Raw genomic sequence first — 57,671 nt, 5'->3', positions numbered from 1 at the left:
GTATCACGGGCGATCATGACTTCTTCGTTTGTCGGAATAATCATGACTTTAACTGGTGAGTGCGGGTAGTTGACGAATGCTTCTTTTCCACGAACCTGGTTTAAAGAAGGATCCCAGTAAACGCCCATGAACTCTAGTCCTTTAAGGACACGCTCACGGATGGATGTACTGTTTTCTCCTACACCAGCAGTAAAGACGATGACATCAATTCCATGCATACGAGCCGCATATGAACCAATGTACTTGTGGATACGGTTAGCAAATACTTCAAGTGCTAGCTCTGCACGCTCATCCCCTTCGGAAGAACGCTCTTCAATATCACGTAAATCACTTGAGAAACCGGAAAGGGCCAACATACCACTTTCTTTGTTAAGGACGTTCATAACTTCATTCGCAGTTTTACCTGTTTTCTCCATTATGAATGGAATCAAGGCTGGATCAATGTTACCAGAACGAGTTCCCATTGTTACACCAGCAAGCGGTGTGAATCCCATAGAAGTATCGATTGATTTTCCACCTTCGATGGCAGCGATACTCGCGCCATTACCTAAGTGACAGGAAAGAATACGAAGCTGCTCAAGCGGACGACCAAGCATTTCCGCAGCACGCTCAGATACATATTTATGGGATGTACCGTGGAAACCATATTTACGGATGCCGTACTTCTCATAATACTCATAAGGCAAGCTGTAAAGGTATGACTGCTCAGGCATAGACTGGTGGAAGGCTGTATCGAATACAGCTACATGAGGTACATTTGGAAGTACTTCACGGAAAGCGCGAATCCCAGTCAAGTTCGCAGGGTTATGAAGGGGTGCCAAATCAGACACTTCTTCTATTTCTTGTATTACTTCATCCGTAATTAACACAGATTCACTGAAGCGCTCCCCACCGTGCACGACGCGGTGTCCAACGCCATTGATCTCATCAAGGGACTCGATGATGCCGTTAGCAGTTAGTTTATCTAATAGCAACCTAACAGCTTCACCATGATCAGGGATATCAGTAACCGTCTTATCCTTTTCTTCCCCTACTTCAATTGTGAAAACCGCATCGTCAAGGCCGATACGTTCCACTAAACCTTTTGTTATAACCGTTTCTTCAGGCATTTCAATCAATTGGAATTTCAGTGATGAACTACCTGCATTTATAGCAAGAATTTTATTACTCAACGTTGCTCATCCCCTCAAAATTAGGTTCGTATATTTCTACCATTACCATTTAATCACCCGTTCTAATCATTTTCAAGGCAGAAAAGGCGTGATAACGTTTACTTCTTATATTCGTTATTTTCTCACTATTGTGTCGCTTTATATTCATCAAACCACTGATTCATCTGAGCTAGTATGTCAGCCATGGCCTCAGGGTTTTTGAATGAAGGCAGTTTGACGAGTAACGCTTGTTTTGGTGGCTTTGTTTCTTGCCCTTTCTTTTGCAGGATCAAAATGCTCTTTCCATGCTTCTCATCTTTAAATAAAGAGTCAGAAAGCTGCAGCATCCCCACGATATGAGCGTGTTCGCGCAAGTACGCATTCAAGGCTTTTGATTGGTCGCTGTCAAATAGGAAGTTAGGGACGATAAACATGAGATAGCCACCCTCTTCTGTATAATTCAGACCCTGTTCAATAAATAGATGATGGGCATAAGAATGTCCTTCTTCTGCTTTGAGCTCATACCTTGATGCCTGGACATCATCCGGATAGTAGCCTACAGGAAGATCGGCTAATACAAAATCAACAGGCTCTATCAAAAATGGACGCAGGCTATCCTGATGGAAGAATTCAATGTTATTTTTTTGTAAGTTAGCATTTGCAACGGCCAATTGAATAAGCGTTGGATCAACTTCACTGGCATAAGCACGCAGAGGCATCTCCAGCTGGTTCATGACTGATGTCAACAAGTTGGCGGAACCTGAGGCAAGATCGAAAAGCTTCAATTCTTCCTTACCTTCAAACAGTTTAGAAGCGAGATAGCCCATAAACATCGCCACCGAATCCGGAGTGATTAGGTGCTGTTGCTGCGTAGCCCCTTTCATTCCTTTTAAAATCGTTAATTGCACAGCTTTACGGACTTCTTCTTTCTCAAACTCCTCTTTATTCACTTTCGTCAATCGATTCGTAAGTTTCGTCTGAAGCCTTTTATCCAAATCATCAAATGGCTTTTCATTAAATAATACATCCAGCGCTTCCGCTAAGCCTTCTAGATAAGTGACGTTCATATCCTCAGAGACAATTGTAGAAGTCTCATCTAGCCATTCAAATAGTTTTTCAACTTGTCCTTGTTTCATTTTCATTCTCCTTTAGTCCTACTCATACTCAAAAATAAGCGACGCATAGGTGTTCAACGATCCATGCGCCAGCCATTTCCGTACCTTATCTCGAGTTTGATTCTATCACAACCATATCGAAATATTCATTTGTATTCAACAATGAACGATTTGACTGATTTGTAGCAAAATTGGGTGCGGTTACATCTGATAAGTGATAAAATGACGATATGACTACATAAAGGAGGATTCATGGTGGCTGATCAACGTAGAAACCTTTACTTCTATTATCACCCGAACCAAGAACTTGACAAAAAACTTGAGCCTTTATTCAGGCTTGCCCGCGATAATGATTTTCATGTCGTTGAGGATGCTAAAGATGCTAATATCATCGTAGCTGTTGGCGGAGATGGTACCTTTTTACAAGCAGTCAGAAAAACAGGCTTTCGCCAGGACTGCCTCTATGTAGGGATCCGCAGTCACAACGAAGCAGGACTTTATTGTGACTTCAGTATTGATGACCACGATGAAATGGTGGAATCCATGCAGAATGCAGAAGTCGAAGTACGAAGATTTCCTGTTATTGAAGCAACAGTCAATAATGAGTCTTCTTACTTGTGCCTGAATGAATGCAGTGTAAGATCGACTCTCATTAAGTCGATTGACATCGATGTTCATATTGATGACCTTCACTTTGAGACATTTCGTGGAGATGGTTTAATTGTTGCAACACCTACAGGGAGCACGGGTTATAACAAATCTACCAAAGGAGCCGTCGTAGATCCGAAACTACCTTGCTTTCAAGTAAGTGAATTGGCTTCTTTAAATAACAACCGGTTCCGTACGCTAGGGTCTTCCTTCATCCTAAGTGGAGAACGCACGTTAAGATTACAAGTTACTCAAGATGGAAACGATTACCCCGTCATTGGTATGGATAATGAAGCCTACTCCATTCGAAATATTAAAGAGGTTACTGTTAAGTTGAGTGACAATGTGATTAAAACGGTTAAGCTAAAAAATAATACCTACTGGGATCGTGTGAAACGCACTTTCTTATAAACGTAAAAAGCCGGACTGAACTTCATCAGTCCGGCTTTATTGTTACCTTTTATGCATGATTTCTCCATCCACAACCGTCATGGTTACCGTTGCATCAGCGAGCTCATGAGATTTTAATGCAAAAAGATCTCTATCGAGAACCGTAAAATCTGCTACAAAACCGGGCTCAATCAAGCCATGAGTATCTTCCCTGGCTATTGCCTGGGCACTTCCTTTTGTATATAAAGAAATGGCTTCATATACAGACAGTTTTTCCTCCGCCTGATACACTTGATGATCGTAGGTGGCACGGCGGTCAACGGCTGCACGGATTCCTAGAAGCGGGTTAATTTCTTCTATAGGCGCATCTGACCCTCCTGCACATAGAATTCCTGCATCAAGCAAAGTCTTCCATGAATATGAATTTTTCAGGCGTACGTTACCAATACGGTCCATCACCCATGGAAAGTCGGATGAAACAAATGTAGGTTGGATATCTAAGACTACATTCAGATTCTTCAGTTTTTCCATTAATTCTGGTCTTAGGATTTGAGCATGGATGATTCGGTCTCTTTCGCCGTTTTCCAATGGATTCTCTGCAATGGCGTCGGCCACTGCTTCCACCGCTCCATCCCCTATTGCGTGAACCGCTACAGGCATGTCACGCTTTCTCGCTTCATTCACAAGTGCTGCCAGTTCTTTATCTGTATGAATCGCTACGCCATAGTTGTCTGGGTCATCCGAATAAGGTTCCGTGAGCCAGGCTGTTCTTCCACCGAGTGCCCCATCAGAAAAGATTTTCAACGCCCCAAGTTCAACAAATTCAGTTCCTTTCTTATAACCCAGCCTTTCTTGATCAACATCTTCTATCACACCATGATGGACTAGCAGATGGGCTCTGAACTTGTTCTCCTTTCCATCAATGACATCTGTAAAAGCGTCATACGTTTTCTTGAAGCCACCGTAATAATTCAGATCTTCACTATGGCCTCCGACTAAGCCAAACGTATGCATATCTTTGACAGCAAGCTCGGTCGCCTTTCTAAGGTACTCAGGAGTAACTTCAGGCATAGCAGCCTTGATCAAGTCTTGTGCCTTATCATGAAAGTACCCGGTCGCTTCACCTTCCTCATCGCGCACAATCACCCCACCCTGTGGGTCTTCCGTATCACGTATAATACCAGCTAATTCCATCGCTTTCGTATTCGCCAATAGAGCATGTCGACATACACGCGTAAGCATCATTGGGTGATCTTGGGATATCTCATCCAACTCATCTTTATGTATTATCCTCTTCTCTCCCCACTGATTCTCGTTCCAACCGTCTCCAATAACCCACTCTCCAGGATTCAGCTGTTCCGTATGCTGTCTGAGTGCCTGTTTTACCTCCTCCGCTGATTTCATGAACGATAAATCAAGACGCATCAGCCGTTCCCCATGCCCAATGATATGGAGATGACTATCTGTGAATCCAGGGTACATAACAGACCCTTTCAGGTTATGCTCTTCTGTAATCTCGTCTTGATAACGGGAATAGAGCTCCTGTGTATCTCCTACTGCTGTAATTTTCCCCTCATTTGTCACCACAGCTTCCACCCATTGGCCTTCGTTTTTCATCGTGTAGATCTTGCCACCATACCAAAGTTTCACAGCTAGTTCATCCTCTCTTCATTTTAGTACTACATATATCATACTTCAGTTGTAAAAAGAAATAAAAAAACCCACCGCAGCTAGTGCGGCGGGTGATTGGTTTATAGTAGATCACTAAATTCATTAGATTCTTGCTCGTTATTAGAGGTACTCACTTCAATCGTGTACGTTTCCTCTACTGCACGATTAATATCCTCACTGAAATCAGTATTGGATTCGTAATAATTGGCATTTTCCCTAGTTGGTTTTGTTTTAGGGGCCTTTGGTACAAACACTGTACAGCAATCTTCGTATGGACGAATAGAGATATCATAAGTTCCTATTTTTCTTGAAATATCAATGATCTCTAGTTTATCCATAGAGACGAGAGGGCGTATGATCGGGTAGTTTGTTACTTCGTTGATGGTATTCATACTTTCCATCGTCTGACTAGCTACTTGGCCAAGGCTCTCTCCAGTAGTAAGCGATAGTATACCTTGCTTCTGTGCAATTCTTTCGCTAATCCTCATCATCATTCTTCTCATGATCGTCATGCTGTAACCAGAAGGCATTTCTCTATGAATTTTTTGCTGTACAGCTGTAAAGGGAACGACGTGAATCTTAATGGACTTACCAAACCTTGATAGCTCTTTAGCAAGGTCAATCACTTTTTGCTTTGCACGGTCACTCGTGTAAGGCGGTGAGTGAAAATGAATGGCTTCGATTTGTACTCCGCGCTTCATCGTGAGATAACCTGAAACAGGGCTATCAATACCGCCAGATAGCATGAGAAGTGATTTTCCTGTTGTCCCAACCGGAAGTCCGCCAGCACCAGGATAATCCTGGGCTGTAACGTAAGCAGCGTCGTGGCGCACTTCTACTTTGATTTCCACGTCAGGGTGATGAACATCCACTCTCACGCCATCGGTGTTTTTTAAAATATGCCCACCAAGAAGCGGGTTTAAGTCCGAAGATTGTATCGGAAAATCCTTATCCGTACGTTTTGAAGATATTTTAAATGTTTTGGCATCCTTCGCATCGTGAAAGGCTAGAAGGGCTGCTTCTTTCAACTGCTCTTCAGTCTTTTCGACTTTGACTGCAAAGCTTAGACTGTGGATGCCGAAAACTTCCTGACATTCCGCCATCACTTGATGCGGGTCTTCTCCGTTTAGGAGAATGTACATCCTGCCTCTTGTCTTTGTAATTTTCGTATTTGGAAATGCTTTTAATTTTATGGAAAGGTTATGCTTGAGCCGCTGTTCAAAGGCTTTTCGGTTTTTGCCTTTTAAAGCCATTTCACCATAACGTACCATGATTTGATCAAAGTTCATGTTTATCTCCCCATTGTTGGTTGTAGTTTTTTGATTGTATCTTTAAGAGCATCGATGAACGTGAGTATCTCATCTTTCGTATTTTGATAGGATAAACTTACTCTGAGTGCTGAGGTTGTGCGAGAACGATCCAAGTTACAAGCTTTCAAAACAGAACTAACATCAGGCTGCTTAGAGGAACAAGCAGACTTTGTCGAAATAAAAATATCTTTTTCGCCTAAGTCGTGAATGACTACCTCAGGCTTGTATCCTGGAATAGAAAAATTGACGATATGAGGGGCACCATCCTCTGGCGAATTGATGACAACTTCATCAATTCTTGTTAACTCGCTCCACAGTGTTTCGCGGACAGACCTCAGTTCCTGTAGTGATTGTTTTTGAGTTTCCAAATTCAATCTTAGTGCCTTTACAAAAGCAACGGTTCCAGGCAGATTTTCGGTTCCTGCGCGTACTTCTATTTCTTGACTGCCTCCGTGTAATAAAGGAAATAAGGAAACGTTTTTTTGTACAATTAAAGCACCTGTTCCTTTTAACCCGTGGATTTTATGTCCGGAAATCGTACATAAGTCTATGCCCGAACCTTTGATTGGCAGATTGATCTTGCCGAGACCCTGGACATGGTCCACGTGGAAAAACAATTTTGGGTATTTTCTTAAGATATTCCCAATTTCCTGAATAGGCTGAACCGTTCCTAGTTCATTGTTTACGGACATTATACTAACTAAAATCGTGTCCTCTCTTATCGCTTCTTCTACTTTCTTCGGATCAACTATTCCATGACGGTTTACATCTATATATGAGACTTCAAAACCCAATGACTCTAACGCACGGTATGCTTCCATTACAGAGGGGTGTTCGATTTTAGAAGTAATTAAATGCTTCCCTCGATCCTGGTGCATAAATGCAATTCCCTTAATTGCCATATTATTTCCTTCTGTTCCACCTGAGGTGAAAATTACTTCCTGAGGATCTACTCCCAGTAAGTGAGCAGCTTGATTTCTAGAATGCTGCAGCAAACGTTCAACTTCACTTCCAAATCGATGGACAGATGAAGGGTTTGCATAATATTGATCAGCTACTTTTTGATAGCTTGCAAGCACTTCAGGCAATGGATGGGTCGTTGCGCTATTATCTAAATAAATCATGGGCCATGTACTCCTTTATCACAAATTGCAGTCCACTATATTATCATAACACTATTGAAAAATAAATACTTGCAACCTAAAAAACACCGGGTTTTGCTCAGCAGCAAAACCCGGTGTTTTATTCCGTTATCCTTTGCATCTAATCCTTCTAGGAGGGGATTGATTCTTATCTTGCCGTCTCCCCTGACGTCTACGAACTATTTCTCAACAAGATTTTCGTTGCAATGATAAACCTGGTATCTTTTTTCACTGTACCTTGCTCAGTGTTCTCCCCGATCTGAAATGAGAAGCCAGCCCTCTTCTAGCATGGATGTACTGGGAAGGTTTGCTTCAAGACTTCAACGGTTGAATCCGATGATAGATTAAATACGAAAACGAAAACCCATAAAGTCCAGCCAGTATTCTTCTTTTACCACTTTCTAAACAAGTACTTGTTCTTTCTCTTCAATTCGAGAAAGTGCGTCTGGATCTACTTCTTTCATTGCTTCTGATGCAAGCTCAAGTGCTTCTTCATAGCGATAAGAACGGAACTCATTCTCAGCTTCAAGCAGTTTGGCTGCAAGAATTGGGTACTTGCTTTTATAACGGTTCCCATACTGAATAAGACGTTCAGCATAAGATGCTTTTTGCATAATTTTTTCTGCATGTGCATGAAGGTTTTCTGTAAGCTCTTCGGCTTCTTGCAACTTCGTTTGTACTTCCAGCATATCAAGAGGCTGCTTTTCAAGACTTAAAAACGCCTCATCCATTTGCTCACTAGCTGCTTTCATATCTTCATAGATCGATGTCGGTATTCCCGGGATGTTACTCCTCTTTAATCGCCGATGTGTTTCCAGAAGTAATTGTTCCATGTTAGAGAGCTTTGTTTTCGCGTCTGTTTCTTCTTTCCGAAGGGTCTGGATCCGCTCATTAAATTCCTCATGTTTCTCCTGTAATTCATTTAATTGTTGCTGTAGATGACGAAGCTGGTCGCGAATTTCTGTATAGGCCGTTTTTCCATCCTGTCTCTTATGGTCAACGCTTGATACCTTGTTTCTTACCTGTGTGTACCAGGATTTTATTCCTCGGTACGTTTCTACGTCATCATCATCCAGCTGGTAAGCCGTTTGTGTTTCTTCAAGTTCTCTCTCAGTAGCTGTAATAACTTGAGTCAGACGATCCAGTTGAGCCTGAATAGGTTCATATTGCTTTTCGACAAAATTATGAGCAACAGCTTCATTTTCTAATACTTGATACATTTCTTGTATTCTGGTTTCGATTTCAACAATTAACTCTTCAACATCGGTCTGATCGCCTTTTTCTAACTTATCTACACTCTCTTGTAGTAATCCTTCATACTTTTCAATCTCGGGATAGTAATCTAAGTGTGAGATCCTGTAGCCTTCTGCTTCCATCTCTTCCAGTCCATTTTTTAATTCATTTAGTAATTCAGGCAACTCAGCATTTGCTTTTCGGTATCGATCAGGAAACAAAGAGATCTCTTCCTGAAGTAAAAGAAGGTCCTCTCTTATCGACTGTACAAGCGAATTAGCCTCAATGTAATCGCCTTGAGCTGTCAGCTGCTCATATTCTTGTAATCTATTTTCCAAACCCTCTACGCGAGTTTCAAAAAATGCAATCGCCTTACCAAACTGATAGCGGTTGTGAATGAGAGCCTTAGATAATTCCTTTAGTTCTGGTTCAAGTGATTCGATCTCGGTTCTGCTTTTCTCTTCAGAATCCAAGAGATTCTCCAATTCTTCAAACATTTTTTGAATATCATCTTCAATACTCATAAGTTTATTCTCAGTCTCTGCTAATACTTTTTTCACATGTCTCCACTTATACTTATCCGCAGCTTCTTCTGCATCAAAAAGATTCTCTTCCAATGCTGGAAGTTCTTTTGTAAGGATCCGATCCCAGCGGCTTCTCCATTTCTCAAATCTTTCCTGGGTTTCTCCTGACAAGTTCAAGCTCTTGACCTTGGACAACTCTTCCGTTACTCTACGATTCATGATATCCATCTTCCAACTTTCAAGACGATCGACTTCATCATAAACCTTTTTACGCCAAATCAGTCCTACAATGAACAGCACGATCAACAGCAAAATAGCCCCAATGACGAACTTCATAAACAGCCTCCTTACAAGTTCCAAGTCCACGTATGTATTACGACCCGTTTATTAATTAATTGTATATAATGATACCATGTAAAGAGTGTTTTTGGCTAAGATATTTCAAAATAATTAGCGTTTTGACAAAAAATTCAATTTAAAAAGGAGATTTCAAAATGAGAGACGGACACATCCATTCTCCCTATTGTCCACACGGTACGCGAGACTCGTTCTCATCCTATATTGAACACGGAATTGAATTAGGATATAAGACGATGACATTCACCGAACACGCTCCATTACCTGAATCTTTTAAAGATCCTGTTCCCTCCAAAGACAGTGGAATGAAAATGGAAGACGTTGAAGGTTATATCTCCGACCTTAAAAAGCTTCAAGGCGAATACAAAAAGGACATAGATATTTTTATAGGATTCGAGATGGATTACATTGAAGGATTTGAAAAGGAAATAGAGAAGTTTTTAGATACGTACGGTCCTCAAATGGACGACAGCATTTTATCCGTTCACTTTTTAAAAGGACAAGACCAATGGTTTTGTCTCGATTACAGTCCAGAAATGTATGAATCCTTAATGAGGGATCTTGGCAGCAACAAGCTTCTGTATCAAAGGTATTTCGACGCATTGACCAAATCAGTGAGCGCAGACCTGGGCGCGTATAAACCAAAACGAATTGGTCATATGACGCTTGTAAAAAAGTTTCAAAATTTATTCCCTTCTCCTGAAGGATGGGAGAACAGTGCTGTTGAATTGTTAAAGAAGATTAAGGATGAAGGTCTGCAGCTTGATTACAATGGAGCTGGAACACAAAAACCCCATTGCAAAGAAACCTACCCGCCTCTAAAAATTGCCGAGCAGGCTTCTGCTATGGGAATTCCTTTAATCTATGGGTCTGACGCTCATAAATTTACAGGTCTTAAACAAGGTTTCCAGCAAGTAAACACTGAAATCCTTACGCTTTAGCTGCGAGTTTTTGTACTGATTTATAGGAAGTCATCAATTCACTGTAGACCTCAACAAAGTGATTAATGGATGCCTCTGTGATGAATGGATCTTTAAACTCATGCGGCATCATCAATGGTGCGTTCAGCAAACCTTTCAGCTGGAGAAGGCAGAGTTTTTCCTTAAAAGTTATTTCCATCTGAGAAGACTTGCCAAAAAGAATCTGTGTGAGCAGATGATTTTCTTTTGCAAGATAAGTGACAAGCATTTCTCTCGCAAAAACTGTATTCAAAGAAAGCTCACGATACAACAAACAGGATAGTTGATAATTTGTTTGATTGTAATGTAGAATTTTTCTCACTAATGACTCCAGTCGTTCATCGACTTCTGAGTAGTATTCATTCTCAAGAATATCTAAATAAGGTTCAAAATAGCTGATAGCCAAAGACTCAAACAAACCTTGTTTACTCTTAAAGTAATAGGAGATCAATGAAACGTTAACATTCGCTTCTTTAGCAATGTCTCTTACAGAGGTTCCGTTGAATCCTTTACTATAAAAAAGGCGGCAGGCAACATCTAGCACTTTTTGACGTGTGTCATTCTGTCGGTTCATCCTTTTTCCCCCTCTTGGACTTATTCGTTATTGGTAGAAGGAATCCTTCCTTAATCGTACATCAAATACCGACATGTCCTCTAGGGTTTTTGTCGAATCCACATTACCAAGGAGGTATTTCTATGTTCCAATCTGAATTATATACTGGCACAAAGCACGAAAATTACGACCTTCTTCTCAAACAGCTAAAAGCTTTGATTGAAGATGAAGAAGATGATATTGCTAACCTCTCTAACGCATCTTCCCTGCTTAATCAATTCTTAGATGACGTCAATTGGGTGGGCTTCTATTTATGGAAACAAGACCAGCTGGTACTTGGACCCTTCCAAGGCCTCCCAGCATGTGTTCGCATTCCTTCAGGCAAGGGAGTTTGCGGAACCGCGATTGCTGAAAGAAAAGTTCAACGTGTCCAAGACGTCCATGCTTTCCCTGGTCATATCGCATGTGACGCAGCCAGCCAATCAGAAATCGTAGTTCCTATATACAAAAATAATGAAGTATACGGTGTCTTGGATATAGACAGTCCCTCAAAAGGCCGCTTCGATGAGGTGGATGAGGAATTTTTAACTAAGTTTGTTGAAATACTTCAGAACCACCTATAACCTTGAGAAAACCCTTGTTTTAAATTAGCGAAGGTTTTTTCCGACCTTTGCTAAGTTTCAGTGATCATTGTCGTATTCCTTAATTAGCATTAGACAAGAGTGGTCTATTAATATCTTTCTATCATTTCCCCTTGACTTCCTATAATAAAAAAATTATAATGGTCGTTGTGTAAAATAAATGGCAGCCTATGTGAGCCGGCGTTGTCATCATTTTGTTCCTCTATTATGAGGTGCATCGTGTAACTCTCTGCTGCTGGAGCGATGGTGCATGAAAACATAATGAGCAACGTTACAAGGACACACTGTTTTTATTTTATGCGAAATAAAATAAAAAGGAGGAAATCCCAATGGCACGATATACAGGTCCGACTTGGAAAAAGTCACGTCGCTATGGTATTTCTTTAAGTGGAACAGGTAAGGAACTAGAAAAGCGCCCTTACGCTCCAGGACAACATGGTCCAAACCAACGTAAAAAGCTTTCTGAATATGGTCTTCAGCTTCAAGAGAAGCAGAAGCTTCGTTTCATGTACGGTTTGACTGAGCGTCAATTCCGTCGTCTATTCGAAGAAGCTGGTAACATGAAAGGTATCCACGGTGAGAACTTCATGATCCTTCTTGAATCTCGCTTGGATAACATCGTTTACCGTCTAGGCCTAGCTCGTACGCGCAATCAAGCTCGTCAGCTAGTTACTCACGGTCACGTTACTGTTGATGGTGGACGCGTTGATATCCCATCTTACCGCGTAGCTCCTAGTCAAGTTATCGGACTTCGTGAAAAATCTCAGAAACTTAACGTTGTCGAAGAGGCTATCGAAGTGAACAACTTCGTTCCAGAATACCTTACTTTCGACGAAGACAAGCGTGAAGGAACGTACACTCGTTTCCCTGAGCGTTCTGAGCTTCCTTCTGAAATCAATGAAGCTCTTATCGTTGAGTTCTACTCTCGTTAATAAGTTTATTGAAAACCCATCGCTGTTGCGATGGGTTTTTTATTTTTTATATAGACTTACTGATCTTCAAGCCAGTCAAAAATAACATTCACAATAATATTCTGCTGTTTTTCTACTGGAATAGCAGCCATTTCATCTCCTTTTTGAGAACCATACACGCCGAATTGCGCGTGGTTCCCTCCATCTATCTCGTAAAATACCGCTTTATCAGATAACAACGACTCCTTTTCTTTTATTTCCTCTACAGTTGAGAGCCCATCATTTTCAGCAAAAATGGATAACATCGGTAGATCAGAATCAGCATAGCTATTCCCTTTACTAGGATACGAAGCTAAGAAAATAAGACCTTCCACCTTTTCAGGATGACTTTGAGCGAAAGAGGCCGCAGAGACGCCTCCTAGAGAATGGCCTCCAACATACCATTTTTCAATCGACTTATATTTATTAATAGCTTCTTCTGCCTTATTTATATTGAACATTGGTAAATTCAACATTACATCAGGGATCCCTACAAGGTACCCTTTGTTTGAAAGCTTCTCAGCAATGTAACTGTAAGCTTCTGGCTCTACTTTTGCACCTGGATATAAAATAATCCCCGTCTTTTTGCTTTCTTCTGGCTTGTAAATGACCCACCCCTCTTCATCACTCACCTCTTGAACTAATTGATCAAGTTCCTTAGAAGGTTTATAGGTTATTTGGGACCAAACGTAAAAACCTAATCCCAGAATTATAATAAGAGATACAAATATGAACAAACCATATCTAATGAGATTTTTCATACTTTAACATTTCCTTTAACGGTTATTTTCACACTCCTTCACTCATTATATATAACTTTGCACAATTACCCTAACCTCTAGTTTTATTTATCTATCCCTTACCTATTATTTTCCACTCATTTCTCATGATTTTGTATGATCCCCTTGCTCCCTTTGAAGGTTATCTAAAAAAGCGATATACTTTTACACAATATTTAGAATTCATTGGTACCCTTTCATTCTTCATCCAGAGGTGGCTGTATGTACAAATCCCGTTTAAAATTACGTACAATTATCATTCTTTTCGTATGCCTTGTAGTATCAGTTTCATTGTTAATCACTGGTTTATTGATTAGAAATACGACTACAGAGAATATTGAGACTCATTTACAGGAAAAGGCAATGACTGTAGCGAGAACTGTAGCTGAATCGACCGTTGTTGAAAAACGCTTACAAGGGAAAAAGACAGAGGAAAGTATTCAGAGTTACGCAATGACCATACAAAAAGCATCTGATGTGATGTTCGTTGTTGTGATGGATTTAGAGGGTATACGCTATTCTCACCCTGACCCGAAACGAATCGGGAACCATTTTGTAGGAGGCGATGAAAAAAGGGTTTTACAGGGTGAAGAATATACATCTCGATCCACAGGTACATTAGGTAAATCATTACGAGCTTTTACACCAGTCTATAATGATAATGGAAACCAATTGGGTGCAGTTTCCGTAGGTATTTCCTTAGAAGCTGTAGAGGCTTCTATTCAACGGAGTCAAAAACAGATCTTAATAGGTTCTATTTTGGGCGCAATGGTTGGTATCATCGGTGCATTCCTTCTTGCCAATTATATAAAAAGGAGCCTTTTCGGGCTTGAACCTCATGCCATTGCCAGAATCCACGAGGAAAGAAACCAAATGCTGCACTCTGTACACGAAGGCATCATAGCTATCGATAACGAAGCAAAGATTTTACTGGTAAATAAATCTGCACGTCAAATTTTTGAAAAAGCTGGCCTAGGCAGAAAAGACCCGCTCGGAATGAAAATTCAAGATTTTCTTCCAGGTACCAAGCTGGACCAGGTTCTTACAGACACAGAAAGTGATATTGATAAAGAACAATGGATTAATGGTGTTTCAGTTATTACAAACCGAGTCCCGTTAGTCATTAATAATCATACGATCGGTGCCATTGCGACTTTTCGAGATAAAACAGAAGTGAACCAACTAGCTGAACAGTTAACCGGAGTTCAAATGTATGCCGATACTCTAAGAGCACAGTCCCATGAATTCATGAACAAGCTTCACGTTATATTAGGAATGATCAAGATGGAAAATTATGAGCAGGTTAATCACTATATTAATCAGTTGGTAGACCACTCCACCCACGAAGTGGGGAATATAACCCGTTATGTAAAAGATCCCGTATTCGCTGGCTTTTTGATTGGTAAAATGAGTTACTCAAGAGAAGCCCAAGTCCACTTGAAAATTAACTGCGAAACTGAAATTCCTGTTCCACGTGACAATAGTATTACCCATGAACTAATCACGATCCTTGGCAACTTGATTAATAATGCAGTAGAAAGTGTTATGATGAAGGGCATTAAGGAAGTTTCCGTCAATCTTTCCGTAATAGATGAACTCCTCACCATTGTTGTTAAAGATAATGGGACAGGTATTCCAGAGGAAGAGCAGAAAGTCATCTTTGAGAAAGGAATATCCACTAAAGAAGGAAAAGATCGGGGCTTTGGTCTTCATATAACCAAGCTAAGTGTAGAAAAATTAGAAGGTTCTATTGAATTAAAGTCCTCGCCTGATGCTGGTTCAATATTCACGATTATTATTCCTTATGACGAGGAGGTATCGGAAATTGATTAGAACACTCATCGTGGAAGATGACCCTATGGTTGCTGAACTAAACAAACAATATTTAAATAAAATAGAGGGGTTTCAGCTGATAAACACTGCTTCAAATGCTGAAGACGCTTTAGAATACTTAGAGCAGAACAAAGTAGATTTACTATTGTTAGACGTATATATGCCTGGTTTAAATGGCATTGATTTATTAAGGAAGATCCGTCAACAGAATAAAGATATTGATGTCATCCTAATTACAGCCGCTTCCCAAATTGATCAGATACAAAATTCTTTAAGACTTGGTATTATCGACTATTTAATTAAGCCTTTTGAGTACGAAAGGTTTTGCGAAGCTCTTAACGAGTATAAAAACAGCCGCTCAACTTTCCTCCAAAAGGATAAAATCAGTCAGAAGGAGTTGGATAGACTCCTCCAAAAAGCGAAAGATTCTCCAAATGGCCATTCTTCTACAAAAGTGTTGCCTAAGGGATTAACAAAGAACACTCTCAAAACAATTCAACAATCTATCATATCTCATTCTCCTTCCCCCTTCTCTACTGGAGAGATCGCAGAGTCGACAAATGTATCGCGAGTTTCAGTAAGGAAATATTTAAAGTTTTTAAAAGAAATCAACTACTTGGAAGAAGACCTGGTTTACGGTGTCGGAAGACCTATCTATCAGTACCGCCTAAAAAAACATAATTCATCTGTATTAAATCCTTACCTTTAAAAAAGCAGCCCTTAACGGCTGCTTTTTTTAATTACAATACTATCAATACTTACAAATCATATGAAAATCTCAGTAACTTTCTTATGATGAACTCAATCAACTGAAAGCGTTTACTTTAATTCTACAAAAGGAGTGTTATTAATGGCACAAACAGCCAGAAATTTGGATTATACTCAGCAGGAAGAACACACGTTAACGGAAGAAACACCACAGAAGAAATCATTTTCTATCTTTGGAATGCCAGCTATATGGTTCGGGATCTTTGGAGCAATAACACTTATCAGTTTGTACACAGGTAATTTGCCTGGAGGAATGATCGGAAGCTTACTCTTAATGATGGTTTTAGGCGAATTATTTGGTTGGATTGGTGACAACACGCCTATAGTAAAAACATTTTTAGGCGGGGGTGCGATCGTGGCTATCTTTGGAGCTGCATTCATGGTATATATGGGATGGCTACCCGGGGAATCTGTAACTACTATGACTCAGTTCATGAAAGACGGTGGATTCTTGAACTTCTATATTGCCGCTTTAATTACAGGCAGTATCTTGGGGATGAACAAAAGAATACTTGTAAAAGTTGGATTACGATATTTCATTCCTATTTTTGGAGCTATTGTTGGCGCCGTGCTTATTGCGGGGTTATTAGGAAGCCTTGCGGGATTTTCTTTAAGAGATGCTGTGTTAGTTATCACTATGCCAATTATGGGTGGAGGAATGGGAGCCGGAGCTGTTCCTATGAGCCAAATTTATTCTGAGATCATGGGCAATGATCCAAGCTACTATATTTCCATTCTAGTTCCTGCCTTGGCTTTAGGTAATGTATTTGCAATCGTATTAGCAAGTATACTTAATCTTCTTGGGTCCAAAGTTCCTTCTCTGACAGGTAACGGCAGATTGATCAGTGGTTTTAAATACGAAGAAGAAAAGCATTCATATGACATTCAGAAGATGGGAATTGGACTTCTAGCAGCTATTACATTTTTCGCTGTAGGAGGTTTATTAGGAGATTACATCCCACTTCACCCCTACGCCCTTATGATAATTATTGTTGCCATAGCTAAAGTCGCTGATCTTATTCCTAAAAATGTAGTCGAGGGAGCGAGCCAGTGGTATAAGTTCGTAGCTTCCAACTGGACACTGGCCTTGTTGTTTGGTATCGGTATTGCCTATACAGATTTAAGTACAGTACTACAGGCATTGACCCTACAGTACATTTTGACCGTTTTTGGAGTAGTATTTGGAGCCATTCTTGGTGCTGGCCTCCTTGGGAAACTTGTTGGATTTTATCCTATCGAATCAGCTATTACCGCTGGGTTGTGTATGGCTAATATGGGCGGGACAGGCGACGTGGCCGTACTTTCTGCTTCAAAGAGAATGGAACTTATGCCTTTTGCACAAATTTCCTCTCGGTTAGGCGGCGCCATAATTCTCTTACTCGCTGGATTAATTATTCCACTATTTTAGCAAAGATCTAAAAAATATACCGCATATAGAATTTGAGAGGCTGAAAGCTAATGGAAGTAATTCTTATTGTCCTGCCAGCATTTATTATTTTTTCGATAGGATATATTGGACAGAAAAAAATAGGCTTCGACCGAAAATCAATTTCGACAGCTGGTCTTTATTTAATGTACCCCTTTCTAGCTTTTCGTACCTTTTACAATAACGACGTGACATTAGATTACTTTTATATCGTCTTGTTTTGTTTAGGTTTAATGTTGATACTCATCGTTATCGTAACTCTCGTAACTAGAATCCAGAAAATGCCGAGGTCCAAATCCTCGGCTTTTATCTTATCAAGTGTTTTTATGAATAGCGGTAATTATGGAGTTCCTATTATTTTATTCGCTTATGGGGAAGCTGGAGTGAAATATGCCATCATCATGATGGTCATTCAATCCTTATTGATGAATACCGTGGGTCTTTATTATGCTGCAAAAGGGAGCAGCTATAGCACCCATACTATGAAAGAATCGCTTGTAAAAATCATGCGTATGCCCATTAACCATGCTGTTATTCTTGGGTTATCCACCCAGTTATTTGATTGGACTGTTCCGACATTTATTATGCAAGCTGTAAATCTTGTTGCTGATGCTACTATTCCTACGATCATGCTTGTATTAGGAATGCAGCTTGCTGCTCTAAACAAAGCAACTGTCAAAAGGGTTGATCTTGTAACAATTAATTCTATCAGATTAGTATTATCACCTGTTATTGCCGTGATACTGACTTCCATAATTGGCGTCGATCCCGTGCTTGCAGGTATTTTGGTAGTACTTGCTGGAATGCCCACTGCGGCAAATACTACCCTTTATTCTCTACAATACAATACTGACCCGCAACTTGTATCCTATAGTACCTTTTCTTCAACTTTAATCAGTGTTGTCACTGTTCCACTTCTTCTATGGCTGGTAGGTGCTGTATAAGATATTTGGGTTTTATGGATATTCAAGAAAAAGCCTCACAGTACAGAGCCTGTGAGGCCTTTTCTAGTTATTTGTAACGAATAAGGAAGTATTTCTTCTTCCCTCTGCGAATAATTGTAAAACGATCTTCAATTCGGTCATTCTCATTAATGGTATGCTTCATATCCTGATTGCGCTCTCCATTAATGTAGATAGCTCCATTACTAATGTCTTCTCTTGCCTGACGCTTGGAAGAAGAGATCCCCGCTTCCACTAATAGATCAAGCAATTGTGGGTCTTTCACTTCAGAAGTGAAGGCAGGAACATCTTTAAATCCCTGCTCGATTTCCTTACCGCTAAGCGTTTTGATATCTCCACTGAAGAGGGCCTCAGTAATTCTTTCTGCTTGGTTCAAAGCTTCTTCATCGTGTACAAGTTTTGTCATCTCTTCAGCTAGACGTCGCTGAGCCACACGTTTTTCTGGCTGGTTTTCTACCTCTTTTTCTAACTCAGAGATCTCCTCCATGCTCAAGAACGTGAAGTATTTTAAGAATCTGATAACGTCGCGGTCATCAGCATTAATCCAGAACTGGTAGAACTCGTAAGGGGACGTTTTCTCAGGATCTAACCAAACCGCACCACCTGCTGTTTTACCGAATTTAGTCCCATCTGCCTTCGTAATTAGAGGCATAGTCATTCCGTAAGCTTTCACTTCTTGTTCGCCTGCAGCTGTACGGCGAAGCAACTCAAGACCTGCGGTAATGTTGCCCCACTGGTCACTTCCTCCAATTTGCAGCGTACAGTTCTCTTTTTCGTAAAGCTTCTGAAAGTCAAGGGATTGAAGAATCATGTAACTGAATTCTGTAAAGCTGATTCCCTGTTCGATTCTTGACTCAACAGAATCTTTAGCTAGCATGTAATTGACTCCGAAATGCTTTCCCGTGTCTCTTAAAAAATCGATGATTGTCATTTGTGATAACCACTCGTGGTTATTTCGAGCTACAGCAGCGTTTTCTCCTTCTTCGAAGTTCAAGACCTTTGCAAGCTGATCCTTAATTCTTTCACTGAACTCTTTTACTACACTCGCTTCATTCAATTGCCTTTCCGAAGACCGTCCACTTGGGTCACCGATCATTCCTGTACCTCCGCCGACTAAAGCAATCGGACGATGTCCAGCCTTCTGGAAACGTTTGAGCATCAATATTGGAAGCAAGTGACCAATGTGAAGGCTGTCTGCAGTAGGGTCAAACCCACAGTATAAAGTCACTTGGTTTTCCTTCAAGTGCTTTTCAAGACCTTCTTCATCGGTTATTTGATTCACAAGTCCTCTTTGATGTAAATCCTTCAATAAATCCATTTCCCTCACTCCTTCTGTCTTTTTCATGCATGGCAATTATCAATTAGAATTGAGCAATAAAAAAAGAGACCTCCTCCCTGAAAAAGGGACGAGGTCTCTTCGCGGTACCACCCTTGTTGCACATTTAGTGCCACTTCTATAGATAACGGCTTTATATCACCGTCTTCTGATTCATACCAGAAGAATGCTCCAGGTCGTAATTCAAAAACAAATTTGTACTGACTCGCACCAGCCGTCAGCTCTCTGTACCAGTGATTTGTTTTCTACTCCAATCCTTCAACGCACGATTATAAACTGTGTAGTACTATATTTATCACATCTATAAGTAAAAAGCAATAAAAATCGCGCTTGGAAATATGTCCTAACTGAAGGGCCTGTGTTATAATATAGAGTGGATTTTTTAGGAGGTATTATTATGTCTAATAACCAGAAGAACGGACGAAATAAACTGGATTTTGAGTCATTAAAGTCGACTTTTATCACTTTATGGCAAAAAGGAAAAATCCAAAGAAACTCACGGATCACCTTTGATGTCGTTTGGAACGTTATCTTATTTTTCATCATCATTGGTGTAATTGGTCTCTTTTTTGCTGGAGGTGTCGGTGCTGGTTATTTTGCCTCTCTTGTGAAAGATGAATCTATTAGAAGTGAAGCAGAAATGAAAGATAGTATCTACAATTATGCTGAAACTTCAGAGATTTATTTTAACGATGAAGAAACGATGCTAGGTAAAGTACAATCGGACCTTTATCGTGAAGAAGTGCAATTGGACCAAATTAGCGACCATCTGAAACATGCCGTCATTGCTACAGAGGACGAATATTTTAACGAACATAACGGTGTTGTTCCAAAAGCGGTCATGCGAGCAATCGTACAGGAAGTGACAAACTCCTCGGTAAAAACCGGAGGAAGTACCCTGACCCAGCAAATCGTTAAAAATCAAATCCTCACTAATGAAGTCTCCTTTGAACGGAAAGCTAAGGAAATGCTTCTAGCCCTTAGAGTAGAACGGTTCTTCGAAAAGGATGAAATCTTAGAAGCTTACTTAAATATCGTACCCTTTGGAAGAAATACGAACGGTCAGAATGTAGCAGGAGCCCAAACAGCTGCTGAAGGAATTTTTGGCGTTAAGGCAAGTGAATTGTCCATCGCTCAATCTGCTTTCATCGCAGGCCTTCCACAAGCCCCTTTTGCTTACACTCCATTCAATAACGATGGTTCACTCAAATCGAAGGAAGCTTTAGAACCAGGGTTAGACCGCATGCATGAAGTACTGGAACGAATGTATGAAGCAGAGTACATCACACAAGCTGAATATGATGAAGCACTCAAATTTAAGCTTACGAAAGAAAACCTTGCAGAAGATACAAAATCGGCTAATTCAAGGTATCCAGCTTTAACTCCAGAAATTGAGAATAGAGCTAAAGAAATCATCAGAAAGCAGCTGTTGAAAGAAAATGGACATACTGAAAAGGATCTAAAAGAGGACGATGCGCTAGCGGAAGAATACTATACTCTAGCAGAACGCCGTTTAGCCTCAGGCGGTTACAAGATTCATACAACAATAGATAAAGGAGTCTATGATGCTTTACAAAATGTAAGAGATTCCTATACTCAAAGCGATCGTTACTGGCCAACACAGCAAAGTGAGATTAAGAAAACTGAAGATGGAGAAGCTATGACACTCCCACTTCAATTGGCTAGTATGGTTATCGAAAATTCCAGCGGAAAAATCTTAGGATTTATAGGCGGGGCGGATTTTGAGAAAGAACAATTAAATCACGCAACTGAAGCACATAGATCCATAGGAAGTACAGCTAAACCGATTCTAGTTTATGGACCAGCACTTGACTTGGGTGCCGCCCAACCTGGCTCGGTGATCGCCGATGTTCCTTACGAATACCCAGGCACAAACGATGAGCTAGAAAACTATTCTAAAACTCACCACGGTTTGGTAAGTGCGCGATATGCATTAGCAAAATCTTACAATATCCCTGCTGTTAAAACTTATGTAGAAATTCTTAACCAGAACCCTGTTAAGAACTATTTAGAAAAAATGGGGATTAATGTTACTGAGGATGATGACTATACCAACCCGTCAACAGCATTAGGTTCGTTCGCAGGAGAATCTCCTACACTTGAACAAACAACCAATGCTTATGCTACTTTTGCTAACTCAGGTAACTTCGTTGATGCTTATATGATCGATAAAATTGAAACGAGAGATGGAGAAGTCGTTTACGAACATAAAGCTGAAAAAACAGAGGTGTTTAGTCCACAAACATCCTACCTTACCATAGATATGATGAGGGATGTCCTGGATTACGGCACAGGTTCTGCAGTTCGAGGCAGGCTATCAAATCCAGGTGTCGATTGGGCAGGAAAAACTGGTACGTCTCAATTTAGGCGAGACTCCTGGTTTGTTGCAACAAACTCAAATGTTACTGTTGGAACGTGGACTGGGTTTGGTGAAGAGGAGCGAATAGATAATAGCTATTACAGCCGTACTCAGTCTATTTGGGCAGATGTCGTCAATGCAGCTTCTGAAGTTCGTCCAGACGTAATGATCCCAGACAGCGGCTTCCAAAGCCCTGAGGGAATTGTTACACGTAGCTACTGTGCAACATCTGGCTTACTAGCTTCTGACTTATGTTCATCAGTAGGGTTGTCACGCAGCGACATTTACAATGATGAATACGCGCCTACCAAAGTAGACGACAGCCTAATAAGTGGCGATTTTGTAAAAGTTAAAGATCAATTGGTCGTGGCAGGGCCTAACACCCCTAGAGAGTTCATTATGGACCAAGGCGGCGTAACCTTGAGCCCTGAATTCCTTGAGGACAAAGGATATACAAGTAAAGAGGTATTAAAAGAATTGCTACCTAATTCAGGCTCATGGTCAAATGTAGCCCTACCATCATCCAGCTCGATTGGTTCAACAAAATCTTCAATCGACAATGATGGACAGGCACCTTCAACTCCAGGCTCTGTATCAGCAAGTGGTTCTACCATTGATTGGAGTGCCTCTGCGAGCAGTGATGTAGTTGGTTATCGAGTCTATAAAGCGTCTTCCCCTGGTGGGTCATTCTCACTTATAGGCAGTACCGTTAGTACATCGTTAAGTTTCTCAGGAGAAGAAGGCATTTATGCAGTCAGAGCGGTGGACTACTTTGGAGAATCATCAGGATTATCTTCGACAGCGACTGTGGGTAATCCCGGGGCTCCTGAACCTGAGCCTGAACCTGCCCCGGAACCTGAACCCGAACCTGAACCCGAACCTGAACCTGAACCCGAACCTGAACAAAGTCAAGGAAACAATAACAACGGGTCTAACAGTAATGGGTCTAATAATGACGGTTCCAATGACACTAATTCAGGAAATTCAGGGTCCGGCGATGGTAACTCAGATAGCGGTTCTTCCGATAATGACGATTTGGGCAGCGAAGGGTCTGACAACGGTGGTTCCAGCGGAGAAGGCTCAGGGGACCAAGGATCTGACGATGGAAGCTCCAGCGGAGATGATTCCGGTAACACTGGCGGAGAAGACTCAGGCGGGAGTGAATCCGATGATGGAGGATCTGACGACGAAGGTTCCGGAGGTGACAACTCCGGCGATGACGGCTCCGAAAGCGGAGGATCTGGTGACGAAGGTTCTGATGAAAACTAAATTGATTACTAAGACTCCAATCTTTTTTAAAGATTGGAGTTTTTTATTCTCCAAGGTTAATTTAAATTCTATCTATATCATGTATAATGAATAAAAAGCCATAATTTTCTACTAATTCTGTCAGGTGGTGAGTGAATGAAGCATGAAAAGACCTATAATTTTGAAACATTCGACTCTGAGCATGGTCCAGTTGTAATTGAAGGACCTGTAACTTCTGAAGATATGGCAAACTACACCTTTGATGAAAAACTTACAGCCTTTCGCCCTTCCGAAAAACAGTTTGATGCCATTAAGAAAATTGCAGATTTCGAAGAAGGACGAATCATCATCGCGAGACATAACGAAAACATTATTGGATATGTAACTTATTTACACCCCGATCCACTTGAACGGTGGTCAGAAGGGAATATGGAAGATCTGATCGAGCTTGGTGCCATTGAAGTCATTCCGGGATTCAGAGGCTACCGTATTGGTTCGCGTCTGCTTGAACTCTCCATGAGAGATGACTACATGGAGAACTATATTATTATTTCTACTGAATACTATTGGCATTGGGATTTAAAAGGGACAAGACTGAATATTTGGGATTATCGTAAAGTCATGGAAAAAATGATGTCCGCAGGTGGCTTAACTCCCTCTCCTACAGATGATCCTGAAATCATCTCACACCCTGCAAACTGCTTAATGGTGAGAATCGGGAAGAATGTACCACAATCATCAGTTGAACAATTTGATCGCCTTCGCTTTCTAACAAGGCATCAGTATCGTGAATCAAGGAGGTAGTCGTTATGTTAGTGGAAGAGGTAATGAAGACGGACGTTATTACGTTAACAGCCCAGGACACAATTGAAACCGCTCTCAAATTACTGCATGAGAATCATATTAGGCACCTTCCTATCGTGGATGATGAAAAAAGAGTAATTGGGATTGTATCTGACCGTGATGTGAGAGATGCCAGTCCTTCCATTTTTGAAAAGGATACGGATCCAGAGGAATTAAAAAATCCAATTGAATCTATCATGACTTCTCCTGTTACTACTGTCCATCCTTTAGATTTCGTGGAGGAAGTGGCTTCTATATTCTACGAGCAGGAAATCGCATGTGTACCAGTAACTAGAAATGATATCCTCGTGGGTATTATTACGGAGAAAGATATGCTTTACACGCTTATACAGTTGACAGGAACTCATGTTCAAAGTTCTCAGATTGAGGTAAAGGTCATTAATAAACCGGGGATCCTTCCCCAGGTCACCCAAGTTTTCGGGAAAAGAAAGGTTAACATCAGCTCTGTTTTAATTTATCCATATAAGCCGGATCCGAAGTACAAAATCATTGTAGTTCGTATACAGACGATGAACCCGCTACCTACTATCGAAGACTTGAAATCAGAAGGCTACGAAGTGCTGTGGCCAAAAATGCCAGGGATGCAATCATGAGCTGTCATGCTGGTTTCGTTTTTTCGGACAAGTTTACAACTTATCGTTTTAGGGATGACCACCCTTTCAATCAGATGCGAGTTATTTTGACTAAAGAGCTGTTGGAAAACAGTCAAGCCTTACTTGACACCCATTTGATCTCACCTCGACTTGCAACAGAAGATGAATTGGCACTTGCGCACAGTAAAACCTATATACAAGCTGTTCAAAAAGCTAGTAAAGGGATGCTTTCGGAAGAAGAAGGAATGGAATTTGGGATTGGGACAGAGGATACACCCATGTTTGAAGGTATGCACGAAGCTTCGAAGCTGTTAGTGGGCAGTACTCTTTCTGCCATTGATGCTGTACTCGAAGGCCATGTGCAGCATGCTTTGAATCTCGGTGGTGGCCTCCACCACGGTTTTGAAAGGAAGGCATCAGGTTTTTGTATTTATAATGATGGAGCTGTTGGGATCAAATACATTCAAAAAAAATACGATTATAAGGTGTTATATGTAGATACAGACGCACACCATGGCGATGGTGTGCAATGGGCGTTTTATGATGATCCTAATGTTTGCACATTTTCCATCCATGAAACAGGAAGGTATTTGTTTCCTGGTACAGGAAATGTAAATGAGCGGGGCTTAAAAGAAGGATACGGTTATTCATTTAACCTTCCTATTGATGCATTTACAGAAGATGAATCTTTTCTTTACGTATATGAATCTGCCCTCAGAGAAGTTGTGGAGTTTTTTAAACCAGATGTAATCGTAACTCAAAATGGCGCAGACGCCCATTTTTTAGACCCTCTCACTCATTTAAGCTCTACGATGAAGATCTATGAAAAAATTCCACAAATAGCTCATGAACTAGCTCATAAATATTGCGAGGGGCGTTGGATTGCTCTTGGCGGCGGGGGTTATGACATATGGCGTGTTGTGCCCAGAGCTTGGGCTCAAATTTGGAAAGTCATGTGTGACGACATCCCTTTCGAAGGTAATCTGCCAGAGAAGTGGCTAGAAAAATGGCAAAAGGAGTCTCCAGTTCCTCTACCCGAGTATTGGCATGATCCGGATGGAAGCTACAAACCTATACCAAGACGGAAAGAGATTGAAGAAAAGAATGCTAAAATACTCGAAAAGTCTTTACAACTTATACTTAACCAAAAAAGGTTTAACAACTCTTTCTAGAAATCACTACGCCGTAACATAGTTTGCAATTTCACAAATAGGCCACTACAGTTCGTGTAGTGGCCTTTTAAAAATCTAACTGTCAATCACAGGATTAAGGCTCACAATTTCTCCCCTGCGATTTTTTCTCCAGTTTTGTTCTGAATCGTTCAGTGCTACCTGCTTGGTTTTTCCATAAGCCAAGGCAATAATTCGCTCAGGGCTAAGCTCTGCCGTATTTGAGAGCAGGTATCTAATTAGACTGCTTGCCCTTGCAGCAGAGAGTTCCCAATTGCATGGATATCGGCAGGTAGATATTTGATGACTATCCGTGTTGCCTTCCACCTTTACAAAGTTCGGATTTTCTTTAGTAGAGTCCCTACTTTTAATAAGAATGGTCTTGCCCGTATCGATTAAGTACAGACACAGTTTACTTTCACTATCGGCACTATTTCTGCTGAGTTGAGTTTCTTTCGATAATTCGGTGAGGTAAGATGACGTTTTGCTCTTCCACTTCTTCTTTGTTCATCAGTTTTGTTAGCAGACGCATCGCAACCGCTCCGATATCATACATAGGCTGAACAACTGTAGAAAGAGTTGGACGCACCATCGTAGCTAAACGAGTGTTATCGAATCCGAACACTTCCAAGTCCTCTGGTACTCGGATTCCCTTGTCCTGAGCCCCGTGAATAACTCCTAAGGCCATCTCATCAGATGATACGAACACAGCTGTAGGCTTCTCATCTAATTCTAAAAGCTGGTCCAATGCCTCAATACCTGAATCATACGAATAATCACCGCTTACAATCCATTTTTCAGGATCATTACCGCGATCTTTCATCGCACGTTTATATCCTTTAAGTTTCTGATCATTGATAACCGTATCCTCAGGGCCTGCTACAAATGCTACATGCTTATTCTCATGAGATAGAAGCAACTCTGTAGCTTCATAAGCCGCTTGCTCATAATTAATGTTTACAGCTGGAGTTTCTTCACTCTCATCTACTGTAGCTGCTAGTGCGATCGGTACAGAGGCAGTTTTAAATTCACGAATGTGATCCTCTGTAATTTTTCCCCCCATAAACACAAGGCCATCTACTTGTTTTCCTAGCATAGCATTAATAAGGTGAAGTTCTTTATCTTTATTCTGATCAGAATTACTTAAGATGATATTATAATTGTACATCGTCGCTATATCTTCAATCCCTCTAGCTAATTCCGCAAAAAAGATACTTGAGATATCTGGAATGATGACTCCGACCGTTGTAGTCTTTTTACTCGCTAATCCTCGGGCTACAGCATTAGGACGATAGCCAAGACGCTCAATTGCATCGTGTACCTTTTTCCTAGTTGCAGGTTTAACATTCGGGTTTCCATTCACTACTCTTGAGACAGTAGCCATAGAAACATTCGCTTCTCTCGCTACATCATATATTGTTACATTCATCTTGCTTCCTCCTTTGTCGAATCCAGTAGTACGACTTATTTATAAAGTTAATCATACGATAGATAGCGCTGTTCCGCAATGCTCATGTATATACATTACTAAGATACTTTAACATTATAACGGATAACGTTTTAGGAAAAAACTCAAGTGTTCTTTAAAGGACCTATTTATATATTTTCCTAGACAGCAAAAAAAATAAGTCAGGCTAATTTCTAGCCTAACTTATCACAAATCAATTATTTTGTTAACTCTTTCATGAAGGTTTCGAATGTCGGAATATCCATCTGCTGTGCGGAATCTGATAATGCTACAGCTGGGTCTGGGTGAACCTCAGCCATGACGCCGTCCGCGCCGATCGCTAATGCAGCTTTAGCTGCTGGTAACAGTAGATCTCTTCTTCCAGTTGAGTGGGTAACGTCCACCATGACAGGTAAGTGTGTTTCCTGCTTCAAAATTGGTACAGAGGAAATATCCAATGTATTACGAGTGGCTTTTTCGTATGTTCGAATTCCACGTTCGCATAGGATAATATTTTCGTTCCCTCTGGAAATAATGTATTCTGCTGCATTGATGAATTCAGAAATAGTAGCTGACATTCCGCGCTTCAATAAAACAGGTTTGTTAACAGAGCCTGCAGCTTTTAGAAGTTCAAAGTTTTGCATGTTACGAGCTCCGATTTGAATAACATCCAGGTAGTCGAGTGCTTCTTCAAGGTCAGCAGGATTAACAATTTCACTTACTACAGCTAAGTCATTTTCATCCGCTGCTTGTTTTAGCATTTTTAACCCTTCTATACCTAACCCCTGGAAGTCATAAGGTGATGTACGTGGTTTGAAGGCACCACCTCGAAGCAGCTTAAGACCTTGATCTTTAACAGCCTTGGCTACCGTAGATACTTGTTCATAACTCTCTACAGCACAAGGGCCCATGATGAAGTGAGGATTTCCGTCACCAATTTGTTCACCATTGATTTCAACAATCGTGTCTTCTGGTTTTTTCTTTCTAGAAACCAATAATGCTTTTCGATGATCGTCTTCTTGAAGCTCTAAAGCAGCCTTGAAGATTTCTTTGAATAGATGAACGACCGTTGAATCTTCAAACGGCCCCTCGTTATGTTTAGAAAGATGATCTAACATTGCTCTTTCCCTAACAGGATCAAAACGATTCATCCCCTGCTGTTCTTTGATTTTACCAATATCCTTTACCAATTCACCGCGTTTATTAATTAAATTCAAAAGTTGTAAATTAACGTCGTCTAATTGGCTACGCAATTGGTCGAGTTTTTCGTTACTCATATTTTCGTCCCCCTCCTGTTAGTGTATGTTTGTGATGAATAGTGTTACTTTAGATGATAATTAGGGCAATTATAGCTAAAATTTAGAATCTTGTCACCCTTTGAAAGGGCTTTCATTAATAAAAATAAAGAAAATAATACCTTTGATGATTTTCACAACTACATATGTGCTTAAGAACGCTAAGATTTCGCACATAAAGATACTTCTGTGTTCCTTCTTCTTGAAATCTCATTCCAAAGAAAAAAGCCGTGCATTTTATATGCACGGCTTTACTCTACAAATGTTCTCAATCGACTTTCAGTTATTGAGCCATGGCTGTCATGCCAAACCACCTTACCATTCTTGAATAATAAAGCTTGAGGAGACTCGTGACGTACTTGAAACTCTTTTGCAATGCTATTTGAAAGCTGTCTTGACTCCTGGACATGTAGAATGTAACAAGGGACAGAAGCGGTTGATTGAAACTTCTCGTATTCACTTCTTGCAGCTGCGCTGATCGGACAAGTCAAACTGTGTTTTAAGAGAAAAAATTCTTCTTTCGTTTTTAAAAGATTGTTAAATTCGTCTTCTGAGTACAGTACCTGTTGATTCATCGGTTGCCTCCTTACCGTATAAAAATAGTGGAGGCTTGTAGGCCTCCACTATTTGGCACTTAATTAAATGTTAGAGGATGTTGTAGAGTCTTGTTGTCTTTCAAGCTCTTGTGCAGCTTCTTCAATAGCCTCTGCTACTTCCTGTGCTGCTTTTTCTGCTTCATCATCTTCGTTACTGCGGAAACGGTCTTGCAGGGATTTCGTTGAATCCTTCACTTTCGATCCTAGTTGCTGTGATTTTTCTGAAACATTTTTAGAGAGTTGAGAAGAAGATTCCACTGCACGGTTTTTCCATTCCCCGCTCTTTTCGTAAGCTACGTCTTTCCATTCCCCAGCTCGCTCTCTCCATTCACTGGAACTTTCGTTAATGTTATCTCTAAGTTCGCGGCCGGATTTAGGAGCGAATAACAATGCGACTACAGCTCCTACAAGACCTCCGATTAGTGAACCTAGAACAAAATCTCTGCCATTCCCATTATTGTTGTTTTTTACACTCATCAAAATTCCTCCTCATTATTTTACTTCTTCTTTTTTAGCTTTCTTCCATAAATTAATGGCCACTTGCCCCCATTTCATGGCCTGGGCCGCTGTATCCGTGTTACTGTCCGCTGACTTTGTCAGCCCTCTGGACACGGATCTAATGGATTCATTAAACTCTTGAACAGTGTCTCCTATGCCTTTGACGCCATCAACCAGAGTGTTCAGCTTCTGAGATTTTTCTCCGACATCTTCGGCTAATTTATTTGTTTTGTTCAAGAGCGCTGTTGTTTCGAGGGTGATCCCCTCCATTTGCTTCTCCACACCTTCAAGTGTGTCAGCAACGTTGTTCATGGTGCGACGCACAGCTGTTAGTGTCCTTGCCAAGAAAATGACGAGAACAGCAAAAGCCACTGCAGCAATTAATGCAGCAATGTAAAGAATTAAAATCATTCCCCCTGCACACTCCTTCAGTATGTAATTTTTACATTTTAGTAAATACCCATCTTTGTCTAATTTTAAACGGATATCTCTATAAAAGCTTTTATTCGATACATAGATGCAAATATCCTTTAATTATTCTCAAGTTCTGTAAATTTGATTAATAAGATGTAAATAGAAAAGTGCGGATCCTTATCGAACCCGCACTTTTTTCCTAATTTAAAGCTTCATAAGCTTTTTGGAATTTCTGAATATCTCCTGCTCCCATGAATAATAAAACTCCATTACCATAGGTCTTCAAACGATCAATATCATCAATTTGCAGTACCTCAGACTGTGGAATCAATTCCTGTAAATTTTCAATAGTCAGCTTTCCTTCATTTTCTCTTGCTGACCCGAAAATATCACAAAGGTACACATGATCTGCCTGTTCCAAACTATCCGCAAATTCGTTCAGGAATGTTTTTGTTCTTGTGAACGTGTGTGGCTGAAAGATCGCAACAACCGGCCGATCTTTATATTTTTTACGAGCTGAATCGATTGTAGCCGTAATTTCAATCGGATGGTGGGCATAATCGTCAACCAACACCTGTTTATTCCACTCCTTCTCAGTAAACCGGCGTTTCACACCTCTAAAGGTAGAAAGCTTTTTAATCTGATCAGGGGACATATTTTCATAATGACATATTGCAATGACGCTAAGGGCGTTCAAAACATTGTGGTTACCAAACTGAGGAATGGTGAACGTGTCGTAAAAGTTGTTTCTAACAAATACATCAAATACCGTTCCTTCAGTCGTTTCACGAATGTTTTGAGCCTGGAAATCATTCGTATCCTGTAGTCCATAATATACGACAGGCACATTTGCTTGAATATGCTGAAGATGCTCGTCATCCCCACAGGCAATGATTCCCTTTCTCACCTGTTTTGCCATCTGCTGAAAGGCATCAAAAACGTCTTCGACACTTGAGAAATAATCAGGATGGTCAAAATCGATATTAGTCATAATCGCATAGTCAGGATGATATTCGAGGAAGTGACGGCGGTACTCACACGCTTCAAAAGCAAAGTATTGACTTTCTTCATGTCCTCTTCCAGTTCCATCCCCTATTAAGTAAGAAGTCGGGTAATTCTCAGACAGCACGTGGGCAAGCAGACCTGTCGTGGATGTTTTCCCGTGTGCACCAGTTACGGCAATACTTGTGTACTGCTGTAACCATTCCCCTAAGAACTCGTGATATCGATAGAAAGGTAAGCCTTGTTTCTTAGCTTCCTCTATTTCTTCATGGTCATCTCCAAATGCATTTCCTGCAATAATGGTTAGATCACCATGAATATTGTCCTTTGAGAAAGGCATAATTTCAATATTTTTAGCTTCTAAGACTTCTTGAGTAAAAAATTGTTTTTCAACATCAGATCCCTGAACTTTCTTACCCGAATCATGCAAAATCTGGGCAAGAGCACTCATTCCTGTTCCTTTGATACCAATGAAATGGTAAGTTGTCATAAACAAGAACCTCCAAAATAAAGTGGGTCACTTTAAGTATAGTATATGTAACTTTCATTAAGTTGCCATTTTGTCTTCGGCCATATTAGGCTTGGTTTTCCATAACGCTATATCATCTTATCATGGAACGACTGAGAGAGAAAGAGTTGCATCCTTTGTGTAACTGTATTGTCATTAAAATGATAGGTCTCTACCACAGATTATTATATCTTATAAGCAGTAGATGTAAAATCTTTGCTTATGATTATTAGAACCTCTTCTACCATAAAAAAGGCACGAGCGATAAATTTCGCTGGTGCCTAGTTTTTTTATTCTTCATTATATTGGACGTATTCTAAGCGAGGATTAGGCTTATAGCGGCGCCCCTCTTTCGCTTCCGGCTCACCATCAATGAACACATTATCTCCTGTGAAACCGATGCCTATCTTTAACAAACTACCGCCTACCCCATACATGTCCACAGGAACTTTTTTCTGTTCAAATGAACGAATACGGTCTTCAGTGAAGCCTCCACTAACTACAATTTTCACATGCTGATACCCTTCCTTATCAAGCGCACGTCTTAAAGCAAATATAAGTTCAGGATTTACGCCTCTAGGATCGAATGTCCCCATTAAATGCTGATTCCGTAAAAAATACTTATCGACTAAATTACGGGATGTATCCACTCGTACGCCTTTAAGGTCGTCACCGAATTCACGAGCCACTTTCAATGAATCTGTGATGACATCATTATTGTAATCGACCAAAGCCATTAACTGATCATTTGGAAACTGGGTTTGATAAGCTCTCGTCGCTTCGACAACATCCCCTTTGAACATTTGGATAAGCGCATGAGGCATTGTGCCCATTCCTTCTTTCCCCCACCATTCGTTCATGGCATGAGTAGCCTGAGCCGTAGATCCACCGATGAAAGCCGCATATCCGTCTCCAGATTGTTGAGTAAAATGATCATCCCTGTCTCCCATAAAAATGATAGGTTTCTGACGACCAGAGGATCGAGCAGCTTTGACAACATTATAAACATTAGTAGCAACGGAAGTCCGTCTTGCTAAAATCCCGTCTATAATGCCTTCTAGAAAGCCAAAATACTGATAAGGACCCGTTATTGTCATAACCGTTTCATAAGGGCTGATCTTATCTCCATCTTTTAATGAGTGAACCTCTAATTCTTCCGGATGTTCAGCAAACGTGTGGATAAGGGCAATCGCTTCATCTGTGCCACACAATACCGCTTCATCTTTCTGAAAGAATTGCATGGTCACATGATTATCTGGAAGGTGTTTCTCAACTATATCTCTCGTCTTTAAAAAATAGACAGCAGAGAACCATCCCTCAGCTACACGTTCATCAAATTTAAATGTTTTATTTGTTAAGCGGCTGATTTCACCGTTCAGCTTACGTTCTATTTCCTTCATGACTTTACTCCTTAAACATTGAGGTCAAATAATTCATTCTTTGTCAATCATATAAAATTGGGACCTAATTCACAAGCATTTAGAAAAAATCCTTTTCAAACACAGTTATTTATTCAATTATTTCCTGTATTTGCTGTTCTGTTAGCAAAATATCTCTTGGCTTACTTCCTTTTTGCTCTGAAATAATACCGTAGTCTTCCATTTGATCAATTAAACGCGCTGCTCGATTATATCCTACCTTGAACCGACGCTGCAGAAGAGAGGCACTCGCCCCATTTTGTGCGACGACAAATTGAACGGCTTCATCAAACAATGCATCTGTCTCTTCTTCAGAAGAGATTTGCTTCATCAATTCTTCCTGATGGAACAAATAATTTGGCGGAGCGATTTTTTTCACATAGTGTGTAACCCTTTCAATCTCATCATCTGAAACAAATGCTCCTTGAATTCTACGAGGCTGACCTGATCCGTTCTCTACAAAAAGCATATCTCCTTTACCAAGCAGTTTTTCCGCACCTCCTGAATCAATAATGGTACGGGAATCGACCTGAGAAGAGACACTAAATGCAATTCTAGTTGGAATATTAGCTTTGATCAGGCCTGTAATAACGTCAACTGAAGGTCTCTGCGTAGCAAGGAGCAGGTGCATGCCGCATGCTCTTGCTTTTTGAGCAATTCGACAGATGGAATCCTCTACATCTTGAGGAGAAACCATCATTAAATCTGCCAGTTCATCGATGACGATGACCATATACGGCATTTTTTCTTCACGTCGTCCACTCTTAATCATCTTGTCATTGTAGCGCTCTACATCTCGTACGCCTTCTTTGACGAACTTTTCATAACGTTCTTCCATTTCTTTGACTGCCCATTTCAATGCAGTGGTTGCTGCCTTAACGTCCGTAATAACTGGGGACACGAGATGAGGCAGGTCATTATAAGGTGCTAATTCTACCATTTTAGGATCAATCAGCAGGAACTTTACGTCTTCATGGTGAGCTTTATATAAAAGACTAATCAAAATTGTGTTGATACAAACACTTTTACCAGACCCAGTCGCACCCGCAATTAATCCGTGCGGCATCTTTTTCAAATTCGTTACGACAGAATCTCCTCCAATATCCAAACCTAACCCTACAGATAACGGAGATTTGTCTCCTTGGAAAGGTTGTGATTCGAAGATTTCCTGCAGTCCAACCATTTGGGGCTGTTGGTTTGGAACTTCAATTCCTACAGCTTGTTTGCCTGGAATTGGAGCTTCAATACGGATATCTCTTGCTGCCATGCTAAGCTTAATGTCATCTGCAAGATTCGTTATTTTGCTGACCTTCACTCCAGGTTCTGGTTGAACTTCAAATCTTGTAACTGTCGGTCCTTTCATTGCATTGACAACTTTAGCACGAACGTGAAAATGCCTTAAGGTCGTTTCTAACAATTCCATCTGATCTTTAATCCATTGGTCATCGCCATCTGCAGCTCGAACAGGGTCCTCTAGTAAATAAAGTGGAGTCTGGTAATGTTCTTTCACAGCTTGATTTTCTATTGTCACCTTTTCCTGTGACTTTTGTGCTTCTAGGTTCTCTTTTTTTGTTTCTTCTTGCTTAGAGAAAGGCTTTCTATCTCGAGAACGCTTGTCCCTTGGTGTCATGATCACATTAAAAGGTACGGTTCTTTTTTGTGAACTCTCTTTCTTCCTAGGTGGAGTTTGTTTCTTCACTTCTTCTCCAGGCTTTTCACTTTGATTTGATGAGCTTTTGGCTTCACTCTTTTGTTCGTCTGTCTCTACAAGAGTTGGTGAATGGTTAGAATCCAAATCATCAGATTGTGGATCAGAAGTCTCCACTTTCGTTTCTTGGTCGTGGTCTGTTTCCACAGAGTTCTGACTTTCACTCTCATTTGCTAAAGTGTTTTCTTCTTCAACTGGCTCTTCGCCATTCACTTCTGTTTCTTCTTCGATAGAGGACTCCGAATCACTGAAATCAAGGTACTGCTCCTCATCCTCGTTATGGTTGTCATCGTTTAATTCGATTGTATCTTCAAGCTCTTCCCTATCACTTTCTTCTAGTTGTTCCGTCTCTTCAGAGAACATTATGCTTTCATTTTCCTCGACAGGGTTCTGAATAGAGAATCCTGTTTCATTAGTACTTAAGCCGTTGTCGTGTTCCTGCGGCTCTTGTTCAGTCAGGATTTTTCCCGTTTGCTCTTGTTTTTCAAAATCACTTTCTTCAACTTCTGCTGACTGTTGGCTTTCTTCTTCATCCTTACATTCTTCGTTCAGCTGGTCTTTTTCATGAGCGCTTAAAGGATTATCTTCATCTGTCTGCTCATTCTTAAGCAGACTATCATCAGCCTCTTCTGTATCCTCATCATAATCTTCTTCCATGGTTAATAGATTATTTAATGGCGAGGATGACTGTTTTTTAAGAGAACTTGGAAGATTCGCTTCGTTCTTTTCTGTAACGGTATCGTGATTCCATTCTGTTACCGAATGTTCATCTTCTGTATGAACCTCCGTCTTACCTTTTTCGTAAGGGCTTTTTCCTTCTTTTACAATAGATAGGGGATCCTTTTTCACAGCACGCTGCGTTTCTAGCGTAGCCGCTTCTTCTCTAGCCCATTCGGCGGAGCGAGCATGGGGATCACCTTCCTTTGGTTGTTCCTTTTTCCCGTTTCTCTCAAATTGTTTCTGAAGGGCATTTCGACTGGTACGTTCTTTATCTTCCGTGACCCTGCTTCGCAAGCGTTTCCTAAGTTCTTGCCATTCAGCATCATCAAGCGCTCTTGTTTCTTGTTCTTTATTGGGTACAACTGTACTTTCTAATTTTTCCAGACCAACAGTCAATTGCCGGCTGTGATAGCCGTAAATTGGTGAAGGAACATCTGAGGGAGTGAAAGGAATGGATGATGTTTCAGGAAGTTCTGACTTATCTTCCTTCCTATTTTTGGTATGTCTTCTGTCTTCTTTAGTCCTTTCTTTCTTCTCCTCATACTTATCATGATGGTGTTTTTCATTGTCATTCCTTCTTCTTTCTCTCTTCTCAGGCTTCGTTTCCTGAGAGCTGTTAGAGTCATTCGACGTTTGGTCAGGGTCAGGAATTACCGGAAAACGAAATTCTCCTTGTTTAGGATATCGATATGTCATTCTAGTTTTGGCATTCATCTCACTACGTTCATACTCACGTTGCTTTTCAGGTTGAGGGGTATCGTTCTTATCAGCTTCATCAAACCATTTTTTCAGTTTGTTTTTGAATTCATTCCACATTTTTTCTCACTCTCTTTTCTTATGTAAATCATTCTTTGTGGTACCTTTTATTTTAACAGTTTTCTTACGATTATTGGTTTACAATCGCTTTAAAAATGACTATTTTATCAAAAAAAAGCAAAGTAGCTAAGCTACTCTGCTTTTAACTTAAATTAAAATTCAAACGGATGGCCGGCTTGATAACTGTCTTCTAACACTAGAATTCCTTTTTCTTTCGGAGCATCCGGTAACCCAAGCTCCTTGGCTGAGCAAATCATTCCGGTGGATGGGATCCCGCGAAGCTTTGCATCTTTAATCTTCATTCCACTTGGCATTGTAGCGCCTACTTTCGCAACCACCACATGTTGCCCTTCATCGACATTCGGTGCCCCACAAACAATTTGAAGTGTTTCTTCACCTACGTCCACCTGACAGACACTCAATTTATCTGCATTCTCATGTGGGTTCTTCTCTTTTACATATCCCACTACAAATTTTGGACTTAAATCAAAATCAAGCACGTCGTTAAGCTGGTTCTTAGAAAATAGATCTTTGATCGGTGCCAACATCTCTTCTGTCAGTCTCATTTTTCCTTGACTTGGAATGTTGAAATAGGTCGAAGCATTAAAAATATTGTAACCTAGAAGAGAGCCATTTGTTCGATCAGTAATCTTTACAACGTCTCCATACTGTTCATGTTTGATCGTATTACGGTCGCCTTCTTTAATAGGGATGATCAATACATCACCAATACCTTTTAAATTGTAGAACACATCCATAAATCTAATCTTCCTTTCCATTCTGTTTAGGTTTTTTCTGAGCTAGAATAAAAATAGGCTCAAGCTCTTTGTTTTCGTATAAGAAAGAGAGAGAAGTGATTGGAACTGTCCCTTCAGCAAAGAACTTCATAGCCATCTGAGCAATAATGTCGTATCCTTCTGGATTTTGCACATCGGCAAAAATGATGACATCCTGGTGAGGGATACTGATAGCCAATTCCCCTTTGCATTCAGCCTTTAATTCTTCAAGCAGCACTTCATTCAAGATTCGGCTCGCATCATATCCATCTTGAGTAGAATGGAAATAAAAGTCGTTCCCGTATACCGTATCTTTTTTCATCTTTACTGGCAGGGAGCGAACGTTGAAACTTGCTACTTCCTTCATACGCTCTTTCGTCCAGTCTTCCTTTTCAAGCATGGATTCATCAATCAGCTGATAGGATTTACCAAGATCCAGGGCGTAATAGATCCTTGTCTCAGCTGTATGATCCGTGTACACTAATTTCTTTCCCTGCTCTGTTTCTGTAGGGAAAGAAGCTGCACGGATGACTGGGAAAATTTTTTCTTCTTTCCCGGTGAGATGATGGGTTTCATTCATAACCCTCAGAGCTTCCTGGACATGATCTTCTAATTCGTCAAGCGCTTCTTCTCCTCGTGCTTCATATTTAGAAATCACGTTTGGCAAAGTTATGGTTATGCCATCCCCTGACTCACGCCACTCAATACGGAATGTGTCTTTGTCTCGATTAAAGATGGTTTTCCATTCATTCCTTTGCAAACGTTCTTCTAATTTCTTCTTCATCTTTATACTCGTCATCTTCATGTTATTTTCCTCCTTCGATGATGGAAGAAATGGATCTCCGATCTAGTTATCGTATATCTTGTACCTCATCCTATTATACACATCATTAGCTCCTGAAAAAAGTAAACAAGCTGTGCTAGAGCACAGCTTGTTATTTACTTACATTACGTAAGAATTCTTCAATCTCTTCTTTGGTTTTTCTGTTTTTGCTTACAAACCTTCCTACTTCTTCTCCATCTCTAAAAGCAACGAAACTTGGTATCCCGAAGACGTCATTCTCTGCACAGACATGTATGAATTGATCTCTATCTACATAAACGAAAGACCAATTATTGAACTGATCCTCTAGTTCAGGAATGAATGGTTCAATGACTCTGCAATCTGGACACCAATCAGCGGAGAAGAGCAGAATAACTGATTGAGATTCCATTAATTCTTTTAAATGTTGATCGGATTCAAGTGTAATCAAGATATCCACCTCCACAATTATTCTAGCATAGGTTTACTCATATTCAATCCTCATGTCACCTGGCTGAATCCAGCCCTTTCTTCTAAACCAGAAAGCGATCACCCCGCTAATTAAAGCAGGCGCCAAGAAATGAAGAACAAAGATGACTCCAACAATTTGCCACGAGAATCCCATAGCTTCAAATGTCATGATCTGTCCAACTAGACCGCTCGTCCCCATACCTGCCCCAGCAGCGTTATTTTCTAACGTTAACCATACCGTTGCAATAGGAGCCAGAACTGCTCCAGCAATAGTAGGGGGCACAATAATGAGAGGCTTTTTGACGACATTTCCTATTTGAAGCATAGATGTACCGATTCCTTGTGCGATGAATCCGCCAAAACCGTTATCTTTGTAACTAATCGTTGCGAAACCAATCATCTGAGCCGCACAGCCAACAGTGGCTGCTCCCGCTGCAACCCCCTCTAGAGAAAGCATAAGTGCAATGGCCAAACTTGAAATGGGAGCAGTCAACGCAAGTCCCATTAAAACTGCTACAAGAATACCCATAATAAAAGGCTGTTGGAGAGTAGCCCAATTAATCACTTCTCCAAACGTAGTCATAAAGCTTCCGATCGGCGATCCAATTAAAGAACCAACAAGAAACCCAACCGTAATAGTCGCAAATGGGGTAAGAATAATATCTATTTTCGTCTCTTTACTTACAATTTTACCGAATTCTGTAGCTGCTAATGCTGCTATATAGCTTCCAGCAGGTCCACCCATTTCAGCCCCTAGAGCACCACTGAACAGGGAGGCGAAAATAACAAGTGGCGGGGCTTTTAAACCAAAAGCGATGGCAGCTCCAATCGCCCCTCCCCAAATTTTCGTATCCATCGCAAACGTACCCATTTCAATTAATGATTGAGAAACAACGCCTAAACTTGTTTGCTCTCCGATCGTTTTCATAATCAAACCAATAATTAAAGATGAAAACAAGCCTAGAGCCATGTAGCTTAGGGCCGTAATCAAATAAGTATGAACAGAAATGCGAACTCCTTTTCGCTCTAAAAATTGCTTCATCATTGTCCCCCTTTATCCGAAATTAATATTATACTTTAATTTAACATGTGTAAATACACCACGGGTGAATTTTGCTCATCAATTCACTAAGACTTCATCTATAAGACACAATGTTCTAAAAGTGTATTTACGACTAGTTTACACTTAACATTCCTCAGAGGGTATTAATGAAACTAATCAGAAGTTCTGTGAGCATTATCTAAAATTTATTGTAAGTAGTTTTACATGTTCTACTCAGGTGATTGGATGAAATCATCCATCCAAGAGGGGAAATGATAAAGAAGAGCGAAAAGATACATTTCTTCTGCATCCTTCAAAGATGAAGACTTTATGTAAAAAGTTTCCTTACTGGACACTAGAGCTCTCCTGTTTCATACTTAAAATAGAGTTTATCTTGAGGAGGTAGTTGAATGGAATTAACTGTCTATTTAGCTGGTCAAATTCATGATGACTGGCGTCAACAGCTAAAAAACAATGCCAAACAACGAGACTTACCTATTCATTTTGTAGGACCACAAGAAAATCATGAAAGATCTGACGATGTCGGAGAGGCCATTATGGGCAAACAGCCAGACAATGTGTACCGTGATGATGCAGCGTCTAGCGTAAATAACTTCAGAACCCAAGTTCTATTACAGAAATCAGATGCAGTCATTGCTCTATTTGGGGAGCAATACAAACAGTGGAATACCGCAATGGATGCAAGTGCAGCTATCCAGCTCCGTAAGCCGCTGATTTTGGTCAGACCGGAATCTTTAGTTCATCCATTAAAAGAATTATCCAACCAGGCAAATATCACCGTAGAAACCATCGATCAGGCTTTGGATGTTCTAAGCTACATCTATGAATAAAAAGAAGAGGTGTATCCATAAACTGGATACACCTTTTTCATTGATAAAATTCCCATTGCCCTTTCAATAACTTTACGACGTGCATGAACATTTCTTCACGCTCGACAGCCCCATTTGTGAAAATGCCGATAGCACCTTCATTCTTTCGCACATCATTCTTATTCGCATAATTATCCATAACCTCTCCAAGTTCTTTTCCCTTTTCCAATTCTTCTTTAATCTCATCAGGTAACGGGATTCTTGCGCCACTAGCTGTAAAAACGTTCTCTTTTTGATCTACGAGGGCGCCCCAATTACATAAATAGAGGTCTCCCTCGATTTCCATCACGCCACCCTCTAGACCGATGCCAAAATTCCCTTTATTCATAGCCGCACATTCCCTGGCACGATTTATCGCCCCTTCGAGTGTTTCTTCATCTGAAAATGGCTGAGCAGCAACTTTGGATTCAACATCCATACCAACCACTTCATCTTCAGAAAAAACTTGTTTGACTGAATCAATTTTTGCAGGGTTATTCGAACCGACGTAAATTTTCACAATACGATACACCTTTCTCTTTTACCATACTATTTTGATAATGATAGCATAAAGCCACGCATGCTGACATCAGCATCGCGTGACTTTATGATAACTATACATTCCTTTTTATCAAATCAACTGTATTTTGATCCGTTGTTTTTACTAAATGAACAAGCAATTCTTTAGCAGCTGCATAGTCGTCAACATGGATGATTGAGGAAGAGGTATGGATATAACGTGAGCAAATACCTACTACAGCAGACGGAACACCGTTGTTCGCAATGTGTACTCTTCCTGCATCTGTACCCCCTTGGGAAATAAAGTATTGATACGGAATATCGTGGCTTTCTGCTGTATCCAAAATGAAATCGCGAATGCCACGATGGGTGACCATTGACTTATCAAGAATACGTAATAAAGCACCTTTTCCTAACTGGCCGAACTCTTTCTTATCACCACTCATATCATTTGCGGGAGAAGCGTCGAGGGCATAAAAGATATCCGGATCAATCATGTTCGCAGCTACTTGCGCTCCTCTTAATCCAACTTCCTCTTGAACCGTCGCTCCTGAATATAACTTGTTAGGAAGTTTTGTATGTTGAAGCTCTTTGAGTAGTTCAATAGATAATCCACACCCATAACGGTTATCCCATGCTTTTGCTAGGACTTTTTTATCGTTGGCCATTGGAGTAAATGGACAAATCGGAACGATCGACTGTCCTGGCTTAATTCCAATTGCTTTAGCATCTTCACGGTCATCAGCGCCGATATCAATAAGCATATTTTTCATCTCCATCGGTTTTTTGCGCTGTTCAGGAGTTAAGTTGTGAGGAGGAATGGAACCAATGACACCTACAACAGGTCCTTCCTCTGTGATGACTTGTACACGTTGAGCAAGCAGGACCTGGCTCCACCATCCGCCCAAAGTTTGAAAACGAAGCATACCGTTATCGGTGATTTGAGTAACCATGAACCCTACTTCATCCATATGACCGGCTACCATCAATGTTGGACCTTTGCCATCGCGCAGACCAAATACGCCACCAAGGCGATCCTGAACAATTTCATCTGAATACTTCTCTAGTTCTTGTTTCATGAATTTTCTTACCAGATGTTCGTTACCAGGAGCCCCCGGCAATTCCGTTAACGTTTTAAAAAGCTCTCTCGTTTCTACATTCATCGTATGTACATCTCCTTTTTATACGTCTCCCTCTATTCTAACGAAACTTTGAAAACGTTTCTACAAAACAGCAGGAGATATGTTTTGATTTCCTTTTAACGGGAATTTTTAGTATACTGAAGATTAGAAATAAGTTGTGAGGTGATTGTTTGATGAATTGGAAAAAAGTCGCAATAGCTGCTGGTGTAGGAGCACTTGCTGGCTATGTAGTAAAAGAGCAATTAGGTAACAATCAAGGAGTTACGCCTGAAAAAGCATTAAAAATTGCTAAAGAGGCGTTCAAAAAGCAAGGCCCAATCAGCGGGTCATGGATTTACATGAAACCTGAAGAATTGAATAAAAACGGCATCAACTACGATGTATATCGTGGCGGGATTTCCAAAAATCAAGACGGGGAAACATCTCAATTTGAATTTTATATCGATACAGAAACGGGTACAATCGTTGATGTAGCTGAAACTACTGCTTAACATTAACCCAAGAGCCTCCGCATTAAGCGGGGGCTCTTGTTCATTTAATCTTCATATGAATAAGTTTGTCTTTTTACATGGTCTATAACTTCACCATTCTCATTAAATTTTATTGCTCTGTAATGAGCATCATGGTAAAAAACATACCATGCTTTTCTTTCATAACCAAAACCCATCCATTTCTGTTTTTCGTGAACGGATGTGACCGGATAATCGTCATACGCTAACGCCCATAAAACGTTTTGGTGAGCATGCGTAGGCATAATATCCGCCATGTGAATGAAAGTTTCGTTCTCATCTTCAAACAAAACAATCGAGTGACCATCACTATGCCCGCTCGTATGGATCATCTGTAATCCCGACAATACTTCAATCGACTTGTCATAAGTATGTACATGTTCTACAACCGGCTTCCAATTCTGTTCCCAATAGGTATTTTTTGATCGTATGTTTGGGTTCCTCATTTCATCCCATTCCGTCTGACTCGTATAAATCATTGCATGCGGAAAAGTTGGAACAAGTTCTTCACCATCCCACATCGTAAGACCACATGCATGATCGAAGTGCAGGTGAGTCATCAAGACATAATCGATATCCCCTCTTGTTAAACCTAGTTCATTTAAAGATCGATCGATATTCGATTCTTCCTTCACCCCAAAATTCCGCTTCTGCTTGGCTGTCAGCTTACCGTTGCCCATTCCAGAATCTATGACCAACCGTTTGCCATCAAGTTCTACTAATATCGGGTCCGTTCTAAGCTCAATCTGATTTTTATCATTGACCGGATACTTTTTACTCCATAAAGGCTTCGGCACGACACCAAACATAGCCCCTCCATCCATATGAGTGACTCCGCCGTTTAACCATGTTAACCTGGCGCGGCCAATCTGCATCGATTCCATATCAACATCCCCTTCCATACAAATATAGCTCTAGTCTACCATAATGACTAGAGCTAATGTAAACGGTATCATGTTTTGAACCGAACCTTGCAGCGATAGATCGGCTGTCCTTTTTCAGAGAACTTTTCTTCATATTCAGTAGGAACATTTAAAGGGTCATCATCCGCATGTAAATCTACGGAAACCTCTTCTAAAATCATGCCATACTGAGAGAAGCTTACAAGCGAATACTCAAAAAAACCTTTGTTATCCGTTTTAAGGGTAATCTCTCCATCAGCAACAAGCACATCTTTATATTGATCTAAAAACGTATGGAACGTTAGTCTTCTTTTTTCATGCTTATTTTTAGGCCAAGGATCTGAAAAGTTCAAGTAAATATGATCCACTTCGTTTGTATCAAATAAGTCACGAAGATCTTCGGCGTCTTCGTTTACAAGCCTAGCATTTCTCGTTTCAGCATTTTTTACTTTCTTCAATGCACCGACAATAACACTTTTCACCCGTTCAATTCCAATGAAGTTAAGTTCCTCATGCTGCTTACTCATGCCGGCAATAAATTGACCTTTTCCTGAACCAATCTCCAAGTGAAGAGGCTTAGATGGGTCATTAAATAGTTCTTTCCACTTTCCTTTCCATTCAAAAGGGTCTTGGACAACAATGTGATCATTCTCTCTCATAAAGTCGTCTGCCCAAGGTTTATTTCTTAAACGCATGGTTAAAATTCCTCCTCCTACCGTTAAAATATTACCATGAATTCGATTGTTTTTTAAAGTTTTTATAAAAAGGGAGGGATATGGGTGAATAAGCGATTATATCCGTCTATTAATGATGATGCATGAGTTATTCAAATACTACCCTTTCCTTTCCCTACATATTCTGAAATATCGTTCATGAAGGGGGTTGGGTTGTAAACGCTTTCTAAGATACGATATGAATCATGTGATACTAATACGAATTGGAGTGAAGCCAGAAACATGAAACTTATTACAAAAACGTTTGAAATGACTGTGCTAGCCACTTTCTCTGTACTATTTGCAGGATACGCACTATTTATATATCCATTTGAGAAATTAAGTGAAATAATGAGTACTGAAGTTCGTGAGAAGAAATTAAAATATACACCAACTATCTCCTAAGGTTAGAAAAACCGTTGCTAAATTAGCAACGGTTTTTTTTCTATTAATTACTCTGATAAAAGATATTTATTCTATAGACTTAATTTCAAAGAAATTAGGTTTGTCGTTTTCGCTTTTCTTTATCATGGCCGGTGCTTGAAGTCAGGAAATGGTTCGCTATCCGTCGGTATTTGGTGAGTCTCACCGGTCATGATCATTCCCCAGGAGACTCTCGCCAGTTCCCTGGCAGGAAAGAAAGTCGTTTTCCAGGCCACCCTTCCCTTCCTCTTACACCATAACGGACTCCAAATAAATCACGAATTCAAGTCTTCAAGCTTTTGTAGAAGACGTAAACTTCTATATAAAAAAGCTTTATCAGTAGATATTATGAACGTTCATCATATTTTTCAACTTCCTGATCCGAATGGATGATTCGTCATATTCGCCTCTCATCTGATGCCACTGGATAAAAGAAAGAGCTTGCGAAACTGCATACCATACCATTCGGTTATATAAGTCCTCTTCAGGCTCTGTCCCATATTCCTTAAGCCAATCTTGCCAACTTTCTACTGGGATATAAGAATAAAGCAGCATTCCCAAATCAAGAGCAGGGTCCGCAACCATAGCATTATCCCAATCAATCAAATACAATTGATCAGAAGAAGAAAGCAGCCAATTGTTATGATTGGTATCGCAATGGCAAACCACATGAACATCGTGGCCCACTTCATCCACATGGTTTTCAAGAAATTTGATGGCATGGTGAATTTCAATTCTAGGATCTATTTGATTTAATACATTTTGGTTTTCTTGTATATCTTTTAGAATTTCTGTTGGTGTTAATGGCTGTTTTCCTAATCTCATAAGCATATCGAGAAGTTCTGTAGAATGATGAATTTTGCTTAACAATGCAGCTACACGTGGGTGCTTCATCTCTTCAGGGTTCAACTCGCGTCCTTCTAACCATTCCTGTGCTGTAATCACATCACCGTTTTCTAACCGCTTGGTCCAAACAAGCTTGGGCACAATTCCCTCTGCAGAAAGGACAGCAAGAAACGGAGAAGAATTTCTCTTAAGAAATAATCTCTTCCCCTCTGTCTGCGCATAATAGGCTTCTCCTGTCGAACCGCCTGCTGGTGTAATCGTCCAATCACTTCCAAGAATATGTTCCAACCAATTCACCTTCAATTCCTCAAATCTTCCTGTGATTACATTACATCACGTCGTTATCGTCTTTCAGTATATCGTACTTTGGGCCTGTTCCAAAAGATTTGGTATCTACCCATGCACCTTAAATTAGATTAACTTATCCTTCTTGTAAGTTTCAAGAGTTTTCTCTTACCCCGACAGGAAGGTCCTTTTCCTACTACTCTTTCTTATCTCACATTCTTTGCATTCTCCACTCTGTCCATCCACTTGATAGGACATCGTTTCATGAGAGTTAATTTTTACCGTTTCCACTTCAAAAACTTTCACTTCTTTTAGTTTTGTATGCAATCCGAGGAAAACGGTAAAGAAAAGCGCGAGTATTTTCCATTTTGATATCTGTTCAATGACAAGGACTTGAAACCCCGAATTACGGATATCCATTTGAGGGGTGATTTTCATTCCTCCGCCATAGTATGGATGATTAGTTACAGTCACCATTAAAGCATTCGAATATTTTCGTACTTCCCCATCGAGATTTAGTTCAAAAGAAATAGGATTATATCTTCTCAATAATCGGAGGAGTGCTATAGTATAAGTATATTTATGTAATTGAACTCTTCGCATCCACTTCCTGAACTTCGGACGGTTTGCCAATGCCACAATTTCTCCATCAAATCCAAAGCCTATACTGTTTGCGAAGTAGCGCTTCTCCCATTGGCAGTTTAGGGTAGGTACAAAAACTCCCTGGTTACAATGCAATCTTCCTGGGTTGTTTATCATCTTTCGGAATAACGCCACACCCTTATTCTCTAATCCTATCCCCCTGCCAAAATCGTTCCCTGACCCAGCTGGGATGAAACCAATCGGAAGAGACGGTCTAGTTTTTGTTCCATTGATAACTTCATGTAAGGTTCCATCACCTCCGATCACAAGGATGCAGGAAAGGGTTTCCTGATGAATTCGTACGACTTGTCCGGCAATTTTTTCTGCATGACCCGCGTACTCAGTAAAAAAAGTCCGGCAATTCTTATCCCTATATAAAGAGTCCTTCTGCACTTTTTTGATAAGCTTCTGAGCCTTTCCAAACCCAGCTTTTGGGTTAACAATGATAATATTCATCAGGCATGCCTCCTATTTTTACTTTCTATTCAATATGCAATCTATAACTATTTGATTATAGTAATATCAAAGGAGGCTTTACTTTGTACTGAAGATCACCATCTACCTGAAAAAGGAACTTATTCTTCCATAAGCTCCTTTTTTACGTACAATTATTGGAAAGAAAATAGATTCTTTGGTCCTTTGGTTTTCAGTAGTAGAGACTGTGGTCTAACGTCAGAAACTGGTGGCTGCTTTTTTCAAAAAGTGCGTGAATGCCTTTACTCTTATTACTTTTACTCCTCCTTATTTAGAGAGATATGAGCAATCGCTTCATATTTTGGGTTCTGCTGCGGGTGAATGCGAAAGATGGAAAAATGATCGATTAGCATTGAATAGGACTCATCCAATAAAAGATCATAACTTTCAAGAGCAAGAGGAGACATACCCTCAGCATTCTTTTTTGCCAAAGTAACGTGCGGACGGTACGTTCTTCCTTCCGTCTGGAAGCCAAGCTCGCTTCCAATTTTCTCAACTTCTAATTTGATTACTTCTAATTCTTTCGGCTTTTCAGCATCCGCGTAAAAGACACGCGGTTGTTTAGGATTACCAAAATAACCAGCTGGACCGATAGCTATCCGGAAGGCTCCGGGCCATTCTTCGTTCATCAGCTTGTTTTTATATACATCAATGGTTTTATCGGAACAGCCTCCTAAGAACTTTAACGTAATATGAAAGTCTTCTTCTGACGTCCAATCTTTATAGTTCATAGACTTTGCAAGCACATTTTGCCATTCAGTCAATTTAGTCCGGATAGATTTTTCCACTTTTATTCCAATGAAATAGTGCGCTGTCAAGCTACTTCCTCCTTACTTGCTAAATTTGTCCACCTAGAGACGACCATGACCAGCAGAATTCCTATAATTGTCATTCCAGCAAAGAAGCCATACATCCCTGTGACACTCCAGACGTCAATCAATACGCCTCCGATAAAAGTGAAGAATGCATTTCCCAGTCCATTTCCTACTGCGGAATAAAGCCCAACGGCCGTTGCCCGTACATTATCAGGAGCCAATTCCCTAACGAGGATGAGAGCTGCTGGAATGTAAAGACCAACGGATATCCCTTGTACAATCGTCGTTGCATATACTACCTCACTTGAGGGTTCAAAAAAATACAAAAACCACCTGCCACAAGAGACGAATGCACTGATCATAATGACAGAAAGGACGCCAAATCGATTGATGACCTGCTGCGAAAACTTCATAAAAGGGGCTTCGCTTCCAGCAGCTAGTAAGAAGGCAATTCCTACTCCTGATAATGTCCCTCCAACTGAAAGGATGAACGTCCCAAAATAATAATTGTTCGCTAAGACCGGTCCAAAGATTAGGAAGTTTGAAACTAGAAATAACAAGAATGGTTTTTGTCTTACAAGAACCTTCAAGCCTGCTCGGAAGGAAACCGTAACTTCATCGGCTCTCTTAGGAAATTGAAGCAGCGCAATTATGCATAAAAGAAGACCAGAAGAAAAGAAATAAAAGATCCAATCGAGTGACCCTGTTGCTTCCGTTACCCTACCTAAGATGAATACCGATACAGCAAATCCTACTGCTCCCCATAAACGGATATTGCCATATTCTTTCCCGTTTTTTTGAACAAAATTCAAAGACAGGCTGTCTGATAGCGGAACGATCCCAGACTGAAATATCGCTATACTGATAATCCCAATCAGTAATACAGGAAATACTTGCAGGATTGGATAAAACAAGCCCAAGATACTTGCAGCAAGTGCTGCAATCATTAGCAGTTTTTTTGGTCTTCTTGTATAGTCACTGATCATTCCCCAGATGGGTTGAATGAAGATCGTGACTAAAGGTAAGGCTGCGATGACTATTCCAATCTGTGTATGGTTGAGTCCCTTCTCTTCTTCTAAAAACACTGAAAGCAAAGGGAATAATGCTCCAAAGCTAAAAAATGTAAAAAAGTAGAACAGTTGAATAAATCGATACGTTTTTTCTACAGGTGGGTGTGACATAATGGTGAACCTCTCTATTTCATTTATCTCGTCAATTCATAGATGGAAGCAGCGTAAATTTCAATCGCTTTTAACATATCTGAAAGAAGCACATGCTCATCCTTTTGGTGAGCTGTATCAGGACTAGAAGCGAATAGCGCACCATAGGCTACTCCCGCCTTAAGAGCTCGTGCATATGTAGCTCCTCCGATAGAAATTGCAGACTGTGCTTCATCCGTTGCGTCATTATAGACCCGAAGCAGTGTCTGCACAAAATGATGGTCTTTATCCATATAAAGAGCCTTCAAATGATCATAGACTTCAAGCTCTCCTCCATTTTCGTGTGCAGACTTTTTGAGTGTAGACAAAATCACCTCTGGGTCTGCCGAGACAGGGTACCTCAGATTTACCCCTATCTGACACTGATCCCTATTCCAATCAATAGAACCAACGTTCATCGTTAGAGGTCCAGATTCTTTATCGAGCTGTTCAAGCTGCAGCCCGCTACCGTCTGTTTTTCCAACACTTTGCTGAATAGTAGAGAGCAGAGCAACATCGTTATTACTTAGAGGCAACGTTAGTAAGAAAGAAACTAATCCGGTGATTGCATTAACTCCAGTTTCTGGCTTGCTGGCATGTACAGATTTACCTTTTACAATAATCCTAGTCTCCTGGTGACTCTTTTCGAGAGTACCTTCTAATCCATGATCACGTAGAAACTCACGAAATTGAGCATCTAAATGCTTATCAGACCGAACTACTGCTGAAGCTTCATCGGGAACCATATTCAGCCTGTCTCCTCCAGTGATTTTAAGGAGTGCTGGATCAGAATTAGATCCTGTTTCTTGATTTAAGTTGTAGGTCATATAAAAATCCAGCAATCCTTTTTCAGCATGGATGACAGGGAATGTGGCATCAGGCGAGAAACCGAATGCAGGCATTTCTTCTTTTGTGAAGTAATACTCCATTCCCTTCCAATCTCTTTCTTCATCCGTCCCTACAATCAAACGGACACGCTTCTTAGGTTTAAACCCCTGTTCCTTAAGAAGCTTCATGGCGATATATGCAGCCATTACAGGGCCTTTGTCATCCTGAGCTCCTCTAGCATATAGTTTTCCATCCTTCAATACTGGTTCAAAAGGGGGAGTTGACCAGCCTTTACCTGCCGGGACTACATCCAGGTGGCCTAGAATTCCAAGCACTTCCTCACCTTCACCAAATTCAACATGACCTGCTCGTCCGTCTACATTCTTTGTAGTGAAGCCATCCTCTTCTGCAATGCTAAGCATTGTACGAAGAGCGTCATCAATTGGCTTTCCTAATGGGTAGCTTTCACTTTGTTCATACACACTCGGAATCTCCAATAGTTTTGTAACCTTATCTAGAAATTCTTGTTCATATTCTTGACTGAGACGATTCATATTCATGATGAGGCTCCCTTCTTCATAATCTTTTCATAAGTCACTTTGTCACAAACCGCGTAAAGTTCAGCATCTGTTGGGAGAGCATCATCCAGTTTACGATTGATCGCCAAATCATTTCGATCGGCAATGAGTGTAGCCCCATCTTTTAGGAGAGATTGAAAGGCATCACCATAGGTCTTCCAAGAAGAATGAACAGGAACATGATACAAATCTTCTCCTACAGAACGACGAAGCAATTGAGCATAAATTTCAGATACTCCTTTTCGAAAAGCAGAGCGTACAGCAAGTGAAGAAATGGTTTCATTAGAGATGATAAATTCATCAATATGGGCGTGCTTAAAGTTCTTGATATGCTTTTCTTCCATGATTTCAACGACCGTATGAACATTTGAAGCAATGGCTTCTATGGAGGAGGCGATTAACAAGGTTTTTCCGTCAATCATCTGGTCATTATTTAAATGGTCGTCAGCAAAGACCAATACAGCTTTTGCATCAGGAAGATTAGCTTTTTCCAATGTAGCTAAGTCAGAGGCATCGCCTTTTATGTAATGGATATTCTCCTCCAAAAGAGGAGCTTCCTTCAATTGATCTAGGATGACAACTTCTGCTTTAGCGTCTGTTTCCAAAATTTCTTTGACAGCAAACTGGGCTTTGTGTGACCAGCCAATAATGATGAAATGTCCCGATCCTTTGTACACAATATCACCCTCCAAGCGTTTTTTTCTAAAGGTAGCCAGTCCGTCGATGATTTTCCCAATCACTACCCCGATCAAACCAATTCCGACTACGTACAATATAATCGCAATGATTCTCCCTGCTACAGAAACAGGATAATAATCTCCGTACCCCACAGTAGTCACTGTCGTCATTACCCACCAGAACCCATCAAACAGAGTAGGAAATGTATCATTTTCCACTAAGACGATCAAGATAGAGGATAAAATTACAAGAAAGGCGCTTGATAGAAACAACACAGTATTGTTAATTTTAACCATTTTCATTAGAAGTCTTCTAAGAATAACCAATTATTTCCCTCCGACCTTTAAGTTCTTGTAAATTCAGTGAATTATCTGTAAAATCAGTACTTAAATATAGCACTTATTTATACTCTATTGTAGAATGAAACCAACTTCATAGATTCACTGGCACCACAAATTCCAAGTTATGAAAATTAAGGAGTGGTTTTTTGAATCATCCATCATCCCGCATGCTCAACCGTATTAAAGCTGTCTACCTCTTTATTAAAGATCGAGGGACAGTATCGACGAATGAGTTAGCAGATGAGTTCGGCATTACCGATCGAACGATGCAAAGAGACCTTAGTATTCTGGAATATAACGGACTTGTAGCAAGTCCGAATCGTGGAAAGTGGACCATTACTGAAAAAAAAGTTAAAATATCATAAATGATAATAGATCACCCGGAATTGCTTCCGGGTGTTTTTTATTGGCTGGGAAATTTTAAAAATCCCTGTGTATGGTTTTTTTATACTGGTCAACGAGATAAGCAACCCGTCCCGCCGCAGGAAAACCACCTTCCTCTGGTCGTTTTACTTTTTACGTGTCCGGACTTCAAGGGCGCTTGAGTATGTGTCTTTAATCCACGTTTGTAATTGACTTCAAGTATTCGATTTCTTCATCTGTCAATTCACGATATTCTCCTAATTCAAGTTCAGGATCCAACTTCAGTTCTCCTATCGAAACTCGCTTTAAATACGTTACTTTTTTACCGACTGCTTCAAACATCCGCTTCACTTGATGGAATTTTCCTTCAGTAATCGTCAATTCGATTTCAGATTTTTCACCAGAGGTTAGGATCGTAAGCTGACCTGGTTTCGTCTTATAACCATCGTCCAGAGTCACGCCTCTAGAAAATTCCTCTGCATCCTCTTCCATTACTCTTCCATCAATCACCGCATAGTATGTTTTTCCAACATCTTTCTTCGGAGAAGTTAAACGATGGTTTAGCTGACCGTCATTAGTAATTAGCAGTAATCCTTCTGTATCTTTATCCAGCCTGCCGACAGGAAAAGGGTCAAATATATAATCCTCTGGCTGAAGAATGTCAATAACCGTCATCTCATTCGCATCTTCGGTAGCAGAAATGAGATCTCCAGGCTTATTCATCATTAAATAGATGAATTCCTTATATTCGACTTCTTCCCCCATTACAGTAACCGAATCATTCTCAGGATCTATATGTGTTTTTGCACTTTTTTCCGGTTCGCCGTTCACCCGGACATTTCCACCTTTTAATAAAGCTTTTACTTCTTTACGTGTTCCATACCCCATATTAGCTAAGAGTTTATCAATCCTCACTGGAAAACCTCCTTTACCGGCGTTTCAAAAATTTATCTAAGATGCGAACACGTCCTCCAAGAACACGCTCTAGAAGAGTCGATTGATAGGTGAGCCAAAAGTACACGGCTCCTCCAAAACCAATACTAACCATCAAGACGATTAACGCATCAACTCGTTTTTCAATTGGATCAAAGAAGAATCCTAATAACCATTTCATAGCAAATACGCTAAGAGCCATAATTGTTGTAAGAATGACAATTAGCAAAGTCCTTTTGAACAACTGACGATAGGAAAATTCAATGCTTGAGAAAATCCGCCAAAAATTCAATGTTACAGCTGCGGCTACCCCAACACCCGTGGCGATTATCGCTCCTTTTGCCCCAAACATTTGAATAAACCACCAGTTGAAAGCAAGCTTCAATAGAATTCCTGTTCCTAAACTGATGACAGCAAAATTCTGGCGGTTGATGCCTTGAAGAATAGACGATGTAACAGTGTACAAGGCTAAAAAGAGTCCGACTGGTGCATACCAGCGCAGCAGGTCTCCTTTAAAGGTTACATTTTCTACACCATAGAATGTGCCATATGCTTCGATTGCAACCACAGAAAGACCGACAACGGCTGGAATAATAATCAGTGCAATAATTTGCAGCGCCTGATTGACTTGATGATTCAATTGCGTCATTTTTTTGTTCGTAAAGGATTGAGTAATCGCAGGTAGAAGCGCTAAGGATAGTCCAATACCAAATGTAACTGGAATCATGACCAGCTTGTGACTAAGGAAGTTCATTGCTGAAAAGGCACCGTTCGCGCGTTCTCCTAATCCAGCTGCATCCATTGCTTTGAAGAACGTAAACTGATCGATCAATTGATAAAGCGGTGTAGCAATACCAACTAAAATAAATGGGCCTGCATAGCTGAATAATTCTTTGAACATCTCTTTAGACGAAAGACCATAAGTAAATTCTTGCTCGGCCAGCTGCCTGTCGAGATAGGGTTTTCTTTTTCTCCAGTACACAAAAAGGGTAATGCATGACGCGATCCCTCCGACAAATGCGGCAAAAGTGGCAAAACCAATAGCTTGAGCAAGCTCCCCTTGCATGACCTGGATAATAATGAAGACTGAAACAAGCAAGAACACAATTCTTACAATTTGTTCAATGACTTGTGAGACGGCTGTAGGTGCCATCGATTCATATCCTTGGAAAAAGCCTCGAGTAATACTCATTGGTGGAATGACAAGCAAAGCGAAGCTCACCATTCGAATAACCATGGCTCCGTCCTCAACGAGGCCGCTATCCGCACCGAATGTTCTAGCTGCCACTTCTTCTGCTGAAAAGAATAAAAGAAGAAATGCGATCACACCAGTAACAGCCATCAATTGTATACCAGCCTTTAACATTCTCCTGCCTGTCTCATAATCACCAAGACTGTTATACTTAGATACAAATTTGGAGACAGCTACAGGTACCCCCATACTCGATAAACTAAGTAAAATACTGTAGGGAATATAAGCGACAGAGAAAAGGTCCGTCCCTTCCTCCCCTACCATATTTTCAAACGGAACGGTATAAATCATTCCAAGAAACTTGGATAGAAAAGTTCCTGCTGTTAATAACATGGTTCCTTTAAGAAGTTTCGACATATTTATCTATTCACCTTCAATTTTATTGTAGATTCGACCTCATCTATTTTATCATAGATAGAAGGAAAACAATGAACGATCGGATAAAAAGAAAGGAAGTACATCATGACTTATCAAGTAACCGTAATAGGCGGAGGCCCCTCAGGACTAATGGCAGCTATAGCAGCGGCGGAACAAGGGGTAGACACCCTCCTTATTGATAAAGGAAAAAAGCTAGGTACAAAGCTCGCCATCTCAGGAGGTGGCCGGTGCAACGTGACGAACCGTTTACCAGAAGAAGAAGTAATCAAGCACATTCCCGGCAATGGAAAATTCCTTTACAGCCCGTTTTCAGTCTTTAACAACTACGACATTATCGATTTTTTTGAAGGGCTGGGAGTAGCTTTAAAAGAAGAAGATCATGGCCGGATGTTTCCAGTCAGCAATAAAGCGAAGGATGTCGTTCAAGCGTTATTGAACCGGCTGGATGAATTGAATGTAGAAGTGCGTAAATCAACTCCAGTAGAAGCGATTCACTATGGAGAAAATGGCCACCAAATCATACTGAAGAGTAATGAAAAAATTTCAACAAAGGCCGTGATTCTCGCAGTAGGTGGAAAAGCGGTTCCGCATACGGGCAGTACCGGGGACGGCTATGCATGGGCAAAGAAAGCTGGCCATACGATAACAAAACTATTTCCTACAGAAGTGCCGCTAATCTCAAAAGACCATTTAATTAAGGAAAAAACCTTACAGGGCCTTTCACTAAGAGACGTCGATGTTTCCGTACTTAATCAGAAAGGAAAACGCATAGTCACCCACCGGATGGACATGCTTTTCACTCACTTCGGACTATCTGGTCCAGCGATTCTCAGGTGTTCTCAATACGTAGTCAAAGAATTCATGAAAGGGCACAGACCTGTAACTATAGAAATTGATGCTCTACCTGATAAAAATGAGAGCGAATTGTACGAGTATTTCCAAGGACTTGTTAAAGACCAGCCTAAAAAAGCTTTCCGTAATGTAATAAAAGGAATTGTACCAGAGCGTTTATTGGATTACTTGTTGAGTCAAACAAATGTAAGTCATGAAGACAAAGCGGCCAATATCGCTAATCAAACCCTACAATCTCTGGTGCAGCTGCTGAAGCATTTTGAAGTCAACATTCATGACTCTCAACCGATTGAGAAAGCTTTTGTCACAGGCGGCGGAGTATCTATAAAAGAAATTGTTCCAAATACGATGCAATCGAAGTTGATGAACGGACTGTATTTTTGTGGAGAAATTTTAGATATTCATGGCTATACAGGAGGATATAATATTACATCTGCCATGGTTACAGGGCGTGTTGCTGGAATGCATGCCGCTTGGGAATCGATGGGATGAGGAGGAGATTTAGTGGAAGTTAAAAAAATTGACGCAGGAGATACTCTATCAATGCGGCACAGTATTTTAAGGTCGAACCAGCCAAAGGAAGCAAGTAAATACCCAAAAGATTTAGAACAAAATACGTTTCATCTAGGTGCTTTTCACGATAATACCCTAATTAGCATAGCGTCTTTTTTTGATGAGAAAATAGACAAACTAGAAATAGAATCACAATATCGGCTGCGGGGAATGGCCACTCTTCCTGAATGGAGAGGGAAAGGCGCTGGATCACTGATCATTAAAGAGGCGGAATCCATATTGCAGCAAAGAAACGTAGATGTTCTCTGGTGTAATGCCCGGACAAGCGCTGCAGGTTATTACGACCGTTTGGGCTTCAACCAAGTCGGAGAAGTATTTGACTTACCTCCGATAGGCCCTCATGTCATATCTTATAAAAAGATCGAGAAGCTTTAACCGCTTCTCGATCTTCTTTGATTATATTCAATTTCTCGTCCTAACTCCCGATTTAAAAGAACTTGCATTTGCTCACGATCCTCTTTATTCATCACTGGATCAATTTCGTTCCAATCCAAAGAGTAAACCACATAATATCGTCTGATTCGTCTGAAATAAATTGTCGAGTTAGGAAACTTATCGAAATATCCCCTGACCATTTTCCTTCGTGAGTAACTCCACCTTACTAATTCTATATGGATCCCTCCGAACATATATTCGTTAATCTATTATAACGAGAATGTGGATGAATCTCAATCCAAAACTACCAAATTAAAGCAAGTCCCAAATAGCTGAATAATAGACTTGAAGTTATATATAAATAACCATATACCTTTAATGGCTGATACCGATGAGTCATCCCAAACACCCCTGCGATAGCGAGCCAAATAATGATCGCTATAAAACAAATATGCTGTACCGGAGATATTTCTTCCTTTAAGGAAGCTAAATAAAATCCTATAGGTATAAGTATGATCATAATGGCATACTTCCAGTTAAAATATGTATTTCTTTTTCGCTCGAGTTGTACCACGTCATCACCTTCCTATGGTAAGATACTTTAAATTAGTAGGAGGTTTAAGTCCATGTTTACATTTACAGATCGAGTAATAAGAATTTTAACCCTGGCCTCTGATAAACCTATTTCCCCTAAACTTTTCCTGAAAAGTGCGTTTCAAGTTGAAGAAAGTGTCTGTAAAGAATTAAAGAATTACTTGATTATTATTCCTTCTTTAATGAGAGTTTTTGAGAATTCCTCATCTCCAGTTAAGACCCTTTATATTCAAGAGATTGGTCAACCTGTCACACCTACATTTTACCATATTCTAGTTCATGCAAAACAAAGGAGTGAAAAATATAGGCAAGTCTTCATAAACGAAGGCCATATTTTGGAATTCACCCTTAAATACCTTCAGGAAAAGCATTCATGTCTAAGAACACATCAGTTAGAGAAAGCCGTTCAGATTATTTCAAGTGCGAGAGATTTAACCGTGAATCTCGAGCATTTGACTCCTCTGAACGAGTTGAATGTTAATGAGTTTACTGTCCGTATGGCCAAGAAAAGTGATGCTTTATATGTCTTAAATTTTATCAGGAAGCATTTTGGCGAACGATGGTTAAGTTCAGCCTCTAACGCTTTTATCCTACACAGTACCACTCATATTTATATCGCTGAAGACAAGCAATCCTCGATCACTGGTTTTGCTTGTTTTAAACAAACAGGCACGTTTGGTCCTATGGGGGTAGCGTTAACTCACCGTAAGAAGCGTATTGGAGAATTATTAGTCCTGGCGTGTTTCGACCAATTAAAAAAACTCGGGCATAATGAGGTATTAATTGAACAAGCGGGTCCAATAGAATTTTACGAGAAAACGTGTGGAGCAGTGATAAGAGATCCATTACTATAACAAAAGCGCCTACGCCTTGAGAGCACAGACACGCATTTGGCAATCGATTTGGTGGATTGCTATTTTTGTCAACAACGTTAGTCCCTTATGACTAAGGGTGGTTAGGAGCTTGAACTGTATGTAGTCTCACTATGCCAAAAGCTATCTACCACAAATAAATCATAATTTCCTGGAAATAAAGAAAAACGTCTTGGAAATGTCCAAGACGTTTTTAGTGAC

The 57,671-nt window shown here is 40.4% G+C and carries 55 protein-coding genes and 1 other annotated feature (1 of these 56 running past the window's edge); of the genes, 18 read left to right on the top strand and 37 right to left on the bottom strand.

Translation table 11 applies throughout. The features are described 5' to 3' along the window. Together ACRYKC_RS16910 and ACRYKC_RS16905 are read right to left on the bottom strand one after the other, a co-directional pair. On the bottom strand, nt 1-1,172 hold the 5' portion of the coding sequence (locus tag ACRYKC_RS16910; RefSeq protein WP_433808470.1) for an acetate kinase. Its footprint begins 19 nt before the window's first position; only the first 1,172 of its 1,191 coding nucleotides appear in the window; its start codon is at nt 1,170-1,172; its stop codon lies off the left edge, out of view. Between the two features lie 125 nt (nt 1,173-1,297). Then, complete coding sequence (locus tag ACRYKC_RS16905; protein ID WP_433808468.1) at nt 1,298-2,287, bottom strand: class I SAM-dependent methyltransferase; 990 nt, start codon at nt 2,285-2,287, stop codon at nt 1,298-1,300. Between the two features lie 234 nt (nt 2,288-2,521). On the opposite strand from ACRYKC_RS16905, the gene ACRYKC_RS16900 reads away from it, so the two are divergent. Next, a complete protein-coding gene (locus ACRYKC_RS16900; RefSeq protein ID WP_433808466.1) occupies nt 2,522-3,325 on the top strand; it encodes an NAD kinase in 804 nt (267 codons plus the stop codon). Nucleotides 3,326-3,367: 42 nt separating this feature from the next. On the opposite strand, the gene ACRYKC_RS16895 is transcribed toward ACRYKC_RS16900, so the two are convergent. From ACRYKC_RS16895 to ezrA, 4 genes are all read right to left on the bottom strand, one after another. Beyond that, entirely contained in the window at nt 3,368-4,954 is a 1,587-nt protein-coding gene (locus ACRYKC_RS16895; RefSeq protein ID WP_433808464.1) for an amidohydrolase, read from the bottom strand. 101 nt (nt 4,955-5,055) lie between these two features. Continuing rightward, nucleotides 5,056-6,264, bottom strand: coding sequence for a tRNA uracil 4-sulfurtransferase ThiI (gene thiI / locus ACRYKC_RS16890; RefSeq protein ID WP_433808462.1), 1,209 nt, complete (start codon nt 6,262-6,264; stop codon nt 5,056-5,058). A 2-nt stretch (nt 6,265-6,266) separates the two neighbouring features. Beyond that, on the bottom strand, nt 6,267-7,409 hold the full coding sequence (locus tag ACRYKC_RS16885) for a cysteine desulfurase family protein (protein WP_433808460.1): 1,143 nt from the start codon (nt 7,407-7,409) through the stop codon (nt 6,267-6,269). Between the two features lie 419 nt (nt 7,410-7,828). Next, nucleotides 7,829-9,520 carry a septation ring formation regulator EzrA gene (gene ezrA / locus ACRYKC_RS16880; RefSeq protein ID WP_433808458.1) on the bottom strand — a complete coding sequence of 564 codons (1,692 nt, stop codon included), beginning with the start codon at nt 9,518-9,520 and terminating at the stop codon, nt 7,829-7,831. A gap of 158 nt (nt 9,521-9,678) precedes the next feature. Between ezrA and hisJ the strand changes: the two genes are divergently transcribed. Beyond that, on the top strand, nt 9,679-10,482 hold the full coding sequence (hisJ, locus tag ACRYKC_RS16875; RefSeq protein ID WP_433808456.1) for a histidinol-phosphatase HisJ: 804 nt from the start codon (nt 9,679-9,681) through the stop codon (nt 10,480-10,482). On the opposite strand, the gene refZ is transcribed toward hisJ, so the two are convergent. After that, the gene (gene refZ, locus ACRYKC_RS16870; protein ID WP_085029266.1) at nt 10,472-11,074 is read right to left on the bottom strand and encodes a forespore capture DNA-binding protein RefZ; all 603 of its coding nucleotides are present in this window, start codon (nt 11,072-11,074) and stop codon (nt 10,472-10,474) included. The genes hisJ and refZ overlap by 11 nt on opposite strands. 122 nt (nt 11,075-11,196) lie before the next feature. Between refZ and ACRYKC_RS16865 the strand changes: the two genes are divergently transcribed. Together ACRYKC_RS16865 and rpsD are read left to right on the top strand one after the other, a co-directional pair. After that, nucleotides 11,197-11,676: a GAF domain-containing protein gene (locus ACRYKC_RS16865; protein WP_433808454.1), complete on the top strand. Its 480-nt coding sequence runs from the start codon at nt 11,197-11,199 to the stop codon at nt 11,674-11,676. A 347-nt stretch (nt 11,677-12,023) separates the two neighbouring features. After that, nucleotides 12,024-12,626, top strand: coding sequence for a 30S ribosomal protein S4 (gene rpsD, locus ACRYKC_RS16860; RefSeq protein WP_433808452.1), 603 nt, complete (start codon nt 12,024-12,026; stop codon nt 12,624-12,626). Between the two features lie 56 nt (nt 12,627-12,682). Here the strand turns inward: rpsD and ACRYKC_RS16855 are convergent, their stop codons facing one another. After that, nucleotides 12,683-13,405 carry an alpha/beta fold hydrolase gene (locus ACRYKC_RS16855; protein ID WP_433808450.1) on the bottom strand — a complete coding sequence of 241 codons (723 nt, stop codon included), beginning with the start codon at nt 13,403-13,405 and terminating at the stop codon, nt 12,683-12,685. A gap of 240 nt (nt 13,406-13,645) precedes the next feature. On the opposite strand from ACRYKC_RS16855, the gene dcuS reads away from it, so the two are divergent. The 4 genes from dcuS (at nt 13,646) to ACRYKC_RS16835 (ending at nt 18,394) form a co-directional block, all read left to right on the top strand. Next, nucleotides 13,646-15,256, top strand: a complete 1,611-nt coding sequence (dcuS, locus tag ACRYKC_RS16850) for a DcuS/MalK family sensor histidine kinase (protein ID WP_433808448.1) — start codon at nt 13,646-13,648, stop codon at nt 15,254-15,256. Between the two features lie 10 nt (nt 15,257-15,266). Beyond that, a complete protein-coding gene (locus tag ACRYKC_RS16845; RefSeq protein ID WP_433808446.1) occupies nt 15,267-15,965 on the top strand; it encodes a response regulator in 699 nt (232 codons plus the stop codon). A gap of 141 nt (nt 15,966-16,106) precedes the next feature. Further along, nucleotides 16,107-17,432 carry a 2-hydroxycarboxylate transporter family protein gene (locus ACRYKC_RS16840; protein WP_433808444.1) on the top strand — a complete coding sequence of 442 codons (1,326 nt, stop codon included), beginning with the start codon at nt 16,107-16,109 and terminating at the stop codon, nt 17,430-17,432. A gap of 50 nt (nt 17,433-17,482) precedes the next feature. Beyond that, entirely contained in the window at nt 17,483-18,394 is a 912-nt protein-coding gene (locus tag ACRYKC_RS16835; protein ID WP_433808442.1) for an AEC family transporter, read from the top strand. 67 nt (nt 18,395-18,461) lie between these two features. Here ACRYKC_RS16835 and tyrS read toward each other — a convergent pair whose 3' ends face one another. After that, entirely contained in the window at nt 18,462-19,730 is a 1,269-nt protein-coding gene (tyrS, locus tag ACRYKC_RS16830; RefSeq protein ID WP_433808440.1) for a tyrosine--tRNA ligase, read from the bottom strand. 81 nt (nt 19,731-19,811) lie between these two features. After that, nucleotides 19,812-20,019, bottom strand: a binding site (T-box leader). 126 nt (nt 20,020-20,145) lie between these two features. On the opposite strand from tyrS, the gene ACRYKC_RS16825 reads away from it, so the two are divergent. From ACRYKC_RS16825 to ACRYKC_RS16810, 4 genes are all read left to right on the top strand, one after another. After that, a complete protein-coding gene (locus ACRYKC_RS16825; RefSeq protein WP_433808438.1) occupies nt 20,146-23,397 on the top strand; it encodes a transglycosylase domain-containing protein in 3,252 nt (1,083 codons plus the stop codon). A gap of 135 nt (nt 23,398-23,532) precedes the next feature. Continuing rightward, nucleotides 23,533-24,180 (top strand): GNAT family N-acetyltransferase, encoded by a 648-nt coding sequence (locus ACRYKC_RS16820; protein ID WP_433808436.1) that lies wholly within the window; start codon nt 23,533-23,535, stop codon nt 24,178-24,180. Between the two features lie 5 nt (nt 24,181-24,185). After that, entirely contained in the window at nt 24,186-24,833 is a 648-nt protein-coding gene (locus ACRYKC_RS16815; protein ID WP_433808434.1) for an acetoin utilization AcuB family protein, read from the top strand. After that, nucleotides 24,830-26,005, top strand: a complete 1,176-nt coding sequence (locus tag ACRYKC_RS16810; RefSeq protein ID WP_433808432.1) for an acetoin utilization protein AcuC — start codon at nt 24,830-24,832, stop codon at nt 26,003-26,005. Before ACRYKC_RS16815 ends, ACRYKC_RS16810 begins: the two co-directional genes overlap by 4 nt. Before the next feature lie 75 nt (nt 26,006-26,080). Here ACRYKC_RS16810 and ACRYKC_RS16805 read toward each other — a convergent pair whose 3' ends face one another. The 13 genes from ACRYKC_RS16805 to ACRYKC_RS16745 all read right to left on the bottom strand — a co-directional run bounded on the left by ACRYKC_RS16805 (nt 26,081) and on the right by ACRYKC_RS16745 (nt 39,515). Continuing rightward, complete coding sequence (locus tag ACRYKC_RS16805) at nt 26,081-26,329, bottom strand: OmpA family protein (protein ID WP_433808430.1); 249 nt, start codon at nt 26,327-26,329, stop codon at nt 26,081-26,083. A 103-nt stretch (nt 26,330-26,432) separates the two neighbouring features. Next, nucleotides 26,433-27,431 (bottom strand): catabolite control protein A, encoded by a 999-nt coding sequence (ccpA, locus tag ACRYKC_RS16800; RefSeq protein ID WP_433808428.1) that lies wholly within the window; start codon nt 27,429-27,431, stop codon nt 26,433-26,435. 236 nt (nt 27,432-27,667) lie between these two features. Then, nucleotides 27,668-28,726 (bottom strand): bifunctional 3-deoxy-7-phosphoheptulonate synthase/chorismate mutase, encoded by a 1,059-nt coding sequence (locus ACRYKC_RS16795; protein ID WP_433808426.1) that lies wholly within the window; start codon nt 28,724-28,726, stop codon nt 27,668-27,670. 269 nt (nt 28,727-28,995) lie between these two features. Further along, the gene (ytxJ, locus tag ACRYKC_RS16790; protein ID WP_433808424.1) at nt 28,996-29,319 is read right to left on the bottom strand and encodes a bacillithiol system redox-active protein YtxJ; all 324 of its coding nucleotides are present in this window, start codon (nt 29,317-29,319) and stop codon (nt 28,996-28,998) included. A gap of 63 nt (nt 29,320-29,382) precedes the next feature. Continuing rightward, a complete protein-coding gene (locus tag ACRYKC_RS16785; RefSeq protein ID WP_433808422.1) occupies nt 29,383-29,817 on the bottom strand; it encodes a YtxH domain-containing protein in 435 nt (144 codons plus the stop codon). Nucleotides 29,818-29,832: 15 nt separating this feature from the next. After that, nucleotides 29,833-30,249 (bottom strand): DUF948 domain-containing protein, encoded by a 417-nt coding sequence (locus tag ACRYKC_RS16780; protein WP_433808420.1) that lies wholly within the window; start codon nt 30,247-30,249, stop codon nt 29,833-29,835. Nucleotides 30,250-30,451: 202 nt separating this feature from the next. Next, nucleotides 30,452-31,744: a UDP-N-acetylmuramate--L-alanine ligase gene (gene murC, locus ACRYKC_RS16775; RefSeq protein ID WP_433808418.1), complete on the bottom strand. Its 1,293-nt coding sequence runs from the start codon at nt 31,742-31,744 to the stop codon at nt 30,452-30,454. 308 nt (nt 31,745-32,052) lie between these two features. Continuing rightward, complete coding sequence (locus ACRYKC_RS16770; protein ID WP_433808416.1) at nt 32,053-33,162, bottom strand: nicotinate phosphoribosyltransferase; 1,110 nt, start codon at nt 33,160-33,162, stop codon at nt 32,053-32,055. Nucleotides 33,163-33,271: 109 nt separating this feature from the next. Beyond that, a complete protein-coding gene (locus tag ACRYKC_RS16765; RefSeq protein ID WP_433808414.1) occupies nt 33,272-36,424 on the bottom strand; it encodes a DNA translocase FtsK in 3,153 nt (1,050 codons plus the stop codon). A gap of 152 nt (nt 36,425-36,576) precedes the next feature. Then, nucleotides 36,577-37,182: a YtpR family tRNA-binding protein gene (ytpR, locus tag ACRYKC_RS16760; protein WP_433808412.1), complete on the bottom strand. Its 606-nt coding sequence runs from the start codon at nt 37,180-37,182 to the stop codon at nt 36,577-36,579. 4 nt (nt 37,183-37,186) lie between these two features. Further along, nucleotides 37,187-38,005 carry a DUF1444 domain-containing protein gene (locus tag ACRYKC_RS16755; RefSeq protein WP_433808410.1) on the bottom strand — a complete coding sequence of 273 codons (819 nt, stop codon included), beginning with the start codon at nt 38,003-38,005 and terminating at the stop codon, nt 37,187-37,189. Between the two features lie 130 nt (nt 38,006-38,135). Next, on the bottom strand, nt 38,136-38,453 hold the full coding sequence (locus tag ACRYKC_RS16750; protein WP_433808408.1) for a thioredoxin family protein: 318 nt from the start codon (nt 38,451-38,453) through the stop codon (nt 38,136-38,138). Nucleotides 38,454-38,486: 33 nt separating this feature from the next. After that, the gene (locus tag ACRYKC_RS16745) at nt 38,487-39,515 is read right to left on the bottom strand and encodes a PTS sugar transporter subunit IIC (RefSeq protein WP_433808406.1); all 1,029 of its coding nucleotides are present in this window, start codon (nt 39,513-39,515) and stop codon (nt 38,487-38,489) included. A gap of 410 nt (nt 39,516-39,925) precedes the next feature. On the opposite strand from ACRYKC_RS16745, the gene ACRYKC_RS16740 reads away from it, so the two are divergent. After that, nucleotides 39,926-40,366 carry a YtoQ family protein gene (locus ACRYKC_RS16740; RefSeq protein WP_433808404.1) on the top strand — a complete coding sequence of 147 codons (441 nt, stop codon included), beginning with the start codon at nt 39,926-39,928 and terminating at the stop codon, nt 40,364-40,366. A gap of 37 nt (nt 40,367-40,403) precedes the next feature. Here ACRYKC_RS16740 and ACRYKC_RS16735 read toward each other — a convergent pair whose 3' ends face one another. Both ACRYKC_RS16735 and ACRYKC_RS16730 read right to left on the bottom strand, forming a co-directional pair. Beyond that, the gene (locus ACRYKC_RS16735) at nt 40,404-40,904 is read right to left on the bottom strand and encodes a DUF84 family protein (protein WP_433808402.1); all 501 of its coding nucleotides are present in this window, start codon (nt 40,902-40,904) and stop codon (nt 40,404-40,406) included. Between the two features lie 94 nt (nt 40,905-40,998). Beyond that, nucleotides 40,999-42,066 carry a M42 family metallopeptidase gene (locus tag ACRYKC_RS16730; RefSeq protein WP_433808400.1) on the bottom strand — a complete coding sequence of 356 codons (1,068 nt, stop codon included), beginning with the start codon at nt 42,064-42,066 and terminating at the stop codon, nt 40,999-41,001. Between the two features lie 152 nt (nt 42,067-42,218). Between ACRYKC_RS16730 and ACRYKC_RS16725 the strand changes: the two genes are divergently transcribed. Continuing rightward, nucleotides 42,219-42,536, top strand: a complete 318-nt coding sequence (locus ACRYKC_RS16725; protein WP_085029240.1) for a PepSY domain-containing protein — start codon at nt 42,219-42,221, stop codon at nt 42,534-42,536. Nucleotides 42,537-42,580: 44 nt separating this feature from the next. Here ACRYKC_RS16725 and ACRYKC_RS16720 read toward each other — a convergent pair whose 3' ends face one another. The 9 genes from ACRYKC_RS16720 to ACRYKC_RS16680 all read right to left on the bottom strand — a co-directional run bounded on the left by ACRYKC_RS16720 (nt 42,581) and on the right by ACRYKC_RS16680 (nt 51,239). Next, entirely contained in the window at nt 42,581-43,438 is an 858-nt protein-coding gene (locus ACRYKC_RS16720) for a YtnP family quorum-quenching lactonase (RefSeq protein ID WP_433808398.1), read from the bottom strand. A 68-nt stretch (nt 43,439-43,506) separates the two neighbouring features. Further along, on the bottom strand, nt 43,507-44,151 hold the full coding sequence (gene trmB, locus ACRYKC_RS16715; protein WP_433808396.1) for a tRNA (guanosine(46)-N7)-methyltransferase TrmB: 645 nt from the start codon (nt 44,149-44,151) through the stop codon (nt 43,507-43,509). Nucleotides 44,152-44,696: 545 nt separating this feature from the next. Further along, nucleotides 44,697-44,828, bottom strand: a complete 132-nt coding sequence (locus ACRYKC_RS16710; protein WP_433808394.1) for a hypothetical protein — start codon at nt 44,826-44,828, stop codon at nt 44,697-44,699. 100 nt (nt 44,829-44,928) lie between these two features. Beyond that, nucleotides 44,929-45,735: a phosphotransferase gene (locus ACRYKC_RS16705; protein ID WP_433808392.1), complete on the bottom strand. Its 807-nt coding sequence runs from the start codon at nt 45,733-45,735 to the stop codon at nt 44,929-44,931. 156 nt (nt 45,736-45,891) lie between these two features. Next, nucleotides 45,892-46,821, bottom strand: coding sequence for a diacylglycerol/lipid kinase family protein (locus ACRYKC_RS16700; protein WP_433808390.1), 930 nt, complete (start codon nt 46,819-46,821; stop codon nt 45,892-45,894). 275 nt (nt 46,822-47,096) lie between these two features. Beyond that, nucleotides 47,097-47,657, bottom strand: a complete 561-nt coding sequence (gene thpR / locus ACRYKC_RS16695) for an RNA 2',3'-cyclic phosphodiesterase (RefSeq protein WP_433808388.1) — start codon at nt 47,655-47,657, stop codon at nt 47,097-47,099. Continuing rightward, nucleotides 47,654-48,835: an MFS transporter gene (locus ACRYKC_RS16690; RefSeq protein WP_433808386.1), complete on the bottom strand. Its 1,182-nt coding sequence runs from the start codon at nt 48,833-48,835 to the stop codon at nt 47,654-47,656. The genes thpR and ACRYKC_RS16690 overlap by 4 nt, the downstream gene beginning before the upstream one ends. Nucleotides 48,836-48,858: 23 nt before the next feature. Further along, on the bottom strand, nt 48,859-50,241 hold the full coding sequence (gene pepV, locus ACRYKC_RS16685; RefSeq protein WP_433808384.1) for a dipeptidase PepV: 1,383 nt from the start codon (nt 50,239-50,241) through the stop codon (nt 48,859-48,861). Then, nucleotides 50,238-51,239, bottom strand: a complete 1,002-nt coding sequence (locus ACRYKC_RS16680; protein ID WP_433808382.1) for a potassium channel family protein — start codon at nt 51,237-51,239, stop codon at nt 50,238-50,240. The genes pepV and ACRYKC_RS16680 overlap by 4 nt, the downstream gene beginning before the upstream one ends. Before the next feature lie 185 nt (nt 51,240-51,424). On the opposite strand from ACRYKC_RS16680, the gene ACRYKC_RS16675 reads away from it, so the two are divergent. Further along, nucleotides 51,425-51,643, top strand: a complete 219-nt coding sequence (locus ACRYKC_RS16675; RefSeq protein WP_085029229.1) for an HTH domain-containing protein — start codon at nt 51,425-51,427, stop codon at nt 51,641-51,643. Nucleotides 51,644-51,833: 190 nt separating this feature from the next. On the opposite strand, the gene ACRYKC_RS16670 is transcribed toward ACRYKC_RS16675, so the two are convergent. Both ACRYKC_RS16670 and ACRYKC_RS16665 read right to left on the bottom strand, forming a co-directional pair. Further along, on the bottom strand, nt 51,834-52,556 hold the full coding sequence (locus ACRYKC_RS16670) for a pseudouridine synthase (RefSeq protein ID WP_433808380.1): 723 nt from the start codon (nt 52,554-52,556) through the stop codon (nt 51,834-51,836). Between the two features lie 13 nt (nt 52,557-52,569). Further along, nucleotides 52,570-54,183, bottom strand: coding sequence for a putative polysaccharide biosynthesis protein (locus tag ACRYKC_RS16665; RefSeq protein WP_433808378.1), 1,614 nt, complete (start codon nt 54,181-54,183; stop codon nt 52,570-52,572). Between the two features lie 105 nt (nt 54,184-54,288). On the opposite strand from ACRYKC_RS16665, the gene ACRYKC_RS16660 reads away from it, so the two are divergent. Together ACRYKC_RS16660 and ACRYKC_RS16655 are read left to right on the top strand one after the other, a co-directional pair. Next, entirely contained in the window at nt 54,289-55,548 is a 1,260-nt protein-coding gene (locus ACRYKC_RS16660; protein ID WP_433808376.1) for a BaiN/RdsA family NAD(P)/FAD-dependent oxidoreductase, read from the top strand. Between the two features lie 51 nt (nt 55,549-55,599). Further along, nucleotides 55,600-56,004 (top strand): GNAT family N-acetyltransferase, encoded by a 405-nt coding sequence (locus tag ACRYKC_RS16655; protein WP_433808663.1) that lies wholly within the window; start codon nt 55,600-55,602, stop codon nt 56,002-56,004. Here the strand turns inward: ACRYKC_RS16655 and ACRYKC_RS16650 are convergent. Then, complete coding sequence (locus ACRYKC_RS16650) at nt 56,001-56,123, bottom strand: hypothetical protein (protein ID WP_433808374.1); 123 nt, start codon at nt 56,121-56,123, stop codon at nt 56,001-56,003. The genes ACRYKC_RS16655 and ACRYKC_RS16650 overlap by 4 nt on opposite strands. Nucleotides 56,124-56,308: 185 nt before the next feature. Further along, complete coding sequence (locus ACRYKC_RS16645; protein WP_433808372.1) at nt 56,309-56,578, bottom strand: hypothetical protein; 270 nt, start codon at nt 56,576-56,578, stop codon at nt 56,309-56,311. Between the two features lie 52 nt (nt 56,579-56,630). Here ACRYKC_RS16645 and ACRYKC_RS16640 point away from each other — a divergent pair, with 52 nt between their 5' ends. Next, on the top strand, nt 56,631-57,452 hold the full coding sequence (locus ACRYKC_RS16640; protein ID WP_433808370.1) for a GNAT family N-acetyltransferase: 822 nt from the start codon (nt 56,631-56,633) through the stop codon (nt 57,450-57,452). Nucleotides 57,453-57,671 lie beyond the last annotated feature (219 nt).

Origin of the sequence: Halobacillus sp. A1-3, from assembly GCF_050971765.1 — a bacterium.
GTDB classification, from domain to species: domain Bacteria; phylum Bacillota; class Bacilli; order Bacillales; family Halobacillaceae; genus Halobacillus; species Halobacillus mangrovi_B.
This window is presented reverse-complemented; position numbering and strand designations above follow the sequence as displayed.

What these genes read in the sequence shown, in the direction of transcription:
- ACRYKC_RS16905 (WP_433808468.1), bottom strand. Translation starts at nt 2,287, where the DNA reads ATGAAACAAGGACAAGTTGAAAAACTATTTGAATGGCTAGATGAGACT.
- thiI (WP_433808462.1), bottom strand. Translation starts at nt 6,264, where the DNA reads ATGAACTTTGATCAAATCATGGTACGTTATGGTGAAATGGCTTTAAAA.
- ACRYKC_RS16885 (WP_433808460.1), bottom strand. Translation starts at nt 7,409, where the DNA reads ATGATTTATTTAGATAATAGCGCAACGACCCATCCATTGCCTGAAGTG.
- ezrA (WP_433808458.1), bottom strand. Translation starts at nt 9,520, where the DNA reads ATGAAGTTCGTCATTGGGGCTATTTTGCTGTTGATCGTGCTGTTCATT.
- hisJ (WP_433808456.1), top strand. Translation starts at nt 9,679, where the DNA reads ATGAGAGACGGACACATCCATTCTCCCTATTGTCCACACGGTACGCGA.
- refZ (WP_085029266.1), bottom strand. Translation starts at nt 11,074, where the DNA reads ATGAACCGACAGAATGACACACGTCAAAAAGTGCTAGATGTTGCCTGC.
- ACRYKC_RS16865 (WP_433808454.1), top strand. Translation starts at nt 11,197, where the DNA reads ATGTTCCAATCTGAATTATATACTGGCACAAAGCACGAAAATTACGAC.
- rpsD (WP_433808452.1), top strand. Translation starts at nt 12,024, where the DNA reads ATGGCACGATATACAGGTCCGACTTGGAAAAAGTCACGTCGCTATGGT.
- ACRYKC_RS16855 (WP_433808450.1), bottom strand. Translation starts at nt 13,405, where the DNA reads ATGAAAAATCTCATTAGATATGGTTTGTTCATATTTGTATCTCTTATT.
- dcuS (WP_433808448.1), top strand. Translation starts at nt 13,646, where the DNA reads ATGTACAAATCCCGTTTAAAATTACGTACAATTATCATTCTTTTCGTA.
- ACRYKC_RS16840 (WP_433808444.1), top strand. Translation starts at nt 16,107, where the DNA reads ATGGCACAAACAGCCAGAAATTTGGATTATACTCAGCAGGAAGAACAC.
- ACRYKC_RS16835 (WP_433808442.1), top strand. Translation starts at nt 17,483, where the DNA reads ATGGAAGTAATTCTTATTGTCCTGCCAGCATTTATTATTTTTTCGATA.
- tyrS (WP_433808440.1), bottom strand. Translation starts at nt 19,730, where the DNA reads ATGGATTTATTGAAGGATTTACATCAAAGAGGACTTGTGAATCAAATA.
- ACRYKC_RS16825 (WP_433808438.1), top strand. Translation starts at nt 20,146, where the DNA reads ATGTCTAATAACCAGAAGAACGGACGAAATAAACTGGATTTTGAGTCA.
- ACRYKC_RS16820 (WP_433808436.1), top strand. Translation starts at nt 23,533, where the DNA reads ATGAAGCATGAAAAGACCTATAATTTTGAAACATTCGACTCTGAGCAT.
- ACRYKC_RS16815 (WP_433808434.1), top strand. Translation starts at nt 24,186, where the DNA reads ATGTTAGTGGAAGAGGTAATGAAGACGGACGTTATTACGTTAACAGCC.
- ACRYKC_RS16810 (WP_433808432.1), top strand. Translation starts at nt 24,830, where the DNA reads ATGAGCTGTCATGCTGGTTTCGTTTTTTCGGACAAGTTTACAACTTAT.
- ccpA (WP_433808428.1), bottom strand. Translation starts at nt 27,431, where the DNA reads ATGAATGTAACAATATATGATGTAGCGAGAGAAGCGAATGTTTCTATG.
- ACRYKC_RS16795 (WP_433808426.1), bottom strand. Translation starts at nt 28,726, where the DNA reads ATGAGTAACGAAAAACTCGACCAATTGCGTAGCCAATTAGACGACGTT.
- ytxJ (WP_433808424.1), bottom strand. Translation starts at nt 29,319, where the DNA reads ATGAATCAACAGGTACTGTACTCAGAAGACGAATTTAACAATCTTTTA.
- ACRYKC_RS16785 (WP_433808422.1), bottom strand. Translation starts at nt 29,817, where the DNA reads ATGAGTGTAAAAAACAACAATAATGGGAATGGCAGAGATTTTGTTCTA.
- ACRYKC_RS16780 (WP_433808420.1), bottom strand. Translation starts at nt 30,249, where the DNA reads ATGATTTTAATTCTTTACATTGCTGCATTAATTGCTGCAGTGGCTTTT.
- murC (WP_433808418.1), bottom strand. Translation starts at nt 31,744, where the DNA reads ATGACAACTTACCATTTCATTGGTATCAAAGGAACAGGAATGAGTGCT.
- ACRYKC_RS16770 (WP_433808416.1), bottom strand. Translation starts at nt 33,162, where the DNA reads ATGAAGGAAATAGAACGTAAGCTGAACGGTGAAATCAGCCGCTTAACA.
- ACRYKC_RS16765 (WP_433808414.1), bottom strand. Translation starts at nt 36,424, where the DNA reads ATGTGGAATGAATTCAAAAACAAACTGAAAAAATGGTTTGATGAAGCT.
- ytpR (WP_433808412.1), bottom strand. Translation starts at nt 37,182, where the DNA reads ATGGATGTGTTCTACAATTTAAAAGGTATTGGTGATGTATTGATCATC.
- ACRYKC_RS16755 (WP_433808410.1), bottom strand. Translation starts at nt 38,005, where the DNA reads ATGAAGATGACGAGTATAAAGATGAAGAAGAAATTAGAAGAACGTTTG.
- ACRYKC_RS16745 (WP_433808406.1), bottom strand. Translation starts at nt 39,515, where the DNA reads ATGAAGCAATTTTTAGAGCGAAAAGGAGTTCGCATTTCTGTTCATACT.
- ACRYKC_RS16740 (WP_433808404.1), top strand. Translation starts at nt 39,926, where the DNA reads ATGGAATTAACTGTCTATTTAGCTGGTCAAATTCATGATGACTGGCGT.
- ACRYKC_RS16730 (WP_433808400.1), bottom strand. Translation starts at nt 42,066, where the DNA reads ATGAATGTAGAAACGAGAGAGCTTTTTAAAACGTTAACGGAATTGCCG.
- ACRYKC_RS16725 (WP_085029240.1), top strand. Translation starts at nt 42,219, where the DNA reads ATGAATTGGAAAAAAGTCGCAATAGCTGCTGGTGTAGGAGCACTTGCT.
- ACRYKC_RS16720 (WP_433808398.1), bottom strand. Translation starts at nt 43,438, where the DNA reads ATGGAATCGATGCAGATTGGCCGCGCCAGGTTAACATGGTTAAACGGC.
- trmB (WP_433808396.1), bottom strand. Translation starts at nt 44,151, where the DNA reads ATGCGTTTAAGAAATAAACCTTGGGCAGACGACTTTATGAGAGAGAAT.
- ACRYKC_RS16700 (WP_433808390.1), bottom strand. Translation starts at nt 46,821, where the DNA reads ATGAATATTATCATTGTTAACCCAAAAGCTGGGTTTGGAAAGGCTCAG.
- ACRYKC_RS16690 (WP_433808386.1), bottom strand. Translation starts at nt 48,835, where the DNA reads ATGTCACACCCACCTGTAGAAAAAACGTATCGATTTATTCAACTGTTC.
- pepV (WP_433808384.1), bottom strand. Translation starts at nt 50,241, where the DNA reads ATGAATATGAATCGTCTCAGTCAAGAATATGAACAAGAATTTCTAGAT.
- ACRYKC_RS16680 (WP_433808382.1), bottom strand. Translation starts at nt 51,239, where the DNA reads ATGAAAATGGTTAAAATTAACAATACTGTGTTGTTTCTATCAAGCGCC.
- ACRYKC_RS16665 (WP_433808378.1), bottom strand. Translation starts at nt 54,183, where the DNA reads ATGTCGAAACTTCTTAAAGGAACCATGTTATTAACAGCAGGAACTTTT.
- ACRYKC_RS16660 (WP_433808376.1), top strand. Translation starts at nt 54,289, where the DNA reads ATGACTTATCAAGTAACCGTAATAGGCGGAGGCCCCTCAGGACTAATG.
- ACRYKC_RS16655 (WP_433808663.1), top strand. Translation starts at nt 55,600, where the DNA reads ATGCGGCACAGTATTTTAAGGTCGAACCAGCCAAAGGAAGCAAGTAAA.
- ACRYKC_RS16640 (WP_433808370.1), top strand. Translation starts at nt 56,631, where the DNA reads ATGTTTACATTTACAGATCGAGTAATAAGAATTTTAACCCTGGCCTCT.